Source organism: Mucilaginibacter robiniae (genome assembly GCF_012849215.1).
Taxonomy (GTDB): domain Bacteria; phylum Bacteroidota; class Bacteroidia; order Sphingobacteriales; family Sphingobacteriaceae; genus Mucilaginibacter; species Mucilaginibacter robiniae.
In genome coordinates this window covers 4612119-4669789 of record NZ_CP051682.1, presented here as the reverse complement: position 1 = coordinate 4669789, position 57671 = coordinate 4612119, and the positions used below count along the sequence as shown (strand labels likewise).

Here is a 57671-nt window from a genome sequence, read left to right as displayed (position 1 = left end):
AAATTTACTGCTATGATACGGATAGACATGAGTTGGTTTTCATGGGTAGCCGCGATAATAGTACACCATTTTCCAAGATCGATCGCGGCATTTTTACAGACAATCGGCACCTATATTTTACGTTCGGTAAGTGGAACCGATCTGGCGGACGTATGCCTCAATATATAGGACACACAACGGGACTATGCGTGGTAAAGGAGGCTAATCCGCACACTTTTAAAGCGGCGGGTAGCTTTGTTACCCAGAATAAAATAGAAGGCACTCTATACCGGTCGGGAAAACTTACTTATTTCCACCCGAGCTTTCATGCCCAAGGCAATTACAGTCCCGGCTTGATGTTGATGAAGGCGGATGGAACAACTGAGCAGCTTCCTACTAATGATGGCCTATCAAAATTCATCAGGGATGATAGTGGAACTTCTATCTTCAGTTTACAGTTCTACAAAAACCTACTCAAGGCAGATTCTGTTTACGATGATTATTAACGGCTAGCAGACTTAACAGTTGCTCTGTAACCCCAATAACTCATGCAATTTATACACTAACTCCTTTTCATTATATAGCTTAACCCCAGTTAAAATCAACTACTCTCCCATTGAGCTTCCACTTGGAAGGGTACGGGTTTACCATCCAATCCAGCGGCTCGCCAGTAGGTTGCACTTTTGCGGCTCTGGCAAAAGCTTCTTTAACAGCCGCCTTTTGCTCTGCCCCTATAGCTTCTAACTCTGCTGAAATAAATAATGGAGCCCCGCTTTCTGCCAATAGTTGCAGCCATTGCTTGTTTTTACCCCAAGGTACATCTTTCGTTAAACCTACACAATCTCCATCGGCCGCATAAAAGGTGTTATGTTGCGGTAAGCGAAAACCTAAGGTATTAACCCCCATTTTGCGCGTACGAGCCCATTCTTTCCCACTGGTATCATCTCCTATTCTGTTCAATTCAAATAGCCCAGCCGATAGGTGGCTCATCGTGTTACAACCAATTACATACATATCTCCGGCAGCTTCCCTAATGGAGTGGTACAAATGATTGATAATTTCCGCATTGGTTTTGGTATCATCATTAAACTTCCAGCCTGGCACGGTAAACTCATCTTTCATTTGAGAACCCCAGCGGCCAAATATATCATACGATGTAAAGTCATGCTTTACCATTTCATACCCCCACGAACGATAAGTAGTTAGGTTATATTTTATCCGCTCAATGGTTTCAGGTACAGTTGGGTCTAGTATTAAGTCTTTAATTCCTTCGTTTCTGCCTTTTATTTTAGGCGCTAGCAAGTTAGGTTTATCATTGTCCTTTGCCACCAATGGCCGTGTCCACAGTCCGGGGCGCATGCCCAAGTGTTTAATTTCTTGAGCCATAAGACGCATATCCTTAAACTTCTCGTTGGGTTTTGAAAAGTCATCAGGCACCTGCCAGCCATCATCAATAAGCGAAAAAGGCCGGTTAGCCACATCGGTTACTAGCTCGGCCATAAAGGCAGTCTGGCTCTTTATACTATTGAACGAATTGTTGCCATATACCGCATACCAGTCATTAATGCCGTAAACAGGTTGTTTAGGCAGCCGTGGTTTAGCACACATTATACTGCAAAAACGGGTAGCTGTTGCAAAAGGCGTTTCTCCTATTTTACTATCAGATACCACAATGTCAGCAGCATGTAGCTTTCTTTGTCCCAGCTTTACGCCAACGCTCCCGGAGTGTGTATCCATCATTAGTTCAATAGCGTTATCATCAATCGTCCAGTAGCAAATGGTATTAAGGCAAGTTTTTACGCCAAAGCAGGCGGTGTGATGTGTATCATGCAGAAGTATATACCAGGGTAATTTAACGCCTGTTTGAGGAGCGTTCCAAGCCAAATCACCATAAGAGCGTTCCCAGTGGTCGCCCAACACCTTAGCATAGGATGAGGTGTTGTACTTCCATTGCAGCCTGATGCCTTGCAAGCTTATTGAGGGGGATTGTATATAAACTGACTTTGCATGTCCACTGGTTTTCAGTTCTACATGAATATCCTGGTAAGAGAACACGTTACCGCCAGCGCTGGTTAGCTTCACCCAATGATCATCAAACTTTGCCCATGCTTCATCCGGATGGTTAATTAAAGTCAAATTTGCGCTACTAGCGTAAGTTATTCTGCTATACAATATAGTGGCAGCTGTTGTAGCCGAAAGCTTTAAAAAATTACGTCTGTGCATATAGATTCCGCTCTAAATGTATTTTACGCAACCAATATAGTTTCTTATTATTCAGACCTGCATAATAAATTGTAATATTTATCGGAATGAATTTTACCTCATCTATTATAGGATTTGAGTTTAACCCTATGGTGGCTGTAATTTAAAGTGAGATAACTTGTATTATAGCAAATTCGGGTAATCAGAAATTATACCGTCCACTCCCCATGCTTTTAGTTTCTTAATATCAGCTTCTGTGTCAACCGTCCATGGAATGATCTTAATTTTCAAAGCATGGCAATCTCTAACTAGCTGCTCATTAACTAACTTAAATGCAGGACTGTAAATACTAGGCGTAAAAGATAGTTTTGACAAATTTTCTTTTAAATCCTTTGCCTGAACCAAATATAAAGTTGGAATTTCAGGGTACTTCTGATGAATAATTTCTAGTGTACGCGGATCAAACGACTGAATGATAACTCTTTTTACAATTTTTTTTGAAAGCACCACCTTCATCATTCGTTCAACAAATTCTTCTGGTGCTGGATGGAGTTTATTATCGCCGGCGGGAGTGGTTTTCGTTTCAATATTGTATTGCGGTAAGGGCTTGTGATACCGCTTTGCATAAGTTTCTACACTGTCAATAAGCTCTGCCAGTGTTGGAATACATGTTTTTACCAGTTGCTGTTGAGGAAAAAGCGGGTAGTATTTTTGACCACAAATATACTTTCTAATAGTTGCATAATTCATCTGGTATAACACAAGTAATTTTTCCTCCTCCTTGCTGATCGTATCTCCGTTCGGTTTTAAGGCGATTGATGAATTAATATGTTGATCATGTGAGATAATTGGAACTTTATCTTCACTGAAAGAAATATCCATTTCTAAAGTAGCTCCAAGATCAATGGCTTTTTTCATTGCCGGAATTGAGTTTTCCGGAAGTAATCCCCGGCAGCCACGATGCCCTTCTTTGTCAAAGCTTGGTTGAGATTGTGCGGATGTTGATATAAAAATCATTATCAACAACAATAGTACTTTTTGATAAGGTTGCATACACTTAGGGCTTTTATGTCAGGCTATTTAAGATGTTTGTATAATCAAACTACTAAGTTCAAAAGTACCACATGAATGTTAAGGCATCTTTAAATTACAGTAAGCTTAAATGGTAATGGTTTAACAGATAAACTGTATGGGGTTGGTATAAAAATCCTGCGTTTAGGATTGCAGATCAAATTAATTTCAACTAATCTTACGGTTTTAATTATCCAAGAAGGGAACTAAACACAGTTAAAAAGTTTTATTTCAACAATTATGGAAGCAAACAAAATCCTGTTTTTTTCAGCTAAGCCTTATGATAAGGCTTTCTTCACGCAACATAATGCAGCTTATGGGTTTGAGTTAGATTTTTTGGAAACCCATTTAGGCCCGCATATTGTAAATGCCGTAGATGAAGGAACATTTGCAGTTTGTGTTTTTGTGAATGATAAGCTAACCGCAGAAGTTATTGAAGTACTAGCCGACAAAGGTGTTAAAGTAATTGCTTTGCGTTGTGCGGGTTTTAACAACGTACATCTGGAAACTGCCAAACGGCTAGGTATTCGTGTATGCCGTGTACCCGCCTACTCACCAGAGGCTGTGGCTGAGCATGCCGTAGCCATGTTACTGACCCTAAACCGAAAAACACACAAAGCTTACAACCGGGTACGTGAACAAAATTTTGCTTTAACCGGATTGCTGGGCTTTAACTTGCATGGCAAAACGGTTGGTGTTATTGGCACCGGGAAGATTGGTAGGGCCTTCTGCAAAATTATGCTAGGTTTTGGGTGTAAAGTAGTAGCTTATGATTTGTTTGAAGATAGCGAGTTGAGCAACTTAGGCGTACAGTATAGCACATTTGAAGAAGTGTTGAAGCAGGCGGATATACTATCATTACATTGCCCACTTACGCCTGACAACAAATACTTGATTTGTCAGGAAACATTAAACTTGATGAAGCCAGGGGTAACAATTATCAATACTAGCCGTGGCGGACTTATTCATACCAGTAATACCATCGAGGCACTTAAAACCGGGCAAATTGGGTACTTAGGCATTGATGTATATGAGCAAGAAGACAAGTTGTTTTTTAAAGACCTTTCCGGTATGATTATAGAAGATGATACCATTCAACGCTTGATGAGCTTTCCGAACGTGCTTGTTACCGGGCATCAGGCGTTTTTTACCGAAGAAGCCCTTTCACAAATTGCCGAAACAACGTTGCATAACGTTCAACAATTAAATAAGGGTGAAGAGCCTGATCCTGCAGTTATTTTGATATAACCGATATGCATCACGATATGCATAAGGGCTACTGTTTAAACAGTAGCCCTTATTTTATACTTGTCAGAAATATAAGCAATATATTTAATAAGCAGTCCAGCCGCCATCAGCAACAATTACGGCACCATTTACAAAGCTGGCATCAGTTGAAGCAAGGAATAATGCTATGGTAGCAATCTCATCTGCTTCACCACTACGCGGATTGAATGCAGCGCCAGAAATGGCTTTCTGCAGTCCGAACTGGTTGGGTGATTGGATAGTATCGCCAATACTGGTGTTAACGCCACCAGGTGCAATAGCATTACACCGAACTCCCTGATCCGCATACTGAAAAGCCACATTTTTGGTTAGACCAATTAATGCATGTTTTGAGGCAGTGTAGGCTGCTCCTGCTCTTGAACCTTGTAACCCTCCAACAGAAGCAATATTAATAATGGTGCCCGATACTTTTGTTCTAAAAATTGGTAACGATTTACGGATGGTACGCATAGGTCCTGTTAAGTTAACACCCATTACTCGTTCCCAAAGTTCGTCTGTTACTTCTTCGGCAGGTACAAAGTTGTCCATGATACCAGCATTGTTGACCAGAATATCCAGTGTACCATAAGTATTTACTGCCGTATCAATCAAAGCATCCACATCGTGTTGGATAGCAATATTTCCAGGTACTGCAATGGCCATACCACCTATAGCATTAATTTCTTCAGCAACTTGCTTAATGCCACTTTCGTTAATGTCTGATAATACTACTTTTGCACCTTCTTTAGCATACAGTTGAGCTATGGCTTTACCCATACCCGCAGCAGCACCGGTAATAACCGCTACTTTATTCTCTAGCTTATTCATACTTTTTGCTTGGAAACAGGAAATAAATTAATACTTGGTAGCTTCTTAGTTGATTTTGGAATCAACCACGTAGTACTTTATTGCTTTTAATGAAAAAAGCGCTTCATTTACCTCGTACTGTAAGGTTGAAAAATCTTCAATAAGGCGAATGCCTATTGTATTTGACGTGCCTGTAATTAAGGGTTCCAACTCGTTCATGAAATGAACAATGTTTAGGTACAACTGGCGGTGCCTTTCGCCAGCCTGAGCTAGTGTGTTAGCTATTGTAGTTGTGTTGGTATGCGGCTGGTAGTAGGTATTCCAATTAGGGTTGGCGATTAATTGCTCCAGAAAATGCTGCTCGCTATTCAGGAATTCTACATCTGATAGCCATTGTTTACCGGTTAAATACAGTTCCTGCAATTCGGTATTTAGTTCTTTGTCTGTAATTGTTGCTGCCATGATTCAATGCTTTACAATACAAAGTTCTCTCTATCTCACCCTTTGCCCAATGCTCCGCATCACGCAGGAATATGATCGTAGTCAATTTGATAGATAAAAAGGCATTAAATGTAATAACATACAGATATTTACGGACAAGAAAATTATAAACAAAGTTTTAAAAACTACATGCAGTTTGAATAACTTAAGAGGTTATTTTTCAATCCATTGTTTATACATAACAACTAAGCTACAGAATCGATCCTGTTGATTAAGCAAACTTTATATGAGTTTTGCAGTTAAATTATGAATTCTAATTATTACTCATCAAAATACTATTTTATGAAATTCCCATTAATAATACCAGGATTGTTTATGGTGGCCGTTATGGCTCAGAGTTGTGTTAGCACTAAAAAATACACCGATTTGCAAGGGCGGTATAATCGCTTAGATAGTAATACCCGCGATTTGCGTGGTCGGTTTTTATTAAGTGAACGTAACCTAGCCGTAGTAAATGGCCGGGCTAAGAGCTTGGAAGAGCAACTGGCTTCTGAACGTTCTAATGCTAAAGGCTTACAAGAAGCGCTGAACAAATGTTTAAACTCCAGCAGTCAGGGTAATGTTAATATATCAAAACTGGTAGATGAAATTAACAGCTCAAACAAATACATTCAGCAACTGGTGAACGCTAAGAACAAAAGCGATTCATTGAACATGGTTTTGACGAATAATTTAACACGTTCATTAAGTCAGCAGGAAATGAAAGATGTGGATGTACAGGTGTTAAAAGGTGTGGTTTACATATCATTGGCTGATAATATGTTGTATAAATCAGGTAGCTATGAGATTTCAGGTGCTGCCGGTGAAACACTGAGCAAAATATCGAAGATCATTAATGATTACAGCACTTATGATGTATTGATTGAAGGTAATACAGACAATGTGCCGATTGCGCAGAAAAACATTCGTAACAATTGGGATTTAAGTGCTTTAAGGGCTTCTTCAGTAGTTCTGGCTTTACAAACCAACTATGGTGTAGATCCAAAACGTTTAACAGCAGGCGGACGTGGTGAATACAACCCGATAGCTGATAACAGCACCGAGGCTGGCAGAATAAAAAACAGACGCACCCAAATTATCATCACCCCTAAACTGGATCAGTTTATGGATTTGATAGGTAAAGCGCCTGAAAAGCCGCAGCAATAAAAAATTTGATAAATTAAAAAGACCGGTAAAGCTACCGGTCTTTTTTGTTGCGTTTCGCTTTATCTTAGTTGTTTATTGATATAAAAGCTTGTGGTTTAATCTTCATCATCACTATAGCGGTCATTTTGCCAAGGGTACGCAGTGTTTGAATAACCCCTATCTTCCCAAAAGCCCAATTTATCGGCTGTTAAAAATTCAATACGCTTTATCCATTTAGTACCCTTCCAAGCGTAAAGCTGTGGGGTAATCATGCGTACGGGGCCGCCATGTTCAATCGGCAATGGCTGGCCTTCGAAAGTATGCACTAGCAGCACATCAGGTTTCAAAGCTTCTTCTAAAGATAAATTAGTAGTGTAAGTATCATACCCATAGCATAACACATGCGTGGCAGTTTCTTTAGGGCGCACCAATGCAGCTAAATCCAGCATGCTTACCCCTTTCCAATGCATGTTCAATTTAGACCAAGTGGTTACACAATGAAAATCAGAAACATCTTTAGTTTGTGGCAGGTTCATTAATTGTTTCCAGGTTAAGCGCATAGGCTCTTCCACAGCACCATCAATGGACAATCGCCAGCGGTCAAGCAGAATATCAGGCTGATAGCCTAAATCCAACACAGGCCATTTAGTAGTTATGGTTTGACCAATAGGAACCACTGGCATACCATGCCGGTTAGCGGGTCCTGAGCCTTTAGGTGCGTTGTCGGAAACGGAAGGTGTTTGCTTCATTTTTTCTTCAAACCGCGCTTTTAATTTCATGCGGGCTTCTATTATCCGATCTAATTTATCTGGTTCTTCCATATTCCTGTTCTGCTTGGCTATAAAGTTAGCAACTAAACTATCTAACTACAATCAAAATCCGAAATCATCATTAATGCGGAATGCCTGATAAAACAGTATAACTTGCGCTTCAATGTTAAGCGATAAAGAAACTACCCGTATCAGCAAGTTTTTAAGTTTAGTGCTTAGGCACCAACCCGATGTTATTGGTATTGAACTAGATGAAAATGGATGGACTGATGTGAGCACTTTATTACAGCACATGAATAACCATGGCATGAAAATCAGCCCTGCTATTCTGGAACATGTAGTAGCTACCAATAATAAAAAGCGGTTTGCTTTTAATGAAACACATATGCAAATCAGGGCAAGCCAGGGGCATACAGTAAACATTGATCTGGGATACACGCCCATGCAACCACCTAATGTTCTATACCATGGCACTGCTACACATCATGTAGCATCAATAATGCAGGATGGGCTGGAAAAACGTAGCCGCCAACATGTTCATTTGAGTACAGACCGCGATACAGCCATCAAAGTTGGACAGAGACATGGCCAACCTGAGGTGTTAATTATTGATGCACAGAGCATGTACAAAGATGGATATACTTTCTATATATCAGATAATGGCGTTTGGTTAACCGACTACGTGCCTCGTCAGTATATTACAAGTAGTCAGCATTAAGCTTTTACCGGAGTAGATGCGCCGGGTTTTGCTTTCAGGCTTACTCCGGCTTTCAATAGCTCCTGAGTAATGGTGCGGGTGTACGTTTTAATCTCTTCCTGAAAATCGGTTATAGAAGCACCTGACCGGATTTCTTCTAATCTTTTTTCCCAGGATCCAGTTAGTTCTGCCTGCGCAATTTTCTGATCTTTCACTACTTCATAAACAGCAAGCCCAGTACCTGTAGGTACCAGGGTTTTCTTTTCGCGAGCAACATAATCTCTCTTAATCAGTGTTTCAATGATAGCTGCACGTGTAGCCGGTGTACCTAAACCGCTGTCTTTCATAGCGTAACGCAACTCATCATCATCAATCTCTTTACCAGCTGTTTCCAGAGCTTTCAGTAAGGAAGCTTCGTTATAAAGTGGCTTGGGCTTGGTTTGCTTTTCCAATAAGGCTTTCTCGGTTATGGGCAGCAACTCTCCCTGCTGTACTTTGGGCAAGGCTGGGTTCTCTTCATCCTTTTTGTCGTCATCAGTGTCGTTAAATACGGCACGCCATCCAGGTACGCTAATTACAGTACCAGTAGCAATGAATTTAAATCCTGATTCTACTACAATCTTGGTTATTTCTTTAATACAATCCTGATGGAAAGCTTCTAACATGCGCCCTACTACCAAGTCGTATATGGCTTGTCGGTCAGCAGATAGCTGATGTGCAGTCTCACCTGTTGGTAAAATAGCATGGTGGTCCGTTACCTTTTTTGCATTTACACTACGCTTGCTCAACTTAACGCCTTGCAAATAAATAGCCTGCTTACCAAAATCCGGATGGCCGGTAAACTTATCAATTAAAGCTGAAATGCCGGCAAATACATCATCACCAATATACCGGCTACCGGTACGTGGGTAGGTAACCAGTTTGCTTTCATACAAGCTTTGCAAAATAGATAAGGTTTGGTCTGCCGTAAACCCTTTCCGCTTGTTGGCTTCCTGCTGCAAACTGCTTAAGTCATGCAATAATGGAGGTAGTTCTTTGCGGGGCTTGGCTTCTACACTTATAATATTTGCGCCTTGCGGAAAACCTGTTGGTACATCCTCTACTTTGTCTAATACAGCTTGGGCTTCTTCTTTGGTTTTGAAATTCTTGTCAGATAATGCTCTGAATACCTGCCCTCTTTTATCAACCTGAATACTGACCTGGTAATAAGTTTGCGGCACGAAGTTTTTGTTTTCAATATACCGGGAGCAAATCATAGCTAGCGTAGGCGTTTGCACCCTACCTAAAGAAAGCACCGACCGGGTACCTGCAGAAATACTTAACGCCTGCGTAGCGTTCATGCCTACCAGCCAATCAGACTGTGAACGGCAATGTGCCGAGTTAAACAAAGTATCATAATCACTTCCAGGCTTCAAGTTGCGGAAACCATCTTTGATGGCTGCATCTGTTTGTGAAGATATCCAAAGCCGCTTAAAAGGCTTCTTGCATTTTAAATAATAATAGATATATCGGAAAATGAGTTCACCTTCGCGCCCGGCATCCGTAGCAACAATAATTTCCGTAGCCTCTTCAAACAAGTTTTTAATAATATCCAGCTGTTTTTTAACTGCCGGATCTTCAACTACGCCATCTTTAGTTTTTACCTTCCGAATAGAAAGCTTGAACTTTTGTGGCAACATGGGTAAGTTTTGCACGCTCCATCCATAAAAGCCATACTCCTGAGGTGGGGCCAGTTGCAGCAAATGGCCAAAAGCCCAAGTAAAAGTATAGCCTTTGCCTTCAATATAGCCTTCACGTTTAGTGTTAGCTCCAAACACTTTGGCTATTTCACGGGCTACTGAGGGCTTTTCTGCAATGATTACTTTCATGTAGTAGATTGAGGGTGGAGTTTCTCCGGATTTTAGTTCCAGTTATTACCCATCTATATTCAATTCAAAATTAAGCAAATCGGTAGCATACCGCAATTTTGTGGAAAACTGATGTACTGAATTGCCTGCTACATGGGTTGCTTTCTAGGATACTGACACAATCACTCCGCCCTTTATTACCTTTGTAGTATGGATTATTTCAAGCAGCTGCTCAACTTGCTAAATATTGAACGCAACGATGACCGGAAAGCTTATCAGCAACTTACCCAAAATACCTCAGCAGCCGATCGCAGAGCGAATGGCCTTTCCTGGTACCCGGTAGCTATTCGCGGAACAGAGCCTAGCCGTGGCGATTATATTACCGTAGAACTGGAACGCACCACACATAAGGACATAGCACACCAATTTCGTTTTGGTGCATCGGCTGCTTTACTTTCTAACCACAATTCTGCTAAAGATCGTGTTGAAGGAACAGTAACTTATCAAAGCGGCGACCGGATGAAAATCACTTTGTTTACTGAGGAACTGCCAGACTGGTGCCAAGACGGAAAACTTGGTGTTGACTTGCTGTTTGATGATAATAGCTATGAAGAAATGCAAAATGCACTCAAACTAGCTGATGCATTAAGTAAAAAAGCTGAAGAAGGCCGGTTAATACAAATATTAACCGGTGATAAAGCACCAGCTTTTTCTATCATAAACCAGCCAGCTCGACCTAATAACTTGAATGCTTCACAACATGCGGCTGTTGAAAAAATAATAACTGCTCAGGATTTAGCTATTGTACATGGCCCGCCAGGTACAGGTAAAACAACCACGCTGGTTCAAGCCATTAAAGCTTTGATTGAGCAAGGCGAAAAACAGGTTTTAGTGACAGCCCCCAGCAATACTGCGGTTGATTTACTAAGCGAAAAACTATCGGGCGAAGGTTTAAATGTATTGCGTATTGGCAACCCGGCACGCGTATCAGACCGGTTGATGGCTTTAACGCTGGATAGTAAAATGACCTCGCACGAGCAGACAAAAGAAATAAAGAAGCTTAAAAAGCAAGCTGCCGAATACAAAAACATGGCCCATAAATACAAGCGTAATTTTGGCAAAGCCGAACGCGATCAGCGTAAAGCCTTGTTTGATGAGGCTCATAAAATCATGAAAGATGTTAGTAAAACCGAGCAATACATTGTTGATGATTTAGTGAGCAAAGCACAGGTAATTGCCGCAACGCTGGTAGGTGCTAATCATTACACTATACGTAACTTAAAATTTAAAACAGCCATTATCGATGAAGCCGGACAGGCACTGGAGCCTGCCTGTTGGATACCCCTATTAAAAGCTGAAAAAGTGATTTTGGCTGGCGACCATTGCCAGTTGCCACCTACCATTAAATCGGCCGAGGCAGCTAAAGGTGGTTTAAGTACTACCCTGCTCGAAAAATGTATTTCGATGCACCCCGAAGCTGTAATCCTATTGGAAGAACAACACCGCATGAACGAAGCTATAATGCAGTTTTCATCGCAAGAGTTTTACCAAAATCGTTTAAAAGCAAACAGCATGGTTGCATATCAATTATTGTTTACAGGCGATATGCCGTTGACTTTTGTAGATACGGCAGGCTGCGGATTTGATGAAAAATTGGAAGGCACCAGCACCACGAACCCCGAAGAAGCTACCTTTTTAATCAAGCACCTGGAACAACTCGTTACCGAATTAAACGAACATTATACTACTGAGAACTTTCCGACTATTGCTATTATCTCGCCTTACAAACAGCAAATCAGGGTTTTGAACGAGTTGTTTATTAATTCTCCTGTTCTGCAACAGCATACTGGTAAAATTGCGGTAAATACCATTGATAGTTTTCAGGGGCAGGAACGTGATGTAGTGTACATCAGCATGACACGCAGTAACACCGAAGGAGATATTGGTTTCCTTGCTGACATACGGCAGATGAACGTGGCCATGACCCGCGCCCGAAAAAAACTGGTTGTAATTGGTGATAGCTCAACCCTGGCACAATTACCTTTTTACACAGACTTCATTGCTTTTGCCGAGCAGATTAATGGGTACCAGAGTGCATGGGAGTTAATGTAAGCAAAACTTGCGAGATATAAGGATATAAATAAGAGTTAAACTTTGGAAAGTAATAGCAGATGATATCTATTTTCCAAAATTTTAAGTTGCATAGCGAATTGATCTTATTGCTATATTGTTGGCCACTAGCTACTTTATACCCATTTAAGTTATAAACCTTTATTCTACTTTAATCGTGAAAACATCTAACTGTCTGAAAGCAATAGCTTTGATATTCCTATTACCAATCTGCTGTTTGGCACAAAAGAAAGATAATAGACCATCAGAAAAAAAGATGCGTGCTTATTTAATGGTGTACTTTAAAGATGATACGCATGGTTTATACATGGCTTTAAGCGCAGACGGTAACAGTTTTACTGATGTAAACAATGGTAAGCCCATTATTGCTGGCGACACAATTGCCGAACAAAAAGGTATAAGAGATCCATACATCTATCGTTCACCCGATGGGATGTTTTATCTGGCGCTTACTGATTTGCACATTTACGCCCAAAAACAAGGGTATCGTACCACGCAGTGGGAACGTGATGGTAAAGCGTACGGCTGGGGTAATAATCGTGGATTGGTGCTGATGAAATCTAAGGATTTGATTCACTGGTCACACAAGGTTTTAAGGGTAGATAGAGCTTTTCCTGAACTAACCGATATTGGATGCGCATAGGCTCCTGAAATGGTTTACGATGAAAATAACAACAAAACAATGCTGTATTTCACCATGCGTTTTGGCTCGGGTAAGGAAAAGGTTTACTATACTTACATGAACAAAGATTTCACCAGTATGGAAACTTTGCCTAAATCTTTATTTGAATACCCCAATGGCGTTCCATACATTGATGCGGATATCACCAAAGTAGGTAATCAATACCATATGTTTTACTGCTCACATGATGGTACTGCCGGTATTAAGCAAGCCATATCTGATTCTGTAAATACAGGCTACAAGTATGACGCTAAATGGTATGATCCAGAAAAAGGCGGATGCGAAGCACCCACCATTTATAAGCGAATAGGCCAAAACAAATGGGTGCTGATTTACGACATTTACAGTATACGCCCTAACAATTTCGGCTTCAGTGAAACTTCAGACTTTATTAACTTCACTAATCTGGGGCATTTTAATGAGGGTATTATGAAGGCTACAAATTTTTCTATCCCGAAACATCCGGCTGTTATACAATTAACTAGAAAAGAAGCGCAGAAATTGGCGATCAACTGGCACTTAGATATGAAGTTTTAAAGCATGAAGATGGTGTATACCATCTTGTTCATTGCCTTAATACGCAACATTACTCGCTTACCGGAACTTAATTTATAATGAAAATTATTCTTAGAAGTTTCTATTCGGTAGGTTTAGACAAACCTGTTTCTTTCCTCACCACTGGCGCTATTTTGGTGCCCAATAATTCAATTGCTTTTAATACATCTTTATGCGGTGTTAAACCGGTAACCAGCTGGGCTAAAAAGCGGGTGTTATGAAACATTTCATATTGTTCCATAATCTTGTCTATAGCTAATTGCACATCGCCTACTACCAACGGACCAAATTTGCGTAACGACTCAAACTGATGCCGTGTCATGGGCGACCATCCACGATCGCGCCCTACCCGATTCATCAAGGCTTCGTAAGATGGGTAAAACGCATCAACAGCTTGGGCTGAAGTTTCGGCTACTAAGAATTGCGAACTGATACCCAATTGTAATTGATTTACATCATGACCTGCCTTTTGTGCTGATTCACGGTAGAGTTCTACAAAGGATATGAACTGCTGAGGCGAACTACACAAAATGGCAATCATCATGGGCAAACCCAGTTTACCGGTGCGGATTGCTGATGCTGGTGTACCACCTACGCCCAACCATACTGGTATAGCTTCCTGATAGGGTCTTGGATAAATACCTCTGTTAGGTATGGGTGCCCGGAACTTACCTTGCCAGTTCACCACTTCCTGCTGGTTAATTTGTAATAACAGGGCAAGTTTTTCAGTAAACAATTCATCATAATCATCCAGATTGTAACCGAATAAAGGAAAAGATTCGATGAATGAGCCTCGTCCTGCAATCATTTCTGCTCTGCCGCCGGAAATCAAATCAACAGTGGCAAAATTTTGGAAGGTCCGTACCGGATCAGTAGAACTTAGTACAGTAACAGAGCTGGAGAGCTTAATATTTTTAGTAACAGCAGCAGCAGCAGCCATAAAAATTTCAGGAGCCGAAATCACAAAGTCAGGGCGGTGGTGTTCGCCAAAAGCAAATACGTCCAAGCCAACTTCATCGGCAAGTTTTACTTCTTCTAACAACTCTTGTACACGCTGATGAGCATGTACGGCTCTACCGGCAACCCCATCAGGCGTTACTTCTCCGAATGTACTAATTCCTAATTCCATTTTATTGTATCTGAGTATAAAGCTACGTGGAAACTATAAAGGTAACGAACTGTTGGCGTCTTCGTTTCAGGTGAAAAGCAATTTAGTCAATCAAAGCATCATACAACACTTCAACCGGATGTAAAGCTTTCCGGCCAATTCCGTCTTTAATCTGGTGGCGGCAACTGGTTCCGGTTGCTGCTATAATAACATCATCACCCTGCTCGCGAATAGTGGGCAAAAGCACCAACTCGGCAATTTGCATAGAAATGGCATAGTGCTCCTTTTCATACCCGAAGGAACCGGCCATGCCACAACAACCAGACGGGATAGTTTGTACTTCATAATTTTCCGGCAGTGAGAGTATGACCTGAGAAGCTCCCTGAGCCGACCATGCTTTTTGCTGACAATGCCCATGCAACTGAATTAACTTTTTCTCTTGCGTAAATTGTGCTTTGGTGATGTTGCCTTTTTTGAACTCTTGTGATAAAAACTCATCAATCAAGTAAGAATGTCTGGCTAACTGCTGAGCAGCTTGCAATTGATCGTCATCTACTAAATCTACGTACTCATCCCTGAATGTTAATATAGCAGAAGGCTCTAAACCAATCAATGGTGTGCTTTCAGAAATAATTGGGCTTAGCAGAGCTACATTTTGTTGAGCAATTTTCTTAGCTGAACGTAGTAACCCTTTGGATAACGAGGCTCTGCCACTTTCTAAATGTTCTGGAATGATGACCTCATAACTTAATCGTTCCAGAAGCAATATAGCTTTCATACCAATTTCAGTATCCTGGTAATTAGTAAATTCATCACAGAAAAAGTAAACCTTACCTTTAGCTTTCAAATTATCCGTGGCATAGGAGTTACTACCCTTGCGTTTATCAAACCAGCGCTTTAAGGTAAACTGATGTAGCTTAGGTATAGATCGTTCTGGAGCAAAGCCGGCTATTCTTTTAATCAAGTTACTGGTAGCTTTACCTGTCATTACTAAATTATACAACCCTGGCATCCAAGCTCCTATTTGAGCAGATTTGGTGTAGTTGGCAATCAGCTTCGACCGGAACGGTACCCCATTTGCATCCTGATATTGCTGCAAGAATTCGGCTTTTAGTTTTGCCATATCCACGTTGGAAGGACATTCGGACTTACAGCCTTTGCAGCTGATGCATAAATCCATGACTTCCTTAATTTCCTCATGGTTAAATCGATTTAGCTTATCCGAATGGGTCAGGAACGTTCGTAGGATATTAGCTCGTGCACGGGTAGTATCTTTTTCATTTCGGGTTGCCATGTACGACGGGCACATGGTTCCGCCCATCAAGTGCGACTTGCGGCAATCGCCCGAACCATTACACTGTTCAGCATGTTGTAGTACATCCTGGTTTGGGTACCGAAACACCGTTTTAAATGATGGTGTTTGCTGGCCTGGCGTATAGCGCAGCATGGTATTCATAGGTGGCGTATCTACAATTTTACCGGGGTTAAAAATATGTTTCGGATCCCAGGTGTGTTTGATTTCTTTGAGCAGCTGGTAGTTTTTAGAACCAATCATTTGTTCAATAAACTCGCCCCGCAAACGGCCATCGCCATGCTCACCACTTAATGAACCATTATATCTTTTAACCAATACAGCAATCTCCTGCGCAATGGTGCGAAATAGCTGATTACCTTCAACCGTTTTCAAGTTAATGATGGGACGTAAATGTATTTCGCCCGAACCAGCATGTGCATAATGCACTGAGTACAAGCCATGCTTTTCTAAAATCTTGTTGAAATCTCGAATGTAGGCTGGCAAATCCTGTACATCTACAGCGGTATCCTCAATTACCGGTACAGCTTTATCATCCCCCGGCAAGTTGCTGAGTAAGCCTAGTCCGGCTTTACGTAAGTTCCATATCCGTTTGGTATCAGCACCAAATAATAAAGGAAAGTGGTAACCTAAACCACCTGAGCGCATTTCATTTTCTACTTGCGTGGCTATGTTAATCACCTCTTCGCGCGTGTGCCGGGCATATTCAACTACTAGAATAGCTCCCGGATCTCCCTGTACAAAAAAGCGGTTTTGCCGTTGTTCTAAATTGTCTTTTGTACATTCCAGTATGTAATGGTCAATTAGCTCACTCGCACTTGGGTTATACTTTAGCGCAATCAAATTAGCACGTAAAGCTTCATCGATACTGTTGAAATGTACACAAAGTAAACCTGCTTCCTTGGGCGGTAAAGGCATCAAGTTTAATTTGATTTCGGTAATGAAAGCCAGCGTGCCTTCCGAACCGGCCAGTAACTTGCAAAAATCAAACTCTTCACCGCCTGCCGTAAAGGGTGCTGTTTCTAACAGAACATCAACAGCATAGCCGGTATTGCGGCGTTCTATACTTTTCTTCGGAAAGTTTGCTCTGATTTCTACCTGGTTTTCATAATTGCTTAACTGGCTTCGAATAGATCGATAGATAGCTGATTCTAACGATGAGCCTGAACATTTATTAATGAAATCATCAAAGCTGAGTACCTTGAACTCTGCTTCCGAACCATCGCTCAATATGGCTTTTATTTCTAATGTATGTTCGCGTGTGCTCCGGTAAACTAAGGAGTTGGAGCCACACGAGTTATTACCTACCATACCGCCAATCATGGCGCGGTTAGCAGTGGATGTTTCAGGACCAAAAAGTAAGCCGTTAGGCTTCAAAAATAAATTCAACTCATCGCGGACTACGCCCGGTTGCACACGTACCCATCTTTCGGTAGTGTTTAGTTCCAATATCTGTTTAAAGTGTTTGGATACATCGACTACGATTCCATTACCGACCACCTGCCCGGCAAGTGACGTACCTGCAGTTCGAGGTATTAAAGAGGTGCCTTCCTTTTGAGCAAAGTTTATAAGCAGCTTAATATCCTCTACTGAACGCGGGATAGCTACAGCCAGCGGCATTTCAGCATAAGCAGAAGCATCAGTAGCGTATAAAATACGCATAGTTGAACCCGTATGCAGTTCACCTTTCAATTGCTCGGCCAACAACTGCAACTGTTGTTCTATTACATCAGGCTTTAGTTTGGCCGGTGTAAGTGCTTTCAAAAATTTTATCTGCGTTATTGGTTTCAAACCCATCTCTTCTGTGCTCCGCTTTAATATCCGTTAATGGCAGATGCTGGTATTCAGGTAAAACTAATCTTTCTGCAAATTCTACATAGCTGCCAGCTATCGGCATGGTTTCGCCATCGGCAAAGGTGGCATTCTGCATTTCGGCTACAGTGCTGCTTTGGCGCAACAATCCGTCTTCGCTTACTTTCATGATGCCGCCAGCATTATTCAGCTTAATGCCTAAGCTTTCTACAAACGCATCAAACTCGGCTAGCATATTGTAGCCTTCTTTTAAAGAGTGCACGCTTATGGTATAATGGTTTAAATAGTAACGGTTGTAAATAACCCAGGCAGCATATTCACTTTCTGCAAGCAGTGTTTCATAATCCTGCTTGGTGGGTAATTGCCAAAGAGCTTGGTGAAAGAACTCTCCCACTTGCTGCCCATTATCTAAATCCAGCCGATCTACCGGATCAGTGTGAGTACCTTTCGTGTACTGATGTATAATTTGCTGTGCAGCTTCTGAAAGGGTATCAACAATTAATTCGCTAATAAAAATGCGCGGATATACTGGTGAAGGTGGTGCATACCAGTAAGCATTCAGCTTTTTGCCTTCAAAATAGTAGTAATCACGCTTTTGATAGCCATGATGCAGGAATATCTTTTCAAATGATGCAATACCTAAGTTAGGTACGCCCAAAGTACGGAAAGCAATATGGTCATTTACAATTTCCTGCTGCGAGTTTACTACACCATTTTCTATTAAGGCGCTAGTTATTCTTTTAACGGCCGGAACCTTGGCTGCATAGCGCTCAAAGAGCATGTTCAGAAATATATCTAAAGGCGTATGTTGATCAAATTTCATGCCAGAAGTTGCTTGATGCTTTTGGAGAATAGTCAAAAGTAAATAAAGGAATTTACCTTGCCTATTATATCTGAAATTGACAGAAATATATCCGGAAATACAAAAAGCTGCTTTTAACGAAGCAGCTTTTTATTGATTATTTTTTACCCTAATTGGTATTTGTAGTATCAGGCGGTGTTGAACTGATTTCACCAAACTCATTTACATACGCAATCATATTTTCCAGATCGCCACCGGATGAGTTTTGCTTACGTTCCTGTTTTCGTTGTGCTTTATCTTCTTTCTTCTTTTGCTTGTTTTTTTCAAGCTGTTTCTTCATGTATGTTGCTTGTGATTTCGCCATATTATAAATTTTCAGGTTAACAAAATTTATAGAAACAAAAAGCACCTGCCTTATACAGGCAGGTGCTTTACGATTAATTTTATAGTACTAATTAAATTACTTTTACATTTACCGCGTTAAGGCCTTTTCTGCCTTCTTCTACATCAAACTGTACTTTATCGTTTTCACGAATTTGGTCGATGAGGCCAGTAGAGTGTACAAAAATATCACTTCTGTTATCACTCTGAGAGATGAATCCAAAACCTTTTTCGGTATTGAAAAACTTTACTGTTCCTTCTTTTTGCATTATATTTTATTAATAAGTATGCAAGGTAAGTATTATAATTGGTCTATTATTTACTTTAGGTAAATTTATTTTCCAATAATTCAATATACATGGCTTAAATACTTAATTATAAGCAATCTATAAAATCAAATCGTTACGTTGCTAACAAAACAAATTTCTACTTTAAACTATTTACCCATAAAATACTCCTTATGCCTAAATGGTTAAAAACTATTCTTAAAATATTAGCTGTACTAGTTGGTGTAATTGTTTTGATTACCCTTTCGCTTACTTTATATATTACGTTTAATAAAAAGAAAGTACTGGCATTAGTTAACCAGGAGCTAAACAAAAATCTAAATGGCACCATTACCATTGGCGACATGCAACCTTCCTTTTTTCAAGGATTTCCCAATGTGTCATTGACCTTGAAAAATGTATTAGTTCGTGATAAAAGATGGCCAGAGCATCATCATACTTTATTAGATGCAAAGAACTTTAATGTAGGTGTAAATACCGCAGCGTTACTTAGGGGTGCTATCAGTGTCAATCATATTGATATTAGCAATGCCGCTATTGATTTGTATACCGACAGTACTGGTTACAGTAATACAGATCTATTTAAAAAGAAGAATAAACCAAAAGACAAGTCGAACGATAATAGCAGCTCATCTGCAGAATTTGGTAAAATTAGCTTAAATAATGTAAGCTTTGCCCTAAACAATCAAAAAAAGAACAAGCTGTTCGCTTTTGATATTAACAATCTGGAAGGTAAAATGACTTACCCTGATTCGGGGTGGCACGCCGACTTGCAATTAAAAGTGCAAGCGCAAAGTTTAGCCTTCAATACAGACAATGGTGCCTTTATTAAAGGTGAGTTCATTGCCGGAAGATTGATTGCCGGCTATAATGAAGATACAAAAAAAATCAGTGTAGTATCTGACGCCCTATCTATAGGCAATGATCAGTTTGCTATTAACGCTATATTTAAGACAGGTGGTAAACCAGTTAACTTTGATATCCGTGTAGCAGCTAATCAAATACTTTGGAAACATGCAGCATCGCTTTTGGCTGCTAATATTACCCAAACGCTGAACAAGTTTAATCTGGCAAAGCCTATAGCGGTTAAAGCCCAAATAGCCGGTAGTTTTGGTGGCGGAGATCCGTTGTTGAATGTTACCGGTAACGTAGTTAATAATACCGTAACTACACCGGGTGGTGTAATTAATAATTGCAGCTTTACCGGTGTTTTCACGAACAATTACCAAAATGGCAAAGGGCTGAATGATGAAAATTCGGCTATTAAGCTTTATCATTTAACAGGTAAATACAACAATTTGCCTTTTAGTATTGATACAGGTTCTATCATCAATTTACATAAACCTATCGCCGTAGGTAATATAAAATCCAGTTTTCCTATATCTAATTTGAATGGTTTAGCTGGCGATGATATTGCAAAGTTTGGTGCAGGTACAGCTAGTTTGCAGCTGCACTATAAAGCTGATATTATCGATTTTCGCTTAAAAAAACCTGTAGTGAGCGGTGATATCAATATTAAGGATGCAAGCTTTACTTACGTTCCAAGAAACTTGGCATTAACACATACCTCATTATCTATGCGCTTTGCCGGTAACGACTTGATATTAAGTAATATTAAATTGCAAAGCGGACATAGCAGTTTAACTATGGAAGGCCGGGTAAGTAACTTCCTGAACTTCTATTATGATGCACCGGAAAAAGTTTTATTAACCTGGCAAGTACATAGTCCGCAAATACACCTGGCTGAGTTTTTAGGTTTTTTGAGTGCCAAAAAACACGTGAGTAAAGTAGTTCATAAACGCACAAGCAATAATATTATTGATCAATTAGGTGATGTTTTGGATAAAGGCAATGCAGTGATGCACATTCAAATAGATAGGCTCTTTTACAAGAACTTTTTGGCTACTAATGCACATGCCGAATTGGTAACTGTATCCGACGGTATCCTGATTAAAGATATGGGCGTACAACATGCAGGTGGTTCACTTGAACTAAATGGCCGGTTAATTCAAGGCGATAACCTAAACCGCTTTAACATCAACACAACCGTTAACAGGGTTAACGTCCGCGATTTCTTTCGTTCATTTGACAATTTTGGCTTAAGCGGTATTACTTATCAAAATTTAAAAGGCTTTTTATCTGCCACCGCGCATATTAGTGGCGGTATAACTGACAACGGAAACCTGGTGCCTCGTTCCATTAAAGGCGTAGCTAATGTGAAATTAAGCAATGCTGAATTACTTGATTATAGTCCGCTGGTTAGTGTGGGCCGGTTTGCCTTCCCTTTCCGTAACATGAAGGATATAGTGATACCTAGTTTGAATGCTAAGTTTGACATACATGGCGACAAAATTATTATCAACCCGATGCAAATCAACTCCAGTGTAATTAATGCTGATGTAGCTGGTACTTACGCCTTGAGCCGTGGCACCAATATAGCCTTTGATGTTCCGCTTAGAAACCCTAAAAACGACGAAGGGATAACAGATAAAGACGAATTACAACAACGCCGTTTTAAAGGATTAGTACTTCATCTAGTAGCTAAGGATGATGAAAACGGAAAAATTAAAATAGGCTGGAATCATGACCATAAATAATGATTAAATAAGCTTGTGTTAAAGTTCTGGCTTTAACACAAGCTTTCCACTGCTTTTTTAAATGTTGGATAGGTAAACTTGTAACCACTATCTAGTAATATTTGAGGCACAACCCATCTGCTCTTTAAAATTAATTCTGTTTCAGTACGAATTACAAATGCTCCAATCCCCAGCAGCCACTCAGGAGCTGGTAGCCCCCAGGTACGATGGTAAGCCTGCCGTATAAACATCATCTCACGAGCATTACTAATTACCTCAGGTGCCGTGCAGTTGATTATGCCAGCAAGTTCAGGATGCAAAAGGAGCCATTCTGTTATTTGTGCCACATCTTGCTCATGTATCCAAGATACAAGCTGCCTGCCGTTACCTTGTTTACCACCTAAACCCAGCTTTACCAAGTTTAACAAACGAGGATATACACCATCATCTTTTCCAAATACAATACCCATTCGTAAAGCTATTTTGCGTGTATGAGGCATATCAGCTTCAAAAAAGGTCTTTTCCCATAGGCGGCATACTTCAACGGAGAATCCGGTACCTTCTTCACCTTTTAGTTCATCTTGTGCACAATCTTCAGCATGACGGTAAATGGTGGCTGAGGTAACATTAATCCACAATTTAGGAGGATGTTGCAACTGCTTAACTGCCTTACCCAATAAAGCTGTAGGTATGATTCTGGAACTGATAATTGCTTGTTTATTTTTTTCTGTATAACGGCAGTTCACATTCTTACCGCATAAGTTAATTAGTAAATCAGCATTTTCAAGTTCAGTTGTCCAATCACCAAGAGTTTGTCCATTCCATATCACTGTTCTAATATTGTTACTATGTGATTTTAAATTACGGCTCAGTACAACTACTTCGTCTGCCAAGCTTTCATAATAGTTGCTAAGCACCGTACCTAAATAACCATTGCCGCCTGCTAAAATTATTTTATGATACTTTTTCATATTGTTAGAATTTTAAGATGATTACCAAAATCAATACACGATAGACAAACCAACTTGTGGTAAGTAACCAGCCTAAGTTCAAGAGCTTTGTGCGGCGTACATGTTCAAGCAACATTAAGCCAGCTACCATCAAAAAATAGCCTGTATTAAGCAGTGCAGACATGTTAAACAGATGATTTACTATAAAAGCAGGTAGCAGTAACAAAGCGCCCATTAATGAAATAGTCATCATGTTGCCTAAATAATTCCATTTTTGATCAGGCTGATACCATGCAGCTATTAAACCCTGAAATACAATTTGCCCGCCGCATATCCAATATTCTCTGTAAGTGTTGCCTACAGGTACAACACCTTGTAACAACTGCGCATACTGCGTTAAAATATAACCTACTACTAACCACGTGAACAGCAGGTAAGCCAACCGGTAAGTTAATTTAAAATCGGGTTGAATAGTGTGCTGCTTAGAGTATCCTGGTACAATTATCCGCCGGTTATATGATATGAACGCGTACATTTTACTTGCCAACCAAACAAATGGCTGCAAAGAAAACAACCATTTGAACGCCGGGAAAGAATAAGCGATTACCTTAAATAAGCTGTTTACGCCATAACTTACTTCGCCAGTATTAGTGTTTACTAAAGCAATTTCGTTTACTGCTCTTTTCATATCTACCAATGGGCAAATACTTTGAGGTACATCTTGGTAACTGGTTCGGCCATCATGGTCAAGCATTCCTGTATTTACAAAGGTTTTAGTGTATAAGTTGCACATAGGGCATTCTGCATCATACAGAATAACATGATTTTTTAAAGCTTTCATAATGGTTTATATAATATTTTCAGTAATTTTTGAAAGTTTAAAGCAAAAAATAAGCTATTTGAACAGCTTAAATAATGAACCCCAAAACCACGACTCTTCTGCTTTCAACATAGTTTCTAAAGTTTTATTCACGTTTTTAGCTAACTTATTGATATCGGTAACGGAAGTTTTAAAGGTTTTAAATTCTGGGTCCTGCATGTCACCTTTAAGTTCTGAAAGTTCATTTAAAACTTTAACCATTGGGTCCAACTCTCGCTTTTTTCGTTCCTGAGCCACTTGTCTGGCCACGTTCCAAATATCTTTATCTGCAAAAAAATATTCTTTGCGCTCGCCGGCGCGATGTTGTTTTTCAACTAACCCCCATCCTATCAAATCACGCAAAGTCATGTTTGCATTGCCTCTAGAAATACTTAAAGCTTGCATAATGTCCTCTGTAGTTAATGAGTCTGGTGAAAGCAGCAGCAATGCATGTACCTGAGCCATAGTACGGTTAATCCCCCACTCTGAGCCTAATTTACCCCAGGTTTCAATAAATTTTTGCTTGGCTTCTACTAGTTCCATAAGGCAAATGTAAACACTGCAAAATAAACTTTCAAAACTTATTGAAAGTTTATTTCAAATTTATAATCATTACGATCTAAGCCAAATTATTAACAACATACACAAAGCAGCTGCTAAGGTATTTAAGAAATTTACAGCATCATTTTTAAGGTAACTTTTCCTCTCCAGTGCAGCTCCCAATACAGAATCAACCAGATTACCTAAGGTACCACAGAGTACCAGCCAACCCAATGCGGAATAATCACCTTTACTAATGCTGTAAATTAAAGCTATTAACAGACTGCCTATCACTCCAATAAATGTACCTTCTAAACTTATTACGCCATCTAAGCCAGGCTTGTCGGGCTTTAAGGTTAAAATATTAATGAAGCGTTTACCATAGATAGTTCCTAGTTCTGACGACCATGTGTCAGCTGTAGCAGTACAAAAAGTAGAGGCTATAAGTAACTGTAATATAATATTATATTGTGGAATGACTAAAGCAACAGCACCCAATAATCCAGCAACGCCTGCATTAGCAATAACCTGGCTGGCTTTGCGTGGTTTTTTGTCGCCTTCTGCCCCTCTAAGCTGCTGCTTTTCGCGTGCTTTCCATGCTGTTGCTGCAGTTCCAGTAATGAAAAAAGCTGCCATCATCATTATGCCGCAGTAACCAGAAGCAGCAAATATAAGAGCGCCAGTTACTCCTCCAACCAAGGCTGCACTGAGTGTTAGCTTTTTATATTTATAACTCAAAAATGCCCCTAGCAATAAGATCGCCAAAGCAGAATAATCAACTACCAACATAGATTTATCAAGGTTGAAATTTACGAATGTGGATAAATATATTCTTCATTATTGCCGAAAAAGTAACCTTTTTGCATAGATTTTGTATTATTGAAGTACAAATCAATCTTCACCTTCGAAAACTCTACTGAATTGGAAAAATTTGGACGTATAGCTTTAAAAACCATACTTTGGATAGTTGCAAGTGTCATATTCCTGGTGCTGCTTGTATTTGTTTTGATACAGGTACCAGCTGTACAACAATTTGCAAAAAACAAAGCCGTTAACTTTTTAGAAGGCAAAATTCATACTAAAGTACAGATCGGCCACATAACGCTGGGTCTTCCTAAACTCATTGTTCTGGAAAATGTTTACTTTGAAGATCAAAAACGTGACACCCTTTTAGCTGGCGATAAGCTGAAAGTAGATATTGATTTACTGAAGCTTATTGACAAAAAGGTAGAGGTAAACGAAATCAACCTGCAAGGCATTACCACTAAAATCAGCCGTGATAAAGACAGCACGTTTAACTTTGATTACATCATCAAAGCATTTGCCGGCGAACAAAAGAAAGAGCCCAAACCAGAAGATACGACTTCAACCATGAAGTTTGCACTTGATAAAATTATTCTGGATCGCATCAATGTATCTTACAAAGATGTGACTACGGGTAATAATGTTAAGTTTTTATTAGGCCACTTTGATACCCGCATTAAAGATTTCGATTTAGACAAAATGAAGTTCAGCATTCCGAAAATTAATCTTTCGGATGTAGATGCTGTGGTGATTCAAACACCTTCAGGTTCATCAGTGGCTCAGGCTGCTGCCGTAGATACAGCTACAAAACCCATGAACCTAACTTTAAATTTGGGTACTATCGACCTAAATAAGATTAAAGTTAATTACCGAACCAATGAAATGAAAGCCCATGTGAACCTAGGCGCATTTACAGTGGAAATGGATAAAATTGATTTGAAAAATCAAAAGGTAGGTATTAAAAGCATTGAACTGAATGATACTCGTGCTGGTTTAACCTTAGCTAAGCCGCAAACTGTAGTTAAAGCAGTAGTGAAAACAGTTAAAAAGCTGGACACATTGGTTAGCAAGCCACAAGCATCTAAGGGCTGGAGTGTTGCTTTAGGTAAATTAACTTTAGCTAATAACGATATCCGTTTTGATAATGATGCGCAATCTCCTTTACGCAGAGGGTTGGATTTTGCCCACATGAATATCAAAGACCTAACGGCTGATATCGAGAACCTGTCATATAACCCCGACACCATTGCTGGTAAAGTAAACCAACTTACCTTTAATGATAAGAGTGGTTTTGCCTTAAAGGAGTTTCATACCAACTTTTTTTACGGGCCTAAAAATGCTTACTTAAAGAATTTGTATGTGGAAACACCACAAACAGTTTTGCAAAAAGATGTACAGGTAGCTTATCCTTCTATTGCTACCTTAAGTAATGATATAAGCAAGTTAAGCATCAACGCTAACCTGGATGGCAGCCGTTTGGGTTTACGCGATGTACTGCTGTTGATGCCAACGATGGCCAGCATGGAGCCATTCCGCAGTACGCCAAACGCGGTGTTCAAAATCAATGGCCGGATTATGGGTGCTGTTAACAATCTGAATATCCCGAATTTTGAAGTAAGCGGTTTATCAGGAACCCATATCAAAACATCAGCTGTACTAAAAGGCTTGCCAGATGTGAACAAAGCTTACTTTGATGTTAACCTAACCGACTTTACAACCAATCGTAGCGATATATTCAAATTAGCCCCTCGCGGCACTATACCAACTAGTGTTAGTATTCCTGAATACCTCAGCCTGAAAGGTAAACTGAAAGGCAGCATGAAAGATTTAAACACGCAATTAAACCTGCGTTCCAGCTATGGCAGTGTTGATGCTATCGCGCACGTAAAAAATGCTACGGATGTAAATCATCTTATCTATGCAGCTAATGTAAAAGTTAATAATCTGAATGCAGGTGCTTTAACCAAAATGCCGCAAACCGTTGGTCGTTTAACGCTTGCTGCTAAGGTAAATGGTTCAGGTATCGATCCTAAACACTTGAATGTACAATTTGCTGCCGATGTAGTTAGTGCACAAGTAAAGGGCTACAATTACCGCAACTTAGTAGCCAGAGGTACAGCCCGCAACGGCAGCTATGTAATTAATGCACGCATGAAAGACCCGAACATCAATTTTACATTAGATGGAAAGGCTAACATGAACAAAAAATATCCATCAGTTACTGCAAACTTACTGGTAGATAGCATTAATTTACAAAAACTGAACTTTGTAAAAGATGATATTCGTTTTCATGGTAAGTTAGTTGCTGATGTTCCAACTGCTGATCCGGATTATTTGAATGGTAATATTCAACTAACCGATATGTTATTGGTAAATAAAGGCCAACGGATACAACTGGATACCGTAAGTGTTAAAGCAACTGCTAATGCAGATAGCAGCAGCCTCCGCCTGAAAACGCCATTCTTGTACGCACACCTTGGCGGCAAGTATAAGTTAACTGAAATCGGTACAGCATTGCAAGGCGAAGTAAACAAATACTTTAATACAGCTTTAGCCGCTACACCAGCTGCTCGTCCAACTGGACCGGCTAAGTACTCGCCAGAGCAATTTAAGTTTGATCTGCGTATTGTCAAAACACCTTTGGTAACTCAGTTTGCTCCTGATCTGAAGCAGCTAGACCCTATCCTGATTAACGGAAGTTTTGATAGTCAATCCGGTCAGTTATTGGTAAATGGTAATATGCCTAAAATCATTTATGGCACTAACGTAGTAAGCAACGGCAAAATCAATATAAACACCAATAATAATGCTTTAAACTACAGCCTTACCTTTGATCAGATACAGGCTGGCAGCAGCTTGAAGCTACTGTATCCAAGCATCAGCGGTAATGCCCAGAACAATAAATTGAATTTAAGCGTGCAGATACGTGATGCTGCACAGAAAGAACGCTACCGTATTGCCGGTATATTTAATGTAGTGCCTGGTGCTTATCAGTTCAGCTTTTTGCAAAACGGCTTATTGCTTGATTATACCGAATGGGCAGTTAACCCTAATAACTCTTTCCAATATGGCCCTAAAGGCATTTTAGCTCGTGATTTTGCTATTACCAACAATAACCAAGTATTAAGCATTACCAGTAATCCGCCACAAGCTAATGCCCCATTAACTGTATCTTTCAATAACTTTAAAATTGAAACCTTAACCCGTTTAGCCCAGCAAGATTCGCTGCTGATTGGCGGTACAATTAATGGTAATGCAGTGGTTAGTAATGTTCAAACTTCGCCGGTATTTACCTCCGCACTCAACATTAATGATTTTAACTTTAAAGGTGATACTGTTGGTAACATTGCTATTAAAGTAAACAATCAAACTGCTAACGCCTATGCAGCTAATGTAAGCATCACCGGCAAAGGCAATCAGGTTGATTTAAATGGTTTGTATTATACCGGAACACCAGCTGGTCGCCTTGATTTAAATTTGAATATTGTAAACCTCGGCATGAAGAGCATTGAGGGATTCAGTTTCGGATCCATCAAAGAAGCCACAGGTAATATTACCGGACAACTAAAAGTTACCGGAACTACATCTGCTCCGCAAGTACGTGGAGATATTAACTTTAATAAAGTTGGCTTTAACGTAGCCATGCTGAACTCCTACTTCAGTATGCCTAACGAAAGTATTACCTTCAACAATGAAGGTGTCCGCTTCAATGACTTTACGTTGGTCGACTCAACCGGCAATAAAGCTATAGTAACTGGTACTTTATATACCCAAACTTATACCGACTATAAATTTGGTATCGATATCAGAACTGATAATTTCCGGGTAATTAATTCTACTCAGGCTGATAATAAATTGTATTATGGTAAACTGTACTTAGATAGCCGTATCAAAGTACGTGGCGATATGAATAAGCCGGTTGTAGATGCAACCTTGACGGTAAACGATAAAACAGACATGACCTTTGTATTACCGGCCGACGACCCGAGTGTGGAAGACCGAAAAGGCGTAGTAGAGTTTATTGATAAGGATGCGCCTAAACTCGATTCCATTTTGATGGCGAAGCAGTTAGATTCGTTACGAAAATCAGAAGTAACTGGTTTAGATGTTACTGCAACTGTTAACATTAACAAAAATGCCAACTTCAATGTAGTAATTGACCCACGTAACGGCGACGTAGTACATATTCAGGGTGAAGCACATTTAAATGGTGGTATTGACCCAAGTGGTAAAACCAGCTTGACTGGTACATATGTAGTTAACGAAGGTTCTTATCAATTATCATATGGACCAGTTAACCGCCTCTTTAAATTTAAGTCTGGCAGTACCATTACTTGGGCTGGCGATCCAACCTTGGCTAATATTAACATCACCGCTGTTTACTTAGCTAACGTTCCGCCGATTGACTTGGTTGAAGACCAAATTGGTGGTACTGATGCGCAACGTACAGTATATAAAGAAAAGTTACCATTCAATGTAAATCTGAATTTAACTAATCAGTTACTTACACCAAAAATTAGCTTTGACATTGTACTGCCTGATAGCAACTATACCGTATCACAAGATGTAATTGACAACGTGAATACTCGCTTACAACAAATTCGCCGTGATACTAATGAATTGAATAAACAGGTATTAGGCGTATTGGTGCTGGGCCATTTTATTGGTGATAACCCACTACAAAGTCAAGGTGGCAGCGCCGGGGTTGAAGGTGCCGTACGTAATAGTGTAAGCAGCTTGCTTTCTAACCAATTGAATAAATTGGCTGGTAACCTAATTGGTGGTGTTAATTTGAACTTCGATTTATCATCCGGTCAAGATTACTCAACAGGTGTAGAACAGAACCGAACAGATTTGAACGTAGGTTTATCCAAACGTTTCTTAAATGACCGGTTAACGGTTACTGTTGGTAACAACTTCCAACTGGAAGGTCAGTCACAACCGGGCGAGAAAACGAGCAACATAGCCGGCAACGTTACGGTTAACTACCGGTTAACGAAAGATGGCCGTTACATGTTAAGAGCCTACAGACGCGATCAGTACATCGTAATTCAAGGTCAAGTGGTTGAAACAGGTATCGGCTTTACCTTAACTGTTGATTACAATCATTTCAAAGAAATATTCTCGAAATCAACTAGACGAGATAAAGAATTGCAAAAACGCAAAAAAGAAGAGAACAAGGAGAAGAAAGAAGACAAAAAAGAGCAAGAGCAGGAAAAAAAGGAGCAACAGACTCAAAGCGAGCCTATACAAGCCACTGAGCCTAAGCAAACCCCCACTAACTAAATCATGATTAAACATTTAACCTATTTATTATTAATATCATTACTTTTTAGCGCTTGCAGCACCACCAAAGACTTGCCGGCCGGACAAAAGCTATATACCGGCGGCGAGGTTAAGATTGCTGATAAAGACATTAAAAAGAATGATGCTAAAGCCTTATCAAGCGAACTGCAAGGTTTGTTACGACCAGCGCCAAACGGTAAGATTTTAGGCTTACGTATTAAGTTGTACATTTATCAAAAAACAAGAACTACAAAAACTAAAGGTTTAAAACATTGGCTGAATACCAAGTTTGGTGAACCGCCTATACTGGCCAGTTCGGTTGATTTGCAAAAAAACAGTCAAATATTGCAGAACCGCTTACAAAACGAAAGCTATTTTCAGGCGCAGGTTAGCGGTGATACTGTTGCCAAAGCTAAAGTAGCCAAAGCGGTTTACATTGTGCAGGCAGGTCCAGCTTATAAATACCGTAACATTACTTTCCCAACAGGTAAAGGAAGTTTAGATACAGCTGTTACCGGAACATCAGCCAAAACCTTCTTGAAACCGGGTAACAAATACAATCTGGACATTATCAAGAACGAGCGTTTACGTATTGATGCTCGTTTGAAAGAAGAAGGATTCTACTATTTTGCTCCGGAAGATTTAATTGTACAAATCGACTCAACCATTGCGGGTCATCAGGTAGATGCTTTTTTAAAGGTTAAAGATAATACCCCTAACAAAGCTCGTCGTATTTACACCATCAATAACATTTATGTGTACCCAGCCTACACCTTGCGTGACACAGCTTTAAAACTGGATTCAGCCGTAAAGTATCGTTGGTACAATGTAATTGATCGTCGTAGAAGAACAGTTAAACCGTTCGTATTTAAGAACACTGTTTTACTGCATCCAGGCGAAGTTTACAACCGTACAGACCACACTAATTCATTAAGCCGTTTTGTTGAGCTTGGGCCATTTAAGTTTGTAAGAAATCGTTTTCAGGAAGTTGGTCAGGATTCATCTAAAATGGATGCCTTTTACTTCCTGACACAGTATCCTAAAAAATCACTTTCGTTTGATGCCCTGTTCCGTTCAACTTCGGCCAACTACAATGGTACACAGTTAAATTTAAACTGGCGTAACCGTAACGCTTTTAAAGGCGCCGAAAACCTGACTGTTACTTTGTTCGGAAGTACCGATGGCCAGATTGCCAGCAGTTACGGCGGTCATGCTCTTTCGCAAGTAGGTATTCAAACTACTTTATCATGGCCTCGCTTTATTAGTCCGTTTAACTTCAAGGCTGATAATGCTTATATACCACGTACAAACTTTTCGCTAGGCTATTCTGTGGTTAACCGTAGTGGTTTATATAACCTGAACTCTTTCAATGGTTCATTTGGTTACCAATGGAAACAAAGCAATCACAAAACGCACGAGTTAAATTTATTAAATGTTACTTACGTCAATCCATTGAAGGTAGATTCTGTATATACAGATAGTATCCGCAAAACACGGAACCCATCTTTGAAACACGTTATCGACCCTCAGTTTACGTTCGGTCCAAGCTATAGTTATACTTATACGAACACTACAGAAACCTACAGAACGAACACCATTTATTACAATGGTCGCATTAGCTTATCCGGTAATATATTGGGTTTGGTTATGGGAGCAGATACTTTGAATGGTAAACCTAAAACTTTATTTGGCACCAACTTTAATCAATATGTTAAATTGGAGAATGAAATACGTTACTTCCATAAAGTAGGATTGAGTAGCCAAATAGCAACCCGGTTAATTGTAGGTTTGGGTATTCCTTACGGAAACTCCACGATATTACCTTATAGCCAACAGTTCTTTATTGGCGGTGCAAACAGCTTACGTGGTTTCCGGGCAAGGTCAATCGGCCCAGGTGCTGTTGATCCTACTTCTGTAAACCCATCTAGCAACGCTTTCCTGGCCGATCAATCAGGTGATATCAAGATAGAAGGTAACATTGAGTTCAGGCCTAAACTATTCAGCATCGTGTACGGCGCCTTATTTGTGGATGCCGGTAATATCTGGAACTACAGAAGCCATCCGGGTCAGGAAAATGGTGTTTTCTCATCAAAGTTTTTAAGTCAAATGGCTGCTGATGCCGGCTTTGGTTTACGGTTTGATGCCAGTGTAATAGTACTACGTACCGACTTTGGTTTCCCAATATTGAAGCCTTGGTCAAATAGTAGCACCTCTACTCCGGGCATGGTTTTTAACTTAGCTATCGGATATCCATTCTAATCATGATTAAAAAACAAAGCTTTGAAAAGTGATGCTTAGCTTTGCAGCATTCATGAAAACTACCATTCCCTTACAAGTAATAGATTTAAATGATGATGGCTTCCACCTTTTGGTGGAAGCTTTCGTTTTTAATACCCGTTTTAACATAGTGCTGGATACTGGCGCATCAAAAACAGTGTTTGACCAATCAATGCTTTTAGAAGTTCAGAATAGCTTGAATATTACAGCTTCCGAACGCTTGTCGGCTGGGTTAGGTACTACAACTATGGCATCCTACAGTGCCATTTTAAATAACTTTAAAATAGGTAAGCTTTCACTCCTCAACTTTGAAGTAGCCGTATTAGATTTGTCCACCATCAATCAAGCCTATCAGCAGTTGAATCATCCGCAGGTACTGGGTGTATTAGGCGGCGATATCTTGATGCAATACAAAGCGGTAATTAACTATAATAAACTTACGCTTCGTTTAGAAATATGACAGTAGCACACCTAGTTTTTTCTATTTCCCATATTCAACATGAGTGATGTTTTAGGCAAAGCCCTGTATGACTATCAGTTCCAGAACTCTCCAGGCAAACTCTGGATTAATAACCGTTATGGCGAACGTGAGCTCATGGACCTGGCTATTTATTTCAGGAATGAAGACGACATGACTGATTTGGAATGGCTGGCGATGAACGAGTGCCGGGGCAAAGTTCTGGATATTGGCGCTGCTGCGGGCAGCCATGCACTGGAACTGCAAACCCGAGGGTATGACGTAACCGCTTTAGACATATCACCACTAGCCATAAATGTAATGCAGGCACGTGGCGTACACAAAGTGCAGCAAGCAGATATATTCACCTATTCAGGTACCACTTACGATACTTTATTATTGTTGATGAATGGTATAGGTTTAGCCGGAACACTAAAAGATTTACCAGCTTTACTACTACATATGAAAAGCTTGTTAGAACCTGGCGGTCAGTTACTCTTCGATTCATCTGATGTAACTTACTTGTATGATGGTAACCTGCCTGCTAATCAGGTTTATTACGGCGAAATTGCTTATCAGTATCAATACAAACAACAAAAATCCAACTGGTTTAATTGGCTATATGTTGACGAGCAAAGCCTACTTGAAGTAGCGAATGAAGCTGGCTTTGCTACTGAAGTATTATATGAAGATGAATACCAGCAATATTTAGTTCGGTTAACTACTATTTAGCAATTTTGTAATGCATAAAAGCTAAATAGCAGTTAAAAAACAAACATTATGTAAAAAAGCTGTGGTATTTAGAAAGTATCGAGTACTATAAAGGAACTTTTCTGTAAATTTCCTTCACACTCAACTACAAATCAACTCCACAGTGTATGAAAAAAACATTTTTATGTGCGCTTCTAATAGCATCCGGTGTATGGGTAAAGGCCCAGGATGCAACTGGCTACCAGATGCCTCCTAAGGCAATGGCCGATTTACTCTTGGCTAAACCCACCCCTTCGGTAAGCCTGAATGCTAAGGGAGAATGGATGCTGCTCAGCGACCGGAACTCTTACCCCTCTGTTGAAGAATTAGCACGCCCAGAACTACGTATAGCCGGCTTACGCATCAATCCAAACAACTTTGCACTTAGTCGGCAAAATTTTATTAGTGGGTTCACCCTGAAAAATGTAAAAACTGGTCAAACCTATACAATTGTCGGCTTGCCTGCTCCTCTTTACGCTGGTTTGCCAACTTGGAATACGAATGAAACAAAAATCAGCTTTACACAAACTACCGCAAAGGGTGTTGATCTGTACGTAATTGATGTAGCTGCCCACAAAGCCACCAAAATCAATAAACAGCCATTAAACACTATACTGAACGCTCGTGTAGTATGGACTGATCCGAATACGGTGTTGTACTATACGGCAGCTAAACCTGTAAGTGCAGCTCCAGCCAAGCCCTTAATGCCTAAAGGTCCGGTTATTCAGCAAAATTTAGGAAAAGCAGCCCCAAGTGCCACTTATGAGGATTTAATTAAAACACCCTATGATGAACAGCTATTTGAATTTTATGGCACTTCGCAACTGGTACGTAACAAAAATGGTATAGAAACACCTATAGGTAAGCCGCAGATTTACAGTAGTGTAAGCATATCACCCGATAAAAAATATATACTGGAACGTACTATCCGTAAGCCTTTTTCCTACTTAGTAACTGCACAAGGCTTCCCTTCTACTATACAAATTACTGACTTGAATGGTAAACTGGTAAAAACATTAGCTACGCTGCCCTCATCAGAAGGCAGACCATCCGGCTATGATAATGTGCAGAATATATCTCGCGATTTTGACTGGCGGGATGATGAATCGGCTACCATAACCTGGGCACACCCATTGGATAGCGGTATGATTAAAAAGAAAGTAGAATACCATGATGCTGTATATGCTTTAAGTGCACCCTTTACAGGTGAACCTAAAGAATTGTTTAAAACACAATTGCGTTACCGCAATGTACAATGGGGCAATGCTACGTTAGCTTTGGTGAGTGAAAATTCTCGTTCAAATCAAACAACGCGTGTTAGCCGGTTTAATGCTAGCACTGGTGTTTTAGAAAAGCTGTATGACCGTAACGAGACGGATGCTTACAGTGCATTGGGGCAACCTGTAACGACTAAGAATAATTATGGCCGCGATGTGATTTTATTAACAGGTAATGGTACTAAGTTGTTATACAACAACCCAATTGGTTCATCACCTAAAGGCGATTTGCCTTTTTTAGCGAAGTATGACCTAAACACTAAAAAAAGTGACATTGTATGGCGTTGTGGCGAAGGATATTATGAAAGTGTGGTAGATGTAATTGATCCGAACAAACTAATTGTTTTAACCCGGCGTGAATCTAAAACTGAAGTTCCTAATTACTATATCAAAAACTTGAGTCAGTCAGGAGCTGATATAGCAGTTACCCGCTTCACTAACCCTTATCCTGGCCTTGCCGGTGTAACCAAACAAAAAGTAAAATATAAACGTGCAGACGGTATAGATATGACCGGCGATTTATATCTGCCTAAAGGTTACAACAAGGATAAAGACGGACCGTTGCCGGTATTAATTTGGGCTTACCCACGTGAGTATAATTCGGCTGATGATGCGGCACAGGTTCGTGGTTCTGAAAACCGGTTTACAGTAATTGGCGGTGGTAGCCCAATCTTCTTTGTAACGCAGGGCTATGCTATATTAGATAATGCAGAAATGCCGATTGTTGCCAAAGACGGCAAAAAGCCAAACGATACCTTTGTGGAACAATTACAGTTGAATGCTGAAGCCGCAATCAACAAACTGGCTGATATGGGCGTGGGCGACCGAAACCGAGTTGCTGTAGGCGGACATAGCTATGGTGCCTTCATGACAGCTAACCTATTAGCACATACTGGTTTGTTTAAGGCCGGTATTGCCGAAAGTGGTGCTTATAACCGTACGCTTACTCCCTTTGGTTTCCAGAATGAAGACCGTACATATTGGGATGATCCTAAATTGTATTATGACATGAGTCCGTTCAGCTTTGCTAATCAAATAAAAACGCCGATACTTTTAATACATGGGGATGCTGATGATAACCCTGGCACCTTCCCTATTAATAGCGAGCGTTTGTTCAACGCCATTAAAGGTTTTGGTGGTACCGTACGCTTTGTGTTTTTACCATACGAAGCTCATGGCTACCGCGGACGGGAAAACCTTTTGCACAAGCTTTGGGAAATCAACGAGTGGATGAACACCTATGTAAAAGGTGCTAAACCTATGCAAACCGCACAAGCAAAATAATCTGTACATTCATATTTAAACCAAAGAGGTGAAACATGTATCCATGTTTCACCTCTTTGGTTTATTAGCAAATTCGTATTGACCGCTTAGTGTCAGTATGTAGTTGTTTTATTCTATACCATGAACTTTCATCTGCATAGTATATACTGCTTTTGATGCGGTGATAAAAAGCACATCTTTATGCTTGCCACCAAAAGCAACGTTGGCAGTCCAAGGCTCGGCTATGGCAATCAAGCCAATTTGTATGCCTTGCGGATTGTAAATATAAACCCCTTTTGAACCAGTTAAATACACATTACCTTGGCTATCCAGCGTCATTCCATCTGAGCCTTGCTGCGTAAATAGCCGCTGGTTAGTTAATTTACCATCGGCGGCAATGTCAAACTTGTAGGTTTTATTGGCGCCAATATCCGCTACAAACAGGTACTTGCCATCGGCTGTACCTACAATGCCATTAGGCTTTTGTACCTGTATTGGTAATACTTGTGCTTCAGTTTTACCTGATGGTAGGTAATATACTTTTTCGCCGGAGATGTCCGGTTTGCGGCCATTCCAATAATCGCGTACATAAAGCGGATCGGTAAAGTAAATACCTCCATGGGCATCTACCCATAAGTCATTAGGTCCGTTTAACCGATGCCCTTCAAAATTTTTTAACAACACGGTTCTTTTCTTATCCGGGCTGAACGAAATAAGTTCATTATTATCATCAGCACAAGAAATCAGGTTTCCTTTCCGGTCGAAATACATACCGTTTGATCGGCCACTAGGGCCAGCAAATTTGGATAGCTTGCCTTGCGTATCATACTCCCAAATAGCATCATTAGGCTGATCGGTAAAAAACACATTACCTTTTTTGTCAACCGCTGGCCCTTCAGTAAATTCAAACTGCTTACTTACCTGTACAGGTCGGGTTTGTGCATCGAATAATCCTATTGTTGAATAAGTAGAATCTGTGGCAACTGTTGAATGTGTTATAATTTTAGAGGCTTGCAACTGAGCTGCAAAAACGGCTGTTGATAGCCATACACCTACCGCAAATAATTTGCTGATCGATTTCATAGTAGTTAGTTTTGCCAAAAGTCGGAATTATTTAAACTAAAACAAGTTGCTTGTTGCCGACTTATATATTCGCATGTATAGTAAAGAGCAATCTTCACAAATTAAACAAACTTTCTGGACTACTTTTGGGCAGTACATTGCTCCCCAACCCTCTGCCGAAGGTTTGCGCATCAACTGGATTAATTATAAAACATGTATCAAATACGTTAATTTCCGGATGCAGGTCGAAAATCGTTCAGCATCAATTGGTATTGAAATCTCACACCCGGATACTGGCATACAGGAGTTGTTTTTTGAACAGTTTCAAGAATTAAAGTTGGTACTGCATGATGCACTGCAGGAAGAATGGACCTGGAATTTACACAGCACAGGCGAATACGGTAAAACTATTAGCCGGATCTATAAAGAATTATCTGGCGTAAGCATTTTTAATCGGGACGACTGGCCCAAACTTATATCATTTTTCAAGCCGCGCATTGTTGCTTTAGATGAGTTCTGGAGCGATGCTAAATATAGTTTTGATGCTTTAAAGTAGTTTGAAACAACTTTATTCAAATGCGCATGTTAATCTTTAATGAAAGTACTGATTTCAACTATAATTCTGCTTTCTATACACATGGTAAGTTTGTCCCCAAAAAAAAGGTTTATTTTGTTGTTCGCTGATAATAGCAGTAACAAGTATTTGCAAGAGCAGTTACAAATATTACAATCTGATAAACCCAGCTTAAAGGAACGCGATTTAGAGATCAAAACCTACTTTGCAAGCCATGATCAAGCTCTATTTAACACCAAAAGTATTAAAGCAAACTTTACCTTTTTGTTAATTGGTAAAGATGGTGGCGAAAAGTTAAGAAGCACCAAACCTATTGCTCTTGCCAAATTGTTCGGCACCATTGATGCCATGCCTATGCGGCAAGATGAAATGAAACATCCACATCAAAACTAGAAATCATGGATTTACAACTCGAAAATAAAATAGCTTTAGTTACGGGTTCAACCGCTGGTATTGGGTATGCTATAGCCAAAGCCTTAGCTAATGAAGGTGTAACTGTTTATGTGAACGGACGTACTAACGAACGTGTTCAAGATGCCGTAAATAAGCTTAAACAAGAAACTAGCCATACAGAGATTCATGGCATAGCTGCTGATTTTAGTAAAGTAGATGAGATCAATTCATTAATCAAGCAGTTACCGGAGGTAGATATTTTGGTGAACAACGTAGGCATATTTGAACCTAAAGCGTTTACAGATATTACTGATGATGACTGGTTGAAATTTTATGAAGTAAATGTATTAAGCGGCGTTCGGCTTTCCAGAGCTTATTTTAATACTATGATAAAAAAGAATTTGGGCCGCATCATTTTCGTTTCCAGCGAATCAGCTTTGCAAATACCAGAAGAGATGATTCACTATGGCGTAACTAAAACAGCGCAAATAGCCGTGGCGCGTGGCTTAGCTGAATTAACTAAACATACTAATGTAACTGTAAATACGGTGCTACCCGGACCTACTTTTTCAAAAGGTGTAGGTGGCTTTATAGAAAGCCTGGCTCAAGAAAAAGGTAAAAGTACAGAAGCTATGGAAAAAGAGTTTTTTGAGCACATGCGACCTACCTCTATTTTGCAGCGTTTTATTGAACCAGAAGAAATTGCTAATATGGTTGCTTACCTGGCTAGTCCGCTTTCATCGGCTACCAACGGCGCGGCTATACGTGTTGATGGTGGTGTGGTAAAAAGTGCAGTTTAGCAAATGCTTAAAATAGCTATCTTTGTGCGCTGGTATTCAAACTTGCATAGCTTATGCCCGAACTTTCTGTCGTTATTACCGTACTGAACGAAAAAGACAACATTCAGCCTCTGATTGCCGAAATCAGAAAAGCATTGTACAATCTGGATTATGAAGTTGTATTTGTAGATGATGGATCGGACGATGGTACTCAACAGGACATTGTTCGCAATGCTGACGACCGTATAAAGCTGGTAGAGTTACGCAAAAACTATGGCCAAAGCACAGCCATGACAGCCGGTATTGATTACACTACAGGCGAGTATGTGGCCTTGCTGGATGGCGATTTGCAAAACGATCCTAATGATATTCCTTCCATGCTGCAGAAGCTGAAGGATGAAGATTGGGATGTTGTAGCTGGTAATCGTGCCAACCGGCAGGATGGTGTGTTTCTACGTAAAATACCTAGCAAAATCGCCAATGCATTAATCCGCCGTTTAACTGGCGTTTATATTAAAGATTACGGTTGTACATTAAAAGTATTCAGGCGTGAAATAGCCGAAAACTTAGGCTTATACGGCGAACTACATCGTTTTATACCTGTGTTGGCTAAACTACAGGGTGCACGTATTACGCAGGTTGATGTAACGCACCATGCCCGTATTCATGGCAAATCTAAATACGGCATTAACCGTACCTTCAAAGTAATTAGCGATTTGATACTAATGGTATTTTTTCGCAAATACATACAAAAGCCTATGCACCTGTTTGGTAGCATCGGTTTTATTTCTTTATTCCTGGGGGTAATTATCAATGCTTACTTGCTGGTACTTAAAATATTAGGTCATGATATTGGTGGCAAACCCCTGCTTATTTTAGGTTTGATATTTTTATTGGGCGGCATACAGCTGATTACCTTAGGTATTCTGGCCGAAGTGAACGTTCGAACTTACTTCGAGTCGCAGAACAAAAAAACATATCAGGTACGAAAGTTATATATAGGTAAACAGGTTATCAAACCGGCCACTGTAGGTAGCTAATCGGCTTCCTAAACTATCCATGCTCACCTATAAACCTAAACTAAAAATTGCAGACAAGCGGTTGCTGTTTATCGTTTGCCTGAGTGTCATAACCTTTTTTGTTCATTTAGGTAAGGCACCTATATACATTTTGGATGAAGCTAAAAATGCGCAATGTGCCCGCGAAATGCTGCTGAACCATAATTGGATAGTACCTACTTTCAATCAAACCTTACGTACCGATAAGCCACCATTGCATTACTTCTTCATGACGGCGGCTTATGTAGTTTTTGGTGTTAATGCTTTTGCGGCTCGCTTTTTTTCGGCTGTTTGCGGCTTACTGATTGTTGTTGCTACTTATTTGTTTGCGGCTAAACACATTAACAAACAAGTTGGGCTTTTAAGTGGGTTCATACTGCTCAGTTCATGGCATTTTGGTTTAGAAATGCGCATGGCCGTTCCGGATCCATATTTAATTTTGTTGATAATACTAGCGCTTTATAGCATCTACTTGTTTTATAACTCATCATTTACACAGTTTAAGTATGCATTCTACTTTTATGTATGTATAGGTTTTGGCTTGTTGGCTAAAGGGCCTGTTGCCTTGTTATTACCGGTAATAACAATTACTACATTTCTGCTTTTACAAAAACAGCTTACCTGGGCTACTATAGTTCAATTCAAACCGTGGTATGGTATAATGATTTTAATATCAATCAGCTTGCCATGGTATTATCTCGTTGATCGGCAAACCCATGGCTTATGGACCAGCGAATTTTTACTTAAACATAACTACCACCGTTACATTAGTCCGAAAGAAAAGCATGGCGGTTTCTTTTTGTTAACTACTTTGTATATAATTGTAGGACTGCTACCATCTTCTGTTTTTATTTATCAAACAACTGTACATACTTATAAAAAAGCGCTTATTAATAGTTTTATCCGGTTTGTTGCAGTTGGCGTTATAGTGATTGTTGTTTTCTTTAGCTTTTGCAGCACTAAACTCCCAAACTATGCTATGCCATGCTATCCGTTGCTAAGCATCTTGTTGGCTAACTATATAGATCAGGTACTACGCAATAATACTACCATCAAACCATATATTATTGCTTTGCTAGTAATTGGTTGTGCTATACCTATAGTGCTATACATCATTATACCCCAGCAAAGCAGCTTAAAACCGTTAAGTTATACATGGCTACCCTATTTATTGTTGCCCACTGGCATTGCTATAGCTTTATATTACCAATATAGCAACACGTTATACAAAAACAGGTTCAGTATCTATTTTGCTTTATTCTCGTTTATGATTACGGGCTGGATACTTCATTTATATACCTACAGTCAAGTTTATACCCTTAATCCGGTAACAACCGGATTAAATACTTACCCTGTTCATGAGCCTTTAGTATCTTATCGACTTTATAATCCGGCATATAATTTTCAATTGAAACAACCGGTAAAAAGATTTGAGAATGTGGATAGCTTACGTACTTACTTGCAGATGCACCCCGAAAGCCAAGTAGTAACCCATAGTGACCATCTTGAAGATCTGAAAGATTTGCCACTGGTTATATACTTTAAGGGCGACGATATTTTTGAGAAACATACCAATTATATGCTAAAGCACCTATAAAAAAAGGCTTACCTAGGTAAGCCTTTTTTATTATTGTGGTGGATTCGTTCTTGAAGTATCTCTTCTTGCCGTATCCCGACCTGCAGAGTCTGTAGTTACTGGTCTCGACGTTGTTCCTGATGAATCACTCATCATACTGGTGCTGTCTGACGATCCGCTGGCAGCACGTTCAGAACTGCAACTGGTGGTTATAGAGGCTAGTATTGCAACGGCAAAGGCTAAACCTAAAAAGTTCTTTTTCATAAATTGTTGATAATTAATTGTTTGTTGTCTCATTAAATAACATCAACCTCAATCAATTGTTCTGATAATATTTTAACTACCGATTAAATTAAACCATTACAATCAATTCAAACCTGAGTAACATGCCTTTATAGAGCTTTCTTGGCTTTTTTATTTACTTTCAAAAGCTTGAAATAATTACTTTAATATGGAACGATTATCTAACCGTATTAATCGTATCTAACGTTAATAGTCAATATAATAGCAATGCATAACGTAGCTGTTGTAAAGGAATTTTAAATTCGTCACTTTATTAAACAAACAGCAACATGCAAACATTTGTTAATTATAATACTTTCCTGAATAAAGGTTTTACCATATCAACAGATAACAGCTTGCTGAATTTTGATGTAGTTTATAGTTTTTTGACAAAGGAATCCTATTGGGCAAAGGGGTTAACTGCCGAACGCCTACACAAAGCAATAGCAGGTTCGGTATGTTTCGGAATCTATAAAAATCAGGAACAGGTTGGTTTTGCGAGAGTAATAACCGACAAAGCTACATTCGCCTACATTTGTGATGTATTTGTACTTCAAGCTTACCGCGGTATAGGTTTATCCAAATGGTTAATACAAACAATATTAAATTATCCGGAATTTGACGGTTTAAGAAGATGGACGTTGGCTACTGCCGATGCACATGGCCTGTATCAGCAAATGGGTTTTAACCCGTTGAACAATACTGATAGGTGGATGGAAATTTTTACTCCTTACCCGGTTATTACTGATTTATAAGAGAATGAATATCAGACGAATGATTTTAGAGGGGGAAGGTGTATCGCAGGATTTTAAAAAAACGATAACCAGTTGCGAGAAGATAGCCAAAACAATGGTGTCCTTCGCCAACAATAAAGGAGGGCGCCTATTAATTGGCGTGGCTGATGACGGCTCTATTAAAGGCGTAAAATCAGAAGATGAAGAGCGTTATATGATTACCAAGGCGGCACATTTTTATGCCCGTCCTGCTTTAGAACCGGCTTTTGAGGAGATATACATTGATGACAAAGTAGTGCTGATTGCAGAGATTGAAGAGAGCGACACAAAACCTCACTACGCTTTGGGCGATGATGGTAAATGGTGGGTGTACATCCGAATAAAAGATAAAAGTGTACTGGCCAGCAAAATTGTGGTAGATGTATTAAAACGTTCCGACAATAAAGAAGGTGTATTAATAGAGTATTCCTCTAAAGAAAAAGCTTTATTGGAGTATCTGGATAAACACGAACGTATTACGGTAAAAGAATACTGTGATCTGCTGAATTTAAGCCGCAGGCGTGCACAGCGTATCTTGGTTAATTTAGTTTTATCAGGCGTTGTACGGGTACATACTACTGAAAAGGAAGAGTTTTACACCGCAAGTTAATGATTAAGGTATTCCGCTTAAAGCAGTATCTTTGCTGCCCTTTATAAATAAGCAGTATGCCTTTTCATAAATACAAAACTCATTACCGTGATAATCTAAAATTAGCTATTCCGGTAGTTATCTCACAGCTGGGGCATACGCTGGTACAATTATCTGATAGTGTTATTGTGGGGCATTTTGCCGGTACAATATCGCTTGCTGCGGTATCATTAGTAAACAGCATTTTTTTACTGGCTATGGTGATTGGCTTGGGCATGTCATACGGTATTACTCCGCTTATTGCCCAGCAAAATGGCATGCATAACTATGCAGCATGCGGCAAGTTGCTGTCGAATAGTATTTGCATTAATCTGCTAACTAGCATCTTACTATTCTTATTGCTTTACTTTGGTGGCGGATGGCTGCTAGCACATCTGGATCAATCTCCAGCAGTTTTACAGCAAGCCAAACCATTTATGCTACTGCTCTCCGCCTCTATCATACCCATGCTTATTTTTAACACTTTTAAGCAGTTTGCAGAAGGCTTGGGATTTACCAAACAGGCCATGATGATTTCTATTTGGGGTAACGTTCTTAACATCTGCCTGGGAATCATCTTTGTAAAAGGCTTGTTTGGTACTAAACCTATGGGAATAAGTGGTGTAGGTTACAGCACTTTGATTGATCGTACCATTATGGCTATTGTAATGGGTATTTATGTGTTCCGGTCTGTTCACTTCAAAAAATATTTGGACCAGTTTTCTATCACCTACATCAATCGTTTACAATGCATGCAGCTAATCCGCATTGGTGCACCTGTATCAATGCAGTATGCCTTTGAAGTAAGTGCTTTTAGTGCAGCAGCTATCATGACAGGCATAATTAGCCCAATACAGCAAGCGGCGCACCAAGTAGCTATCAACCTAGCTTCATTAACCTACATGATGGCCAGTGGTTTATCTGCTGCTGCTGCCATAAAAACAGGTAACTATTTTGGAGCTAAAAATTATCTGCAGCTAAAATCATCAGCTATTGCAGGGTACCATATTGTACTGGCATTCATGTTCATTATGGCGTTGGTATTTGTAGTAGGTAATAGTTGGCTCCCGTGGATAGTGACTTCTGATCCTAAGGTAATAACATTAGCTTCTCAACTACTTATCATTGCCGCTGTATTCCAGTTGTTTGATGGCGCCCAAGTTATGGGATTAGGTATACTACGGGGCATGGGCGATGTAAACGTACCTACCATCATCACCTTTTTGGCCTACTGGATAGTAGGATTACCCTTAGGTTATTTGTTAGGTTTACATTTGCACTTAGGTGCACAATGGGTTTGGTACGGATTAGTAGCGGGTTTAGCTGTAGCTGCAATTTTACTTTACCTGCGCTTTCAGGTTACTACAACCAAACAGGCTCAGGCTTATGTAGCTAAAAGGTTAGAAATATAGCTCGGTAGCTACTTTATAGGTATTACAATGTGCATCCACAATATCTTTAATTTGGGGTGAGTAGCCACCGCCCATACTTACCTGTACTGGGATACCAGCTTGCTTGAATTGTGCTAAAACCAAATAGTCGCGTTCACGGCAGGCTTCTTTACTTAACGCCAGCTTGCCCAATTTATCCGAGGCCAGCACATCAACACCCGACAGATAAAAAATAAAATCAGGCTTCTGTTGGTTAATCAATTCAAGAACTGTTTCCCTTACAATAGTTAAAAATTCTTCATCTGCAACGTTATCCTGTAAAGCAATATCCAGATCAGATTTTTCTTTACGATAGGGAAAGTTGTTTGCCCCGTGCATAGAAAAAGTAAATACCCGAGGCTCATGCTCAAATATCTGCGCTGTACCATTACCTTGATGCACATCTAAATCAATAATTAATATAGACTTAGCTAAATTATTATTTAGTAAATAATTAGCAGCAATTGCTTGATCATTCAGCATACAGAATCCTTCGCCCCAATTTGTACCTGCATGATGGGTGCCACCAGCCACGTTGAAGGCAATACCGTTAGCAAAAGCAAAATGACAACCATCAATAGTTCCTTTAGCAATACGTACTTCACGTTCTACTAATTGCCCGTTAAGCGGAAAACCTATACGTCGTTGCTCTTTGGCTGGTAAGGTTAAATCTCGTAACTGCTCCCAATAGGTTTTATCATGTGTCCACAATATGGTGTCTTCATCTAGTGCCTTAGGAGAAAAAAGATTTTCAGGTGTTATTACCCCTTCGTGCAGTAATTGTGCTGGTATTAACTCATACTTCAGCATTGGAAAGCGATGGCCTTCGGGTAAAGGATGAGCATAGATAGGATCAAACGCAATCTTTAACATAACATTACAGGCCTATTATAACTAAAAATGATCAACAGCTTTGGCTAAATGTTGCCCTGCCCGGAAAACATCTGTAAATGAGTTATACAAGGGCACCGGACTCAACCTAATGACATCAGGTTCACGCCAATCTCCTATAATGCCTTGGCTATACAGGTAATCGAAAATTTCTTTACCCTTTTGTTTGCAAATGATGGATAATTGGCAGCCTCGCTCCTGCTCATTTTCTGGGGTGATAACTTTAAAAAGCTCATTACCTGCTTTTTGATTAATTTCATCAATCAAAAACTTTAAGTAGCCGGTAAGTTGTATACTTTTTTGGCGTAAGGGTAGTATGCTTCCTGCTTCATTAAAAATATCCAATGCCACTTTGTGTGCAGCCATTAACAATATCGGACTGGTGCTTACCTGCCAGCCTTCTGCACCTGTTTCAGGCTCAAAGCCAGCTGCCATTTTGAACCGGGTATCATTACGATAACCCCACCATCCGGCAAGACGATTAAGCGATGAATTAGTGAAATGCTTTTCGTGTACAAATATGCCGCTAATGCCTCCCGGACCAGAATTCATGTATTTGTAAGAACACCAACATGCAAAATCAACTTCCCAATCATGTAAAGCTAAAGGAACATTACCAGCAGCGTGCGCCAAATCAAAGCCTACATAGGCTCCAGCTTGATGAGCAGCTTTAGCAATGCTAGATAAATCAAAAAATTGCCCGGTATAATAGTTTATACCGCTAAACAATACAAGAGCCAGTTCATCAGCATTATCCTGTATTGCAGTTAATATATCTTCTGTTCTCAATGTTTCTTCACCCTCACGTGGAAACACTTCAATAATGGCATCTTGTGGCGCGTAGCCATGAAACTTCACCTGGCTCTCTACAGCATATTGATCAGACGGGAAAGCACCACCTTCCATCAAAATCTTGAATCTTTTTGTTGTAGGTTGATAGAAGCTGACCAGCAGTAAATGCAGGTTTACGGTTAAGGAGTTCATTACCGTAACTTCGGCAGGCCTAGCACCAATCATATCAGCTAAAGGTTTTTTTAGCTGCTGATGATAGTTCAACCATGGGTCAGAACCTTGAAACCAACCTTCAACGGCCAAGTTCTGCCAAACGGCTAATTGCTCTTGAATATACTGATACGTAGCTTTAGGTTGCAAGCCTAAAGAATTGCCACATAGATAAATAGCATCCTGCTGATGATGCTTTGGGATTAAGAACTTCTCACGGAAATTAGCTAGTTTATCTTGTTGATCTAATTGCTGAGCAAACTCGATATTATTCTGATAATTCATCAGCCAATTATACAAAAAAGGCAGAATGTTAAATCTGCCTTTCTGTTATAATGACATTTTGTTGTGTTCGCCTTCTTCGTATTTTTTACCGGTTATTTTTGCCTGTATCCATTTAAAGGCAACCGCTAGTGGACCGGCACTGTTATCCCAATATTCAACATCGCTCACATCCACTTTCAACAATGTTAAAGTTGGATCTTCCAAGCCATTTGGGAAAAAGGCTTGTATGTAAGGATCCCACAGTTCTTGCATTTTCACACGATTGTCAACTACACTGGCTATACCATTTATGCTGATATAAGTAGAAGCACCACTGTTAGTATAGGTAACGTTCACTTTGTTATCCTGCGATATTTCTGCAACTTTTGGAGAAAACTCATTGGTAAAAAACCACAAACTACCATCTACATCTAACTGGGCAGTACCCATAGGGCGGCTATGAAAGCCATTAGTAGCCGTAAACGTGGTGAGCATGCCTGTTTTTGATTTGTCAATCATCGTTCTTAGCATGTCGATATTTTCCAATTTTTTCATGTCTTTTTCGTAATCCATGGCTCAAGTTTTTATAGGTATTTAAACTATAACCATGAAAAAACATTTTTGATTGAAAAATTAACGATTTGGCTTGCTCACGTAAATATTGCCTTTTACATAAAAGCGATAAGGCAGCAAGGCATCTTCAGCTGCATAGGCAACACCTATTCGTGGTGCGGCCACCATATTCTCCTCTGCATAAGTCAGTCCTTGGTCTTCAATCCATAACTGATCACTTTGAAAACTTATACCATTTAGTTTTCGGGATATGCCTAAAGCCTTACCTACTGAACCTGGACCCGAAGTTATAGTTGGTTTCACTACAGCCATATTGCGCCTGTGTTGCATAACATCTAAGCCTACAGTTGGATTGATGGCTCGAATTAATACGGCATGTGGCTGCCCTTCAACCGAAGTAACTACATTTAGCATTTCATGAATACCATAACATAGATACACATAAGCCACACCGCCGTGCTGAAACAGCGTTTGTGTACGTGATGTTAAACGATTACCATACGCATGTGAAGCTTTATCTATGCCTCCATTATAAGCTTCTGTTTCAACTATGTATCCGCCAGTAAGTAAACCATCAATACAAGTAAACAAATACTTACCTAAAAGGCTTTTGGCTACTTCAACAACATTGGAATTTAAATAAAATGATTCAGGTAGTTTCATGTTATTAGTATCGATTGTAGTATTTTACTTACTTCTTCCCCTTTTTTAAACACCATATCATGTGTGCCACCTGATACAACGGCATCTGCATTTTTAATTAGCTTATGAGAGAAAATAAAATCTTTCGTTCCCATAATATGATAAATTTTGCCAGACAGTATTTTCGGCTCCCAATGTAGTACAGCATGCATAGCCCACTTCATGAAGGTTGAGGATGTTTGTTCCAGCATACTTTTAAATTGTTGCCATTCGGTTTGGGTCATGCTGCCAAATAAAGGCTTAATTAGGGAGCCCATTGTAGTATAAAAACTTAATGGTAAAATTTTATAAAGTGGAACTTTACGAAACAGTTTAAAGTACCAGGGAAACTCAGTTGCCGATTTAATGCTGGATATAATAACAGCTTGGTGCAGCGGTACAATGCTACTAATTTCAACCGTCATAATTCCGCCCAGAGAAACGCCGACAACTGTAGAACCAGGCAAGATGTTATACTGCTGAATTAACTTTTGTGCATAGGTGTGGATCGTGTCATGAGTTTCAGGCTCAAGCCAATCCACATGTACGTATTCATAGCCAGGTAAATGAATATTGTTAAACAAACGTCTATCCGCACCTAAACCTGAGATTAAAAATATTTGAGGCATTACCACTCAATCAGTTTCACCAGTTGCTCCAGGTATTGCGCATCAGCTTCGTCGAACTGACTCAGTTCTTCACTATCTACATCCAGTACCCCAACTATCTGCCCGTTATGAAATAATGGAACTACGATTTCTGATTTTGATAGCGAACTGCAAGCAATATGACCAGGAAAGGCTTCAACATCGGGCACCAATAAAGTTTTTTCCTGTTGCCATGCTGCCCCACAAACTCCTTTACCCAAACCTATACGCGTACAAGCTACCGGACCTTGAAACGGGCCAAGTACTAGCTGATTATCTTTCACCAAGTAAAAGCCTACCCAAAACCATTTAAACTGCTCTTTTAAGGCAGCACAGATATTGGCTAAGTTGGCTACTAAGTCGGTTTCCCCTTGTATTAGAGCTTCAATTTGAGGAATCAATGATTGGTATTGTGCCGCTTTGTCGGCAGTTTGCAGGATGGTTAAATCTTCGGCCATGCCACAAAAGTAAACAGGCAGGCCTTAAACTAAATAAGGCAAATATCATTTTTAATCATTTATTTCGCTTTTGTAAATGATTGTCAGTCTCACTATTGTTCGCTACCGTAAAGCGTTTGTTCCATTTGCTCTGTTAGCTATGGCCTTGCATCGTTTACCGTTGGTGCTGCAAAAAGGTTGTACTTTCTGGAAGCTATTAGGCTGCGGTAAAAACGGAAGCTTTGACTTGACGCCTGACTGGCAACAATGGGGGTTGCTGGCTTCCTGGAACACCTGCGAAGACTTTGAACGGTTCTATACCTCTTCATTTGTTGCAGGCTGGTGGCGCAAGCTGACTACCGAAAGCTGGACGATTTTAGCCGAGCCGCTTCAAAGCCATGGCAAATGGGATGGGCAAGAGCCTTTTGGTCAACCAAATAATAAAACATACAATGGCCCGGTTGCTGTGCTTACACGTGCTACCATACGATTAAACAGGTTGAAGAACTTTTGGTCGAATGTAGATCAGGCAGCGCAGCTAATGACTAAATCTGAAGGTTATATCGCCTCAGTTGGTATTGGCGAGGCTCCGGCAGTAAGGCAAGCCACTTTTTCTATTTGGGAAAGTATAGACGATGTAAAAGCGTTTGCTTATCGTTCGCGTGAACACGCCGAGGTTATTAAGAAAACACGAAGTGAAAACTGGTACAGTGAAGAGTTATTTGCCCGTTTCAAACCTATAGCAGCCTGGGGAACGCTAAATGGAGTTGATCCGCTGCAAGGTAAAATCAAATTTAATGCACAATGAGAGTTATTGCTGAAGTACCGCATCCTGAATTTAAAGTTTCTATTATGAGCATGAACCAAAAGTTCATCATCAAAATTGAACAAGGCAGTTTGGAGCAGACCTACAAAATACCAGATATGGACTTAACGGAAGGTGTGAACAGCGTATTTGAATTGCTGGATGAGGAGTTTTACAAAACGGTTGCTAGTCGCTTCACTGATATGCGTAAAGATTGGAAAGCAACCTACTTTAGATACAACTATTAAACGCTAAACGGATGATGTTTAATAAACTGCCAGGGGCCACCTTGGTAAGCGAATAAATTAAGGCCGGTACCTTCTGTTGTGAAAGGCTCAAAACTTTCAGCCAATTGTTCCTTTAACAAACGAGCTTGTTGCGGAGCAACCTTATTCTGTATGGTAACATGCGGCCAAAGCTTCTGCCTGTCTTGCGGAGTTAACCACGTATCCCATTGTTGTTGTAAGTGTTTGTGCATGCGCATCAATTCTGTACAAACAATCTGGTAAGCAACCCCATTACCAATACTTTTTACTTCTGTTACTTGCAATTGCATCTGCTGGTATTGTTCACAAACTTGTTCAATGCTTTCTATAATTGAAGTTTCTTCTGGTGGTAAATGGTGAAATAAAGTTAAATGCGCATCCAGATAATTTCTTTCTACCGGAAAATGCTCTTTACGCAAAGCGTTAAAGAAATCTTGTGCAGAATCATCTAAGGCTAAAGTAAGTATCATCGGCGCATCAATCATGTGCAAACAACAACGCTTTTCACCAACTGTTTAGCAGATTAAAACATCACAAAAACTTTCACACAACAATATAGGCTTACGCTAGCTTTTCCTTGTTGAAGATTAAAGACTTAATAGTTGGAAATCATGACTTGCAGATTGAATTTTTTACTTGCATAAATAAAAATTATTATGCTGTTTTGCACAAAATTTATAAAACATCACAGTCGTCATAAAAAATGAAAATACAAAGCATCATTAAGCCCATAACCGTAGCAGTATCTGCCCGGTTTGTTGCTGCTTTGCGTTCCACTATTTTCATGTATATCCCCTCACGACGACGATTGTTTATTCCACGGGTTTGATTTACTCGTAGTCAGTACTACTCAAAACCCAATTGAAGTTTTTAGTAAAACTTCTTATCAGCAAAACCATTTAATTAATTAAGGCCTTTAAAGCCAATAATTTAACGGTATTTCGTTTATTACTCATGACTATTCAAGACTTCGACATATTAGTTGCCACAGCACAACAGGCTGATTATGCTCCGCAAATTTGCGATGAGATGGCAGCATCGGCTAAAGCGCGTGGTACAGGCATTGCACAGCGTTCGCCGGAATATGTTGCTAATAAAATGCTGGAAGGCAAAGCCGTGATTGCTTTGCATAAAGATGGCACTTGGGCCGGTTTCTGCTACATTGAAACCTGGAGCCACGGCGATTTTGTGGCTAATTCAGGTTTAATTGTTAACCCGGAGTTCCGCAAGGTAGGTTTAGCTAAGGCCATTAAGCAAGCTGTTTTCAACCTTTCCCGTGAAAAGTACCCTAACGCTAAAATATTTGGATTAACTACTGGCTTGGCGGTTATGAAAATTAATTCTGAATTAGGTTATGAGCCTGTTACCTATTCAGAACTTACTCAGGATGAAGATTTCTGGAAAGGCTGCCGCAGCTGTGTAAACTATGATATCTTAACTGCTAAGGGTCGTAAAAACTGTTTATGTACGGCCATGCTTTGGGACCCCATAGATAAGCAAAAACAGGAAGAAGAACGTATAAAAAAACTTACGCATAAGGCAACCTTGCTGGAGCGTATTGAAAGTGCCCTGAAAGGCACTGTTAAAGTATTTACCTTTTAAGTATTAGTTGCACCATAATATATAATGAAGAAAAAAGTAGTATTAGCATACAGTGGCGGTTTAGATACCTCATTCTGCTGCATTTACCTGACACGTGATTTAGGTTTGGAAGTACACTCGGTAATTGTAAATACGGGTGGCTTTAGCGAAGAAGAACTGAAGCAGGTTGAAGAACGTGCTTACAAAATGGGCGTTACCTCGCACCATGTTGTTGATGAAACTGAAAACTTCTACAACACTTGTATTCGCTTCCTGATTTATGGCAACGTGTTAAAAAATAACACTTATCCCCTGTCAGTAAGTGCTGAGCGGGTGAGCCAGGCTACTGCTATTGCAAACTACGCTAAAGAAATTGGTGCAGAGTACGTGGCTCATGGCAGTACCGGTGCTGGTAATGACCAGGTTCGTTTCGATATGATCTTTAACATCCTGGTGCCTAATGTGCAGATATTAACGCCTATTCGCGACTTAAAACTGAGCCGTGAAGAAGAGATTGAATACCTGAAAAAGCACGGTGTTGAAATGAACTTTGATAAGGCCAGATATTCTATCAACAAAGGTATTTGGGGCACATCAGTTGGCGGTAAAGAAACTTTAACCTCCAACTTAGGTTTGCCTGAAGATGCATGGCCAACACCAGCCACATCAACTGAGACTAAAAAACTGGAGTTAGTATTTGAGAAAGGCGAATTAGTAGGTATTGATGGTACAACATACAGCCATCCAACCAAAGCTATTCAGGCCCTTCAAGCTATTGCACAGCCTTATGGCATTGGGCGTGATATTCATGTGGGCGATACCATCATTGGCATTAAAGGTCGTGTTGGTTTTGAAGCCGCTGCGCCTATCATTATTATCAAAGCACACCATACGCTTGAAAAGCACGTATTAACCAAATGGCAGCTTTCCTGGAAAGATCAGTTATCATCTTTCTACGGTAACTGGTTGCACGAAGGTCAGTTCCATGACCCGATTATGCGTAACATTGAAGCTTTTTTAAGTGATACTCAACATAATGTAAGTGGCAAAGTGTTTATAGAATTGTTCCCTTACCGTTTCCAAGTTACGGGTATTGAATCAAGTCACGATTTGATGTCGAACAAATTCGGCAGCTATGGTGAAATGAACAACGCCTGGACTGGTGATGATGTAAAAGGCTTCTCAAAAATATTTGGTAATCAAGTGATGATTTATCACAAAGTAAATCAGTAATTATATTGAACACACAAGGAATTCCAACTGTAATGGTACCGCTTACCGGCGGTACTCAAATTAAAGCAGGCATTATTGGCGGCGCAGGTTATACCGGTGGCGAACTATTGCGCATCCTAATTAACCATCCGGATGTAGAAATTACATTTGTACATAGCAACAGCAATGCCGGCAATTACCTGTATGAAGTGCATACTGACTTGTTTGGTGATACCGACTTAAAGTTCACCAACACGATGTCAAGCCTGATTGATGTGCTGTTTCTGTGTGTCGGTCATGGTGATGCCCGAAAATTTCTAGAAGCAAATACTTTTCCAGAAAGTGTTAAGGTGATTGATTTAAGTCAGGATTTCAGATTAAAAGAAAAAGCCAGCTTAACGTACACCCACCTTTTACAGGATGGAAAGCGTGATTTTGTATATGGCTTACCTGAACTTAACCGGGATGCGATAAAGCAAGCCAGCAATATTGCCAACCCAGGCTGCTTTGCTACCTGTTTACAGCTAGGCTTATTACCGTTGGCAGCAAGCAATAACCTGAATGCCGAAGTCCATATTACGGCTACCACGGGTTCTACCGGCGCAGGGCAAAGCTTATCGTCCACCTCACATTTTACCTGGCGTAATGATAACTTGTCGGTGTACAAAGCTTTTGAACACCAGCACTTAAAAGAGATCAACCAATCGCTAAAGCAATTGCAAGGTGGTTTTGATAAGTCTATCAACTTTATACCTTACCGAGGCGATTTTACCAGAGGTATTATTGCTTCCATGTATCTGGAGAGCAATTTAACGCAGGAAGAAGCATTAAAGCTTTACACTAATTTTTACAATGCACATCCGTTTACGCATGTAACCAACCGGAATATTGATTTAAAGCAGATTGTGAATACCAATAAATGCTTTATTCAGGTGCAGAAAAAAGATAATAAATTGTTTATCATCAGTATTATGGACAATTTATTAAAAGGTGCATCCGGTCAGGCTGTACAAAACATGAACTTAATGTTTGGTCTGGAAGAAACCAGTGGGTTACGCATTAAAGCCGTAGCTTTTTAATTATTTGATATTAACGTTTAACTTTTCACTTTCAATTCAAGATGAAGCTATTTGATGTTTATCCAATCAATCCTATCGAAATTGTAAAAGGTGTTGGTAGTTTGGTTTATGATAATCAAGGTACTGAATACCTGGACTTATATGGCGGCCATGCCGTAATTTCTATTGGCCATACTAACTCGCACTATGTAAAGCGATTGGAAGATCAGTTACATCAAATAGGATTTTACTCTAATTCGGTTGAAATTCCTTTGCAAAAACAACTGGCAGAAAAGCTGGGCCAGGTATCCGGTAAAACAGATTACCAACTATTTTTATGCAATTCTGGAGCTGAGGCTAACGAGAATGCACTCAAACTAGCTTCGTTTTATAACGGCAAAAAGAAAGTGATTGCCTTCCGCAAATCTTTTCATGGTCGTACTTCATTAGCAGTAGCTGCTACGGATAACCCCAAAATTGTAGCACCAGTAAATGAAACTGACAACGTTATGTTTTTGCCTTGGTGTGATGAAGCTGCGCTGGAGCAAGCCTTTGTTCAAAATGAAATATCATCTGTTATTATTGAAGGCATTCAGGGTGTAGGCGGCATACAGGTAGCCACTATGAGCTTTTTACAAAAAATCAGAAGCTTGTGTGATGCACATAACGCCGTATTCATTGCAGACTCAGTACAATGCGGTTACGGCCGGACAGGTAAATTCTTCTCGCATGATTTTGCCGGCATCAATGCCGACATCTACAGCATGGCTAAAGGTATGGGCAATGGTTTCCCTATTGGTGGCATTATCATTTCGCCCAAAATACAACCAGCCTATGGCATGCTGGGGACTACTTTTGGTGGTAACCATTTAGCTTGCGCAGCTGGTATGGCAGTACTGGAGGTGATGGAACGAGATCAACTTATGCAAAATGCAGCGGAAGTAGGCGGATATTTAATTGATGAACTTAAAAAGTTTGATCAGGTTAAAGAAGTACGTGGTCGTGGATTAATGATTGGCATTGAACTTCCGGAGGAGCTGGCATCTGTACGTAAAGATTTATTGTACAAACATCACATTTTCACTGGCGAGGCAAAACCCAACGTAGTACGTTTGTTACCTGCTTTAAACTTAACCAAGGCTCATGCTGATCGTTTTCTGGAAGCATTTAGTCAGGTGTTACAATCATCTAAAGTAACTGTAGCTTAACTATTATTCTTTACACATAATTTTAACCCGCTGAGTAAACCGATAGAAGGTCAATGAAACAATTTACTTCTGTACACGACGTTACTGACATCAATGCCTTAGTAGCTGAAGCCTTACAGCTCAAGCAAAATCCTTATGCTTTACAGCAGCTAGGTAAAAATAAAACCATTGGCTTGGTATTTTTGAATCCAAGTTTACGTACCCGCATGAGCACCCAAAAGGCTGCCCTGAATTTAGGTATGAATGTAATGGTGCTCAATATTGACAAAGAAGGTTGGGCATTGGAACTACAGGATGGTGCAATTATGAATGGTACCACAGTAGAACACGTACGTGAAGCTGCTGCAGTATTAGGCCAGTACGTTGACATTATTGGTGTACGTTCCTTTCCAGGCTTGAAAAACCGTGAAGAAGATTATAGTGAAACGGTATTCAACAAGTTTGTTGAATATTGCGGAGTTCCCATTGTAAGTCTTGAATCGGCTACCCGCCATCCGCTGCAAAGCTTGGCCGATTTGATTACTATTGAAGAACTAAAAACTATTGAACGCCCAAAAGTAGTTTTAGCTTGGGCACCGCACATTAAGCCATTGCCACAAGCGGTACCTAATTCTTTTGCGGAGTGGATGTGTAAAGCAGATGTTGATTTTGTGATTGCTCACCCTGAAGGGTACGAACTCAATACTCATTTTACTCAGGGCGCTACCATTACTCACAACTTACAGGAGGCTTTAACCGATGCAGATTTTGTGTATGTAAAAAACTGGTCGGCTTACGAACCTTATGGCAAGATTATCGGCAACCATGATGATTGGATGTTGACCAATGATATGTTAACTCGTACTCATAACGCCAAGATCATGCACTGCTTACCGGTACGCCGCAATTTAGAGTTATCCGATGAGATACTGGATGGCCCGCATTCTGTGGTAATTCATGAAGCTGGTAACCGCGTGTGGGCAGCCCAAGCGGTGTTAAAGCAAATGTTAGAATCTCTATAACAGCTAGATATCAGTAAATATTAGATGCCTGCAACGCCCGGTTTACCAGGAGCGTTGCGGGCATCTTACTTTATAACGGTTATTGAGCAGGATACCAATCACGATTTCATGCGAACCGTTACTTACTGTATTCAGGCTGGAACTGGTAAAATCGTAAGAATAGCCAACGTTAATAATGGAGCTGATATTGATACCCGCCATACCGGCATAAGAATCATTATGCCGGTATGACCCACCGATCCATATTTTATCACTAAAAGCAACTTTTAAGTTCACATCGAAACTAGTTGGTGCTGGCTTTACATATTTGAAAAGCACAGAAGGCAGCAACGCTACATCATCAGACAAAAACACCTTATAACCTGCCGTTACAAAGTAATGAGGCACCAATTGACTTTGATTATATGCTGAGCTTTCGCCAAATGTTAGATTTTGCTTAATTAACTGTTGTGCAGAAACCCCTACGTAATAGTTACCTGAATATGCCCACAAACCCACCCCTACATCAGGTTTCCACTGACTGTTGTGCCCGTTGTAAATAGCTGGGTCATCCGGATTATCTAATGAAACCTGACTTATATCTAAGTTCACGTGTTCAAAGCCAGCCATTACGCCTACCGCCAAATTCAATTTACTGCTTATCCCCAAGTGATAAGCATAGGTAGCATCCAGATTGGTTGTAGTTATAGGCCCTGCCCGATCAGTGACAACCATAGCTCCTATACCATGATGAGGCTCAGCGGCCATATATTCACGGTTGTAAGATCGGCTAAACGGATTATCACCACCAGCAACATTAGGCATTGAAGTAGCATCCCCCTCAATGAAGCGGCTACCCAGAGGAGCATTAATGGTTAGATAACTGGTAACCGGTGCACCATTTAAGCCCGTCCACTGGCTACGATAACCAGCCTTAACGTCGGTATAATTTTCTATCCCACTAACCGCTGGGTTCAGTAAAAAGTTATTAAATACATACTGCGTGTATTGTGGCTTTTGCTGTGCGTGTAAGCCTGGTAGGTAGAAAATGAAAGCAGTTAGAATAAGTAGGAGTTTCTTCATTAGCTTACCACCGTTAATATTGTATGTAAAAAGGGAAAGCTAAATGTTTATTACC

53 protein-coding genes (1 of these 53 only partly in view) are annotated in these 57671 nt (G+C 40.0%); 28 read left to right on the top strand and 25 right to left on the bottom strand.

Going from position 1 to position 57671, the window contains the following annotated elements:
* Positions 1 to 485, top strand: the final stretch of a protein-coding gene (locus HH214_RS20465; RefSeq protein WP_169610817.1) for a DKNYY domain-containing protein. The gene continues 856 nt to the left of window position 1, outside the view; only the last 485 of its 1341 coding nucleotides appear in the window; the start codon falls outside the window, past its left edge; the stop codon is at positions 483 to 485.
* Positions 486 to 564: 79 nt separating this feature from the next.
* Here the strand turns inward: HH214_RS20465 and HH214_RS20460 are convergent, their stop codons facing one another.
* Together HH214_RS20460 and HH214_RS20455 are read right to left on the bottom strand one after the other, a co-directional pair.
* The gene (locus HH214_RS20460; protein ID WP_169610815.1) at positions 565 to 2202 is read right to left on the bottom strand and encodes an alpha-amylase family protein; all 1638 of its coding nucleotides are present in this window, start codon (positions 2200 to 2202) and stop codon (positions 565 to 567) included.
* A 162-nt stretch (positions 2203 to 2364) separates the two neighbouring features.
* Complete coding sequence (locus HH214_RS20455; RefSeq protein ID WP_169610813.1) at positions 2365 to 3234, bottom strand: glycerophosphodiester phosphodiesterase; 870 nt, start codon at positions 3232 to 3234, stop codon at positions 2365 to 2367.
* A 258-nt stretch (positions 3235 to 3492) separates the two neighbouring features.
* On the opposite strand from HH214_RS20455, the gene HH214_RS20450 reads away from it, so the two are divergent.
* Positions 3493 to 4500 (top strand): 2-hydroxyacid dehydrogenase, encoded by a 1008-nt coding sequence (locus HH214_RS20450; protein WP_169610811.1) that lies wholly within the window; start codon positions 3493 to 3495, stop codon positions 4498 to 4500.
* Positions 4501 to 4584: 84 nt separating this feature from the next.
* On the opposite strand, the gene HH214_RS20445 is transcribed toward HH214_RS20450, so the two are convergent.
* Both HH214_RS20445 and HH214_RS20440 read right to left on the bottom strand, forming a co-directional pair.
* On the bottom strand, positions 4585 to 5346 hold the full coding sequence (locus HH214_RS20445; protein ID WP_169610809.1) for an SDR family oxidoreductase: 762 nt from the start codon (positions 5344 to 5346) through the stop codon (positions 4585 to 4587).
* Positions 5347 to 5391: 45 nt separating this feature from the next.
* The gene (locus HH214_RS20440; protein ID WP_169610807.1) at positions 5392 to 5787 is read right to left on the bottom strand and encodes a hypothetical protein; all 396 of its coding nucleotides are present in this window, start codon (positions 5785 to 5787) and stop codon (positions 5392 to 5394) included.
* Positions 5788 to 6108: 321 nt separating this feature from the next.
* Between HH214_RS20440 and HH214_RS20435 the strand changes: the two genes are divergently transcribed.
* Complete coding sequence (locus HH214_RS20435; RefSeq protein WP_169610805.1) at positions 6109 to 6972, top strand: OmpA/MotB family protein; 864 nt, start codon at positions 6109 to 6111, stop codon at positions 6970 to 6972.
* Positions 6973 to 7067: 95 nt separating this feature from the next.
* On the opposite strand, the gene HH214_RS20430 is transcribed toward HH214_RS20435, so the two are convergent.
* Complete coding sequence (locus HH214_RS20430; protein WP_169610803.1) at positions 7068 to 7772, bottom strand: sulfite oxidase-like oxidoreductase; 705 nt, start codon at positions 7770 to 7772, stop codon at positions 7068 to 7070.
* A gap of 112 nt (positions 7773 to 7884) precedes the next feature.
* On the opposite strand from HH214_RS20430, the gene HH214_RS20425 reads away from it, so the two are divergent.
* On the top strand, positions 7885 to 8439 hold the full coding sequence (locus tag HH214_RS20425) for an RNA 2'-phosphotransferase (RefSeq protein ID WP_169610801.1): 555 nt from the start codon (positions 7885 to 7887) through the stop codon (positions 8437 to 8439).
* Here HH214_RS20425 and HH214_RS20420 read toward each other — a convergent pair.
* A complete protein-coding gene (locus tag HH214_RS20420) occupies positions 8436 to 10286 on the bottom strand; it encodes a DNA topoisomerase 3 (protein WP_169610799.1) in 1851 nt (616 codons plus the stop codon). The genes HH214_RS20425 and HH214_RS20420 overlap by 4 nt on opposite strands.
* 189 nt (positions 10287 to 10475) lie before the next feature.
* On the opposite strand from HH214_RS20420, the gene HH214_RS20415 reads away from it, so the two are divergent.
* The 3 genes from HH214_RS20415 (at position 10476) to HH214_RS20405 (ending at position 13614) form a co-directional block, all read left to right on the top strand.
* Complete coding sequence (locus tag HH214_RS20415; protein ID WP_169610797.1) at positions 10476 to 12377, top strand: AAA domain-containing protein; 1902 nt, start codon at positions 10476 to 10478, stop codon at positions 12375 to 12377.
* 235 nt (positions 12378 to 12612) lie between these two features.
* Entirely contained in the window at positions 12613 to 13038 is a 426-nt protein-coding gene (locus HH214_RS20410; protein ID WP_169610795.1) for a glycoside hydrolase family protein, read from the top strand.
* Between the two features lie 39 nt (positions 13039 to 13077).
* Positions 13078 to 13614, top strand: a complete 537-nt coding sequence (locus tag HH214_RS20405; protein ID WP_169610793.1) for a glycoside hydrolase family protein — start codon at positions 13078 to 13080, stop codon at positions 13612 to 13614.
* A gap of 100 nt (positions 13615 to 13714) precedes the next feature.
* Here the strand turns inward: HH214_RS20405 and HH214_RS20400 are convergent, their stop codons facing one another.
* The 5 genes from HH214_RS20400 to HH214_RS20380 form a co-directional block, all read right to left on the bottom strand.
* Positions 13715 to 14761, bottom strand: a complete 1047-nt coding sequence (locus tag HH214_RS20400) for an LLM class flavin-dependent oxidoreductase (RefSeq protein WP_169610791.1) — start codon at positions 14759 to 14761, stop codon at positions 13715 to 13717.
* An 82-nt stretch (positions 14762 to 14843) separates the two neighbouring features.
* Complete coding sequence (locus tag HH214_RS20395; RefSeq protein ID WP_169611236.1) at positions 14844 to 17777, bottom strand: FAD-binding and (Fe-S)-binding domain-containing protein; 2934 nt, start codon at positions 17775 to 17777, stop codon at positions 14844 to 14846.
* Between the two features lie 4 nt (positions 17778 to 17781).
* On the bottom strand, positions 17782 to 18687 hold the full coding sequence (locus HH214_RS20390) for a DUF1338 domain-containing protein (RefSeq protein ID WP_169610789.1): 906 nt from the start codon (positions 18685 to 18687) through the stop codon (positions 17782 to 17784).
* Positions 18688 to 18835: 148 nt separating this feature from the next.
* Positions 18836 to 19006 carry a hypothetical protein gene (locus HH214_RS20385; protein WP_248282161.1) on the bottom strand — a complete coding sequence of 57 codons (171 nt, stop codon included), beginning with the start codon at positions 19004 to 19006 and terminating at the stop codon, positions 18836 to 18838.
* Between the two features lie 115 nt (positions 19007 to 19121).
* The gene (locus HH214_RS20380; RefSeq protein ID WP_169610785.1) at positions 19122 to 19316 is read right to left on the bottom strand and encodes a cold-shock protein; all 195 of its coding nucleotides are present in this window, start codon (positions 19314 to 19316) and stop codon (positions 19122 to 19124) included.
* A 191-nt stretch (positions 19317 to 19507) separates the two neighbouring features.
* Here HH214_RS20380 and HH214_RS20375 point away from each other — a divergent pair, with 191 nt between their 5' ends.
* Positions 19508 to 21931 carry an AsmA family protein gene (locus HH214_RS20375; RefSeq protein WP_169610783.1) on the top strand — a complete coding sequence of 808 codons (2424 nt, stop codon included), beginning with the start codon at positions 19508 to 19510 and terminating at the stop codon, positions 21929 to 21931.
* A gap of 32 nt (positions 21932 to 21963) precedes the next feature.
* Here the strand turns inward: HH214_RS20375 and HH214_RS20370 are convergent, their stop codons facing one another.
* The 4 genes from HH214_RS20370 to HH214_RS20355 all read right to left on the bottom strand — a co-directional run bounded on the left by HH214_RS20370 (position 21964) and on the right by HH214_RS20355 (position 25048).
* The gene (locus HH214_RS20370) at positions 21964 to 22881 is read right to left on the bottom strand and encodes a TIGR01777 family oxidoreductase (protein ID WP_169610782.1); all 918 of its coding nucleotides are present in this window, start codon (positions 22879 to 22881) and stop codon (positions 21964 to 21966) included.
* Positions 22882 to 22885: 4 nt separating this feature from the next.
* Positions 22886 to 23701, bottom strand: coding sequence for a DCC1-like thiol-disulfide oxidoreductase family protein (locus tag HH214_RS20365; RefSeq protein ID WP_169610780.1), 816 nt, complete (start codon positions 23699 to 23701; stop codon positions 22886 to 22888).
* A 54-nt stretch (positions 23702 to 23755) separates the two neighbouring features.
* The gene (locus HH214_RS20360; protein WP_169610778.1) at positions 23756 to 24262 is read right to left on the bottom strand and encodes a GbsR/MarR family transcriptional regulator; all 507 of its coding nucleotides are present in this window, start codon (positions 24260 to 24262) and stop codon (positions 23756 to 23758) included.
* Positions 24263 to 24331: 69 nt separating this feature from the next.
* Positions 24332 to 25048 (bottom strand): DUF92 domain-containing protein, encoded by a 717-nt coding sequence (locus tag HH214_RS20355; protein ID WP_248282160.1) that lies wholly within the window; start codon positions 25046 to 25048, stop codon positions 24332 to 24334.
* Positions 25049 to 25180: 132 nt separating this feature from the next.
* Between HH214_RS20355 and HH214_RS20350 the strand changes: the two genes are divergently transcribed.
* The 5 genes from HH214_RS20350 to HH214_RS20330 all read left to right on the top strand — a co-directional run bounded on the left by HH214_RS20350 (position 25181) and on the right by HH214_RS20330 (position 36394).
* The gene (locus HH214_RS20350; protein WP_169610777.1) at positions 25181 to 30349 is read left to right on the top strand and encodes a translocation/assembly module TamB domain-containing protein; all 5169 of its coding nucleotides are present in this window, start codon (positions 25181 to 25183) and stop codon (positions 30347 to 30349) included.
* Positions 30350 to 30352: 3 nt separating this feature from the next.
* On the top strand, positions 30353 to 32608 hold the full coding sequence (gene tamL / locus HH214_RS20345) for a translocation and assembly module lipoprotein TamL (protein ID WP_169610775.1): 2256 nt from the start codon (positions 30353 to 30355) through the stop codon (positions 32606 to 32608).
* A gap of 52 nt (positions 32609 to 32660) precedes the next feature.
* The gene (locus HH214_RS20340; RefSeq protein ID WP_169610773.1) at positions 32661 to 33086 is read left to right on the top strand and encodes an aspartyl protease family protein; all 426 of its coding nucleotides are present in this window, start codon (positions 32661 to 32663) and stop codon (positions 33084 to 33086) included.
* 39 nt (positions 33087 to 33125) lie between these two features.
* Positions 33126 to 33815, top strand: a complete 690-nt coding sequence (locus HH214_RS20335; protein WP_169610771.1) for a class I SAM-dependent methyltransferase — start codon at positions 33126 to 33128, stop codon at positions 33813 to 33815.
* 146 nt (positions 33816 to 33961) lie between these two features.
* Positions 33962 to 36394 carry a prolyl oligopeptidase family serine peptidase gene (locus tag HH214_RS20330; RefSeq protein WP_169610770.1) on the top strand — a complete coding sequence of 811 codons (2433 nt, stop codon included), beginning with the start codon at positions 33962 to 33964 and terminating at the stop codon, positions 36392 to 36394.
* Positions 36395 to 36502: 108 nt separating this feature from the next.
* Here HH214_RS20330 and HH214_RS20325 read toward each other — a convergent pair whose 3' ends face one another.
* Positions 36503 to 37456 (bottom strand): SMP-30/gluconolactonase/LRE family protein, encoded by a 954-nt coding sequence (locus HH214_RS20325; RefSeq protein ID WP_169610768.1) that lies wholly within the window; start codon positions 37454 to 37456, stop codon positions 36503 to 36505.
* A 46-nt stretch (positions 37457 to 37502) separates the two neighbouring features.
* Between HH214_RS20325 and HH214_RS20320 the strand changes: the two genes are divergently transcribed.
* From HH214_RS20320 to HH214_RS20300, 5 genes are read left to right on the top strand one after another with little or no spacing between them, the layout of a single operon-like run.
* On the top strand, positions 37503 to 37991 hold the full coding sequence (locus tag HH214_RS20320) for a DUF4268 domain-containing protein (protein ID WP_315853180.1): 489 nt from the start codon (positions 37503 to 37505) through the stop codon (positions 37989 to 37991).
* Between the two features lie 39 nt (positions 37992 to 38030).
* Positions 38031 to 38402: a DUF4174 domain-containing protein gene (locus HH214_RS20315; RefSeq protein ID WP_169610765.1), complete on the top strand. Its 372-nt coding sequence runs from the start codon at positions 38031 to 38033 to the stop codon at positions 38400 to 38402.
* 5 nt (positions 38403 to 38407) lie between these two features.
* Positions 38408 to 39202 carry an SDR family NAD(P)-dependent oxidoreductase gene (locus tag HH214_RS20310; protein WP_169610763.1) on the top strand — a complete coding sequence of 265 codons (795 nt, stop codon included), beginning with the start codon at positions 38408 to 38410 and terminating at the stop codon, positions 39200 to 39202.
* Between the two features lie 53 nt (positions 39203 to 39255).
* Positions 39256 to 40221, top strand: coding sequence for a glycosyltransferase family 2 protein (locus HH214_RS20305; RefSeq protein WP_169610760.1), 966 nt, complete (start codon positions 39256 to 39258; stop codon positions 40219 to 40221).
* A 19-nt stretch (positions 40222 to 40240) separates the two neighbouring features.
* Positions 40241 to 41836 carry an ArnT family glycosyltransferase gene (locus tag HH214_RS20300; RefSeq protein WP_169610758.1) on the top strand — a complete coding sequence of 532 codons (1596 nt, stop codon included), beginning with the start codon at positions 40241 to 40243 and terminating at the stop codon, positions 41834 to 41836.
* Positions 41837 to 41866: 30 nt separating this feature from the next.
* On the opposite strand, the gene HH214_RS20295 is transcribed toward HH214_RS20300, so the two are convergent.
* Positions 41867 to 42079, bottom strand: a complete 213-nt coding sequence (locus HH214_RS20295; protein ID WP_169610756.1) for a hypothetical protein — start codon at positions 42077 to 42079, stop codon at positions 41867 to 41869.
* Positions 42080 to 42387: 308 nt separating this feature from the next.
* On the opposite strand from HH214_RS20295, the gene HH214_RS20290 reads away from it, so the two are divergent.
* The 3 genes from HH214_RS20290 to HH214_RS20280 are packed head-to-tail and all read left to right on the top strand — an operon-like array spanning position 42388 to position 44910.
* On the top strand, positions 42388 to 42852 hold the full coding sequence (locus HH214_RS20290) for a GNAT family N-acetyltransferase (protein ID WP_169610754.1): 465 nt from the start codon (positions 42388 to 42390) through the stop codon (positions 42850 to 42852).
* Positions 42853 to 42856: 4 nt separating this feature from the next.
* Entirely contained in the window at positions 42857 to 43480 is a 624-nt protein-coding gene (locus HH214_RS20285; RefSeq protein ID WP_169610752.1) for an RNA-binding domain-containing protein, read from the top strand.
* A gap of 56 nt (positions 43481 to 43536) precedes the next feature.
* The gene (locus HH214_RS20280) at positions 43537 to 44910 is read left to right on the top strand and encodes an MATE family efflux transporter (protein ID WP_169610750.1); all 1374 of its coding nucleotides are present in this window, start codon (positions 43537 to 43539) and stop codon (positions 44908 to 44910) included.
* On the opposite strand, the gene HH214_RS20275 is transcribed toward HH214_RS20280, so the two are convergent.
* The 6 genes from HH214_RS20275 to HH214_RS20250 are packed head-to-tail and all read right to left on the bottom strand — an operon-like array spanning position 44899 to position 49444.
* Positions 44899 to 45801, bottom strand: coding sequence for a histone deacetylase family protein (locus HH214_RS20275; RefSeq protein ID WP_169610747.1), 903 nt, complete (start codon positions 45799 to 45801; stop codon positions 44899 to 44901). The two genes, HH214_RS20280 and HH214_RS20275, sit on opposite strands and share 12 nt — an antisense overlap.
* A 21-nt stretch (positions 45802 to 45822) precedes the next feature.
* Positions 45823 to 47106, bottom strand: a complete 1284-nt coding sequence (gene kynU, locus HH214_RS20270; protein ID WP_169610745.1) for a kynureninase — start codon at positions 47104 to 47106, stop codon at positions 45823 to 45825.
* 45 nt (positions 47107 to 47151) lie between these two features.
* Complete coding sequence (locus tag HH214_RS20265; RefSeq protein WP_169610743.1) at positions 47152 to 47658, bottom strand: pyridoxamine 5'-phosphate oxidase family protein; 507 nt, start codon at positions 47656 to 47658, stop codon at positions 47152 to 47154.
* 60 nt (positions 47659 to 47718) lie between these two features.
* Positions 47719 to 48321, bottom strand: coding sequence for a DNA-3-methyladenine glycosylase (locus tag HH214_RS20260; RefSeq protein WP_169610741.1), 603 nt, complete (start codon positions 48319 to 48321; stop codon positions 47719 to 47721).
* Positions 48318 to 48968 (bottom strand): alpha/beta hydrolase, encoded by a 651-nt coding sequence (locus HH214_RS20255; protein WP_169610739.1) that lies wholly within the window; start codon positions 48966 to 48968, stop codon positions 48318 to 48320. Before HH214_RS20255 ends, HH214_RS20260 begins: the two co-directional genes overlap by 4 nt.
* Positions 48968 to 49444 (bottom strand): GAF domain-containing protein, encoded by a 477-nt coding sequence (locus tag HH214_RS20250; RefSeq protein ID WP_169610737.1) that lies wholly within the window; start codon positions 49442 to 49444, stop codon positions 48968 to 48970. Before HH214_RS20250 ends, HH214_RS20255 begins: the two co-directional genes overlap by 1 nt.
* 76 nt (positions 49445 to 49520) lie before the next feature.
* Between HH214_RS20250 and HH214_RS20245 the strand changes: the two genes are divergently transcribed.
* Together HH214_RS20245 and HH214_RS20240 are read left to right on the top strand one after the other, a co-directional pair.
* Positions 49521 to 50231, top strand: a complete 711-nt coding sequence (locus tag HH214_RS20245) for a DUF3291 domain-containing protein (protein ID WP_169610736.1) — start codon at positions 49521 to 49523, stop codon at positions 50229 to 50231.
* The gene (locus HH214_RS20240) at positions 50228 to 50476 is read left to right on the top strand and encodes a hypothetical protein (RefSeq protein ID WP_169610734.1); all 249 of its coding nucleotides are present in this window, start codon (positions 50228 to 50230) and stop codon (positions 50474 to 50476) included. The genes HH214_RS20245 and HH214_RS20240 overlap by 4 nt, the downstream gene beginning before the upstream one ends.
* Here HH214_RS20240 and HH214_RS20235 read toward each other — a convergent pair.
* The gene (locus tag HH214_RS20235) at positions 50473 to 50979 is read right to left on the bottom strand and encodes a 2'-5' RNA ligase family protein (RefSeq protein ID WP_169610733.1); all 507 of its coding nucleotides are present in this window, start codon (positions 50977 to 50979) and stop codon (positions 50473 to 50475) included. The genes HH214_RS20240 and HH214_RS20235 overlap by 4 nt on opposite strands.
* A 469-nt stretch (positions 50980 to 51448) precedes the next feature.
* Here HH214_RS20235 and HH214_RS20230 point away from each other — a divergent pair, with 469 nt between their 5' ends.
* Genes HH214_RS20230 through HH214_RS20210 form a run of 5 tightly spaced genes read left to right on the top strand, consistent with a single transcriptional unit; the run spans position 51449 to position 56554 of the window.
* The gene (locus HH214_RS20230) at positions 51449 to 52096 is read left to right on the top strand and encodes a GNAT family N-acetyltransferase (protein ID WP_169610731.1); all 648 of its coding nucleotides are present in this window, start codon (positions 51449 to 51451) and stop codon (positions 52094 to 52096) included.
* Between the two features lie 24 nt (positions 52097 to 52120).
* Positions 52121 to 53308: an argininosuccinate synthase gene (gene argG / locus HH214_RS20225; RefSeq protein WP_211166269.1), complete on the top strand. Its 1188-nt coding sequence runs from the start codon at positions 52121 to 52123 to the stop codon at positions 53306 to 53308.
* Positions 53309 to 53340: 32 nt separating this feature from the next.
* Entirely contained in the window at positions 53341 to 54366 is a 1026-nt protein-coding gene (gene argC, locus HH214_RS20220; protein WP_169611233.1) for an N-acetyl-gamma-glutamyl-phosphate reductase, read from the top strand.
* A 41-nt stretch (positions 54367 to 54407) separates the two neighbouring features.
* Entirely contained in the window at positions 54408 to 55553 is a 1146-nt protein-coding gene (locus HH214_RS20215; RefSeq protein ID WP_169610729.1) for an aspartate aminotransferase family protein, read from the top strand.
* Between the two features lie 53 nt (positions 55554 to 55606).
* Positions 55607 to 56554, top strand: a complete 948-nt coding sequence (locus HH214_RS20210) for an N-acetylornithine carbamoyltransferase (protein ID WP_169610728.1) — start codon at positions 55607 to 55609, stop codon at positions 56552 to 56554.
* Between the two features lie 42 nt (positions 56555 to 56596).
* Here HH214_RS20210 and HH214_RS20205 read toward each other — a convergent pair whose 3' ends face one another.
* Positions 56597 to 57616 (bottom strand): PorP/SprF family type IX secretion system membrane protein, encoded by a 1020-nt coding sequence (locus HH214_RS20205; RefSeq protein ID WP_169610726.1) that lies wholly within the window; start codon positions 57614 to 57616, stop codon positions 56597 to 56599.
* Positions 57617 to 57671 lie beyond the last annotated feature (55 nt).

Bases quoted from the DNA above. Each gene is read 5' to 3' on its own strand.
- HH214_RS20250 (WP_169610737.1), bottom strand. From the start codon at position 49,444: ATGGCCGAAGATTTAACCATCCTGCAAACTGCCGACAAAGCGGCACAA.
- HH214_RS20285 (WP_169610752.1), top strand. From the start codon at position 42,857: ATGAATATCAGACGAATGATTTTAGAGGGGGAAGGTGTATCGCAGGAT.
- HH214_RS20305 (WP_169610760.1), top strand. From the start codon at position 39,256: ATGCCCGAACTTTCTGTCGTTATTACCGTACTGAACGAAAAAGACAAC.
- HH214_RS20275 (WP_169610747.1), bottom strand. From the start codon at position 45,801: ATGTTAAAGATTGCGTTTGATCCTATCTATGCTCATCCTTTACCCGAA.
- HH214_RS20230 (WP_169610731.1), top strand. From the start codon at position 51,449: ATGACTATTCAAGACTTCGACATATTAGTTGCCACAGCACAACAGGCT.
- HH214_RS20340 (WP_169610773.1), top strand. From the start codon at position 32,661: ATGAAAACTACCATTCCCTTACAAGTAATAGATTTAAATGATGATGGC.
- HH214_RS20280 (WP_169610750.1), top strand. From the start codon at position 43,537: ATGCCTTTTCATAAATACAAAACTCATTACCGTGATAATCTAAAATTA.
- HH214_RS20435 (WP_169610805.1), top strand. From the start codon at position 6,109: ATGAAATTCCCATTAATAATACCAGGATTGTTTATGGTGGCCGTTATG.
- HH214_RS20385 (WP_248282161.1), bottom strand. From the start codon at position 19,006: ATGAAGAAACAGCTTGAAAAAAACAAGCAAAAGAAGAAAGAAGATAAA.
- HH214_RS20430 (WP_169610803.1), bottom strand. From the start codon at position 7,772: ATGGAAGAACCAGATAAATTAGATCGGATAATAGAAGCCCGCATGAAA.
- argG (WP_211166269.1), top strand. From the start codon at position 52,121: ATGAAGAAAAAAGTAGTATTAGCATACAGTGGCGGTTTAGATACCTCA.
- HH214_RS20295 (WP_169610756.1), bottom strand. From the start codon at position 42,079: ATGAAAAAGAACTTTTTAGGTTTAGCCTTTGCCGTTGCAATACTAGCC.
- HH214_RS20240 (WP_169610734.1), top strand. From the start codon at position 50,228: ATGAGAGTTATTGCTGAAGTACCGCATCCTGAATTTAAAGTTTCTATT.
- HH214_RS20355 (WP_248282160.1), bottom strand. From the start codon at position 25,048: ATGTTGGTAGTTGATTATTCTGCTTTGGCGATCTTATTGCTAGGGGCA.
- HH214_RS20420 (WP_169610799.1), bottom strand. From the start codon at position 10,286: ATGAAAGTAATCATTGCAGAAAAGCCCTCAGTAGCCCGTGAAATAGCC.
- HH214_RS20260 (WP_169610741.1), bottom strand. From the start codon at position 48,321: ATGAAACTACCTGAATCATTTTATTTAAATTCCAATGTTGTTGAAGTA.
- HH214_RS20335 (WP_169610771.1), top strand. From the start codon at position 33,126: ATGAGTGATGTTTTAGGCAAAGCCCTGTATGACTATCAGTTCCAGAAC.
- HH214_RS20235 (WP_169610733.1), bottom strand. From the start codon at position 50,979: ATGATTGATGCGCCGATGATACTTACTTTAGCCTTAGATGATTCTGCA.
- HH214_RS20375 (WP_169610783.1), top strand. From the start codon at position 19,508: ATGCCTAAATGGTTAAAAACTATTCTTAAAATATTAGCTGTACTAGTT.
- HH214_RS20310 (WP_169610763.1), top strand. From the start codon at position 38,408: ATGGATTTACAACTCGAAAATAAAATAGCTTTAGTTACGGGTTCAACC.
- HH214_RS20265 (WP_169610743.1), bottom strand. From the start codon at position 47,658: ATGGATTACGAAAAAGACATGAAAAAATTGGAAAATATCGACATGCTA.
- HH214_RS20400 (WP_169610791.1), bottom strand. From the start codon at position 14,761: ATGGAATTAGGAATTAGTACATTCGGAGAAGTAACGCCTGATGGGGTT.
- HH214_RS20415 (WP_169610797.1), top strand. From the start codon at position 10,476: ATGGATTATTTCAAGCAGCTGCTCAACTTGCTAAATATTGAACGCAAC.
- HH214_RS20215 (WP_169610729.1), top strand. From the start codon at position 54,408: ATGAAGCTATTTGATGTTTATCCAATCAATCCTATCGAAATTGTAAAA.
- HH214_RS20315 (WP_169610765.1), top strand. From the start codon at position 38,031: ATGAAAGTACTGATTTCAACTATAATTCTGCTTTCTATACACATGGTA.
- kynU (WP_169610745.1), bottom strand. From the start codon at position 47,106: ATGAATTATCAGAATAATATCGAGTTTGCTCAGCAATTAGATCAACAA.
- HH214_RS20365 (WP_169610780.1), bottom strand. From the start codon at position 23,701: ATGAAAGCTTTAAAAAATCATGTTATTCTGTATGATGCAGAATGCCCT.
- HH214_RS20245 (WP_169610736.1), top strand. From the start codon at position 49,521: ATGATTGTCAGTCTCACTATTGTTCGCTACCGTAAAGCGTTTGTTCCA.
- HH214_RS20380 (WP_169610785.1), bottom strand. From the start codon at position 19,316: ATGCAAAAAGAAGGAACAGTAAAGTTTTTCAATACCGAAAAAGGTTTT.
- HH214_RS20360 (WP_169610778.1), bottom strand. From the start codon at position 24,262: ATGGAACTAGTAGAAGCCAAGCAAAAATTTATTGAAACCTGGGGTAAA.
- HH214_RS20370 (WP_169610782.1), bottom strand. From the start codon at position 22,881: ATGAAAAAGTATCATAAAATAATTTTAGCAGGCGGCAATGGTTATTTA.
- HH214_RS20205 (WP_169610726.1), bottom strand. From the start codon at position 57,616: ATGAAGAAACTCCTACTTATTCTAACTGCTTTCATTTTCTACCTACCA.
- HH214_RS20440 (WP_169610807.1), bottom strand. From the start codon at position 5,787: ATGGCAGCAACAATTACAGACAAAGAACTAAATACCGAATTGCAGGAA.
- argC (WP_169611233.1), top strand. From the start codon at position 53,341: ATGGTACCGCTTACCGGCGGTACTCAAATTAAAGCAGGCATTATTGGC.
- HH214_RS20455 (WP_169610813.1), bottom strand. From the start codon at position 3,234: ATGCAACCTTATCAAAAAGTACTATTGTTGTTGATAATGATTTTTATA.
- HH214_RS20325 (WP_169610768.1), bottom strand. From the start codon at position 37,456: ATGAAATCGATCAGCAAATTATTTGCGGTAGGTGTATGGCTATCAACA.
- HH214_RS20210 (WP_169610728.1), top strand. From the start codon at position 55,607: ATGAAACAATTTACTTCTGTACACGACGTTACTGACATCAATGCCTTA.
- HH214_RS20405 (WP_169610793.1), top strand. From the start codon at position 13,078: ATGCTGTATTTCACCATGCGTTTTGGCTCGGGTAAGGAAAAGGTTTAC.
- HH214_RS20290 (WP_169610754.1), top strand. From the start codon at position 42,388: ATGCAAACATTTGTTAATTATAATACTTTCCTGAATAAAGGTTTTACC.
- HH214_RS20255 (WP_169610739.1), bottom strand. From the start codon at position 48,968: ATGCCTCAAATATTTTTAATCTCAGGTTTAGGTGCGGATAGACGTTTG.
- tamL (WP_169610775.1), top strand. From the start codon at position 30,353: ATGATTAAACATTTAACCTATTTATTATTAATATCATTACTTTTTAGC.
- HH214_RS20330 (WP_169610770.1), top strand. From the start codon at position 33,962: ATGAAAAAAACATTTTTATGTGCGCTTCTAATAGCATCCGGTGTATGG.
- HH214_RS20300 (WP_169610758.1), top strand. From the start codon at position 40,241: ATGCTCACCTATAAACCTAAACTAAAAATTGCAGACAAGCGGTTGCTG.
- HH214_RS20445 (WP_169610809.1), bottom strand. From the start codon at position 5,346: ATGAATAAGCTAGAGAATAAAGTAGCGGTTATTACCGGTGCTGCTGCG.
- HH214_RS20450 (WP_169610811.1), top strand. From the start codon at position 3,493: ATGGAAGCAAACAAAATCCTGTTTTTTTCAGCTAAGCCTTATGATAAG.
- HH214_RS20390 (WP_169610789.1), bottom strand. From the start codon at position 18,687: ATGAAATTTGATCAACATACGCCTTTAGATATATTTCTGAACATGCTC.
- HH214_RS20425 (WP_169610801.1), top strand. From the start codon at position 7,885: ATGTTAAGCGATAAAGAAACTACCCGTATCAGCAAGTTTTTAAGTTTA.
- HH214_RS20460 (WP_169610815.1), bottom strand. From the start codon at position 2,202: ATGCACAGACGTAATTTTTTAAAGCTTTCGGCTACAACAGCTGCCACT.